The organism is Fibrobacter sp. UWH1 (genome assembly GCF_002210365.1).
Lineage (GTDB): Bacteria > Fibrobacterota > Fibrobacteria > Fibrobacterales > Fibrobacteraceae > Fibrobacter.
The window spans coordinates 1-57,671 of sequence record NZ_MWQG01000012.1 but is presented as its reverse complement, the minus strand read 5'-3'; the positions used below and the strand labels follow the sequence as shown (position 1 = coordinate 57,671).

Here is a 57,671-nt window from a genome sequence, read left to right as displayed (position 1 = left end):
GCTGGCCCTTCGCGGTTACCATCAGAATTGCCTCAAGATGGGGGCGGAATCCATCGACCGTGACCCGCCGGGCAAGCGCCACATTTCTGGCCTGACCCTGGGCATCAGCAAGGAAGGCTACGACCGCATCGTAGAACGTATCAATGCCTTCCGTAAAGAAATTGCCCTCATCGCCGAAGAGGATGAGGGCAGTGATAAGGTGTTCCAGATGGAATTTGCGTTGTTCCAGGTGGGCGGAAAATCAGAAAGCTAGCTTAAAAGGCGAATGTCTTTTGTGTGAGGGACTTTCCGTTTTCGGTAACCCTGACCATATAGACCTTGTGATCCAGATTTCCAAGGTTCAAACTATAATCCCTTCCTGCAAAACGTTCCGCAAGAATCTTGTTCCCCAGCATATCGAAAATGGCAACTTCCTTCGGGGAGGCGCTTGCTGTATTGATGTGCAGGGTAGAACCTTCTACGTGGAGCTTAAGCCTAGAGGCGACGGTGGGAGCGAATCCTGTTGTAGATGAAGTAGGCTCGGCCTGCTGACTGCTAGAAGAAACTTCACTGTCAGAAGGATTCTCACTGCTAGAAGAAATCCCGCTGCTGCTGGAAAGGGGCTCCGGCGTGGGGCACTTGGAAAGAGGCATGGCGGAGTTGGTGGTAAAGCAGGCCAGGGTGTCTCCTTCTAGAACGAAGTTGTATACGCCCGGAATGCCTGCCCTGCCGCTCTTGTTGACGAAGGTGAAGTCGGCATAGTAACCGCCCTTTTGAACGACCTTGTTCATGGCCACACGCTGGTGGCTCTTGTTGCTGTTGACCGCTGCGTTTTCGAAAGCGTATGCATCGTAATCGATGTACCACACATATACGCCGTTGTTTTGGATGTAGGCGTCGTACTTTACGGCGGGGCGGTATTCAACAATGTAATATTCGTCGTTCTGGTTTGGGTTGCTGACAGAAAAGGCTTCCATCTTTGAAATGTCCCTCATGACGTACGAGGAATTGGGAGACATTTCCTTGATGGTCATCCAACCCATGGCTTCGCGTTCGAAGGCGGAGAACGAGGGCGGCGTTTCCCAGTTGCCGTTGTACATGCCCTGGGTCATGACATCGTAGGGAGTGGGGCCCGATACAAAGTTCGTTCCGGAGCCGGAGTACATGTCGGGGAGACCCAGCACATGGCTAAACTCGTGGGCGAAAATTCCCATGGCGTTCAATTTCGAATTTTTGGAATTGTCGCGGTACTGGGCGATGAACAGGTAGGCGTCGAATGTATATCCGCCGGCGGTATAACCCTTGCTCCACTGGCTGGCGGCGCCGTTGTAGATCATCTGGTATTTGTGCCCCCAGAAGTAGTCGCTTTGCTTAAGGGCGTTTTGTTCTTCGCCGGGGAACAGGAAGAGGAACCCGTCGACGGTGGTGCCTTCGGCGCAGTACTTGTTTGCGTTGGCCTTGAAGTTCGGGTGCTTGACCAAAGCGTCAATACCTGCCTTGGTGTAATTCCCTTCGCTGAAATTACTGCCGCTGCCGAAGCTGGTCTGTGCCACGTTTAGCGGTAGGGGGTAGATGTCAAAATGAATGTCCAGCTTACCGTTGGATGAATGGAGGTAGTAATCGCGGAGGCTGCCGATGTTGCCGTTCTTGTTGTAGCCTTCCTTGTTGAGCAGGTCATAGACGGCGGCGGAGTCGGCGTGGGGAATGTCTGTGGTTCCGACCAGGAGGGTTGGGATGTAACGTTCCCCCGAGACCCACTTTTGCGGGGTAGGGCGGTTTAGGGGCTGGGGGCTAGAAGAGCTCCTTAGTATCAATGCGCCGGGCTGTTCACTTTCGTCGGGAAATCGGCCCCCGTAAATGGCCTCATGCTTTTTTAGGATATTCTGCTTCTGGGATTCGTCTAACTGTTCCAGAAATTCATTTTCGGAGGGCAGCCTCAAATCCTTGTCGTGGGCGATAACGTTAGACGGTTTGCCGTTGGTGTCGGCGTAAACGTAAGTCCCGGATTGGTCGGGGAGCACCAGGTAGCCATCCTGGGTGGTGGCATAATGATAATGCTCGTCACCATGGTTGACAAGGGTGAGCTTGGAATCTCCGTTGTCTACAGTGTTGTAGACGTTAGGGGCTGCAGGGCGAGCCCAAAGTGCAGAAACGATGCCGCTGAATAAAATTAACCCGAAAGCACTCTTCATGTTAAACTCCTGCAGAGAAAGATAAATTTTTTTGGGGAGAGCCGGTTGCTTTTTCTGTGAATACAATCTCATCCTCTTTACAATTCCATCTTGTTTGTTTAACTTTGCACACAAGTTCACTCCGGGTGACTTTTTTTGGGCCTCATTTACGGACCCTTTATATCTACTAGATAAAAACTTCTCTTTTGGAGAAATCATGAAAAATAGGGTATCAAGGTGCGCAGCCTTGATTGGGACCGTATTGTCTCTTTCGAGCTTTGCGCAGGTTTGTAACGAGGTCATCTTGTACAAGGGTGGCGAATCTGGCGTGATGGAGGCCGGAAATACATTTCCGGAATCTCCGGAGTGGAATGCTAACTGGGGAAACATGGGAACTTTGGTCCCGCCGTATATCCGCATTTCTGGAGCGAAGGCTTCTGCGGGCGACTGGAGCGGAACCATGGTCCTGGATCGCATGCCGGTAAACGTTCCTGGAGGCAACCTGTCTTTGGACCTGTCGGTTTCCCGGGCGGGGAAGGTGGGCGTCTGGCTGGAGGGTGATTTCGGCGTTAGCGCGGTACATTATGTGAATGTGTCTGCCGGTGTGCCGAACCACCTGGAAATTCCCGTCGCCTCGATTGTGGGTTCTGCCGGTGGACTTGTCCAGAGGCTTGGCGTTGGACTTTATGACGTTCCCGCCAACAGCTATGAGACTCTCTTTCTGGATAACATCGCCTTTAGCTGTGCCGTGGGTGTTGATGGTATGGTCGATGGCGACTCCGACGATGAATCCCGGGAATTGGTGGTGGACTATTCCTTTAGCGATGTGGTTCCTGCAAGTCCCCGTCGCGAAACCCGGTTCAGGAGCGTTGCGGCTACAGAAACTTCTGCCGCCTACGATTCTGTATCCCGCGTAAAGATCGCCGACTCCACCAACGCCGACTTTGTATTGGCTGAACAGGAACATCTGCAAATCCAGAACTTTATGGAATCCGCGGAGCTTACTCCCGAGGAATCTCGCCGAGGTTGGTTTAACAGTATGTATCTGATTGAACGGAACCGTTTGCGGGATAGCGCCATGGCGAATCCGAAGGCGCTGTTCTACGAGGCGGCGGAATTTACGGCGGGGTATGATAATCGCGTCATGCCTGTCCTCGTCGGTAATGTGGACTATGCCTACCGCGTCTGTGCCGATACTTCCTGCGAAGTTTCTGATTTTGAGTCGGGCAGGGCGCTGCTGGCAGGGTTGCCTTCGTCAGAGGTTTCTGGGTCTGTACTTGAAATTTACTATGACCCCTATTTTATTGCCACTAACCGCAGTTCTATTCCGACTCTAGAAATCCACGATGGCAAAAGATGGGTGAATGTTCCCCTGAAATCAAAGGTCCGCGTAGAATTCGATTCTGCCGGTAAAAACAGCGTGAGTGTCCGCCTTGCAGATGGTGATATGACGGTTACTCAGAATATTGCAGTGGAGGTGAAATAATGCGTTTCTTCTTGTTGATGGCGACACTTCTGTTTGCCGCGGCCTCTTCTTTTGCCTCGGTAAAGGACCTGTTCTTCTATAAAGACGGCAGCCGTACTTGCGTAAAGGATTCCTATGGCATGGCGCCTGTGGATGCCGACGGAAAAAGCTGCAGTAGTTCCTCTAGGCACGATGTTCGCATCCGTGTGATCAATGCCGAACAGAATTCGGGGCAGAAGCTGGGCTTTAATCTGGTTCGCCCCTTCCTGATTATCGACGGAATCAATCTGGACCCCGGTAACCAAAGGACCCTCTCCAGTTTTCAGGATGATGCCAGTCAGATGGGGCTTTCTAGCCTACTTTCTGATCTGGGATATACCCCTGTGCTGGTGCAGTTCTCGGAAACGGTTCTGCAGTCCCTGCAGAAAAATGCCGAACATTTTACGGACCTCATGAAATTCATGAACAGGAATAAGTTGTTCGGCTTTGCCAACCGTTCTGTCGACGGCTTTGTAGTTATGGGCATTAGCCAAGGGGGAATTATCGGCCGCTATGGTGCCTACAAGTATGATTCTGCCCGCTCTTCGTCTGATGCTCCTGTGCGCCTGTTTGCCTCGCTGGATTCGCCCCATCAAGGGGCCGTGATTCCTAAAAGCCTGCTTTACACGATTGACTTCTGGGCCGAAAGGGGCGGAAGCAGTGAAGCTGAAGCCTTCAGGGATTTAATTCAGGGGGATGGTGCCCAGGACTTGCTGTTGGCCAGGCTAGAGAAGCGAAGTCAGCACCTCTTTTTTACGCCTACGGTGGTAAAGGAGGATTTCTCTTCGAACCGATTCCTTTTCGGGGATTACCGCAAGGCTGCGGAATACAAGGGCTTCCCTTCTGTTCTTGTGGCCCAGGGGCTGCTGAAGGGTAAGGAAATTTCCCACTCCAAGACTTACTTCAAGTTGAATCGCAGGGCTAAGAAGGCGGGTACCGTAATGGGCCGTGCCGAAAGTTACCTGTATGCGCCGGGGAGCGATTCTTCGAGTCTTTCCTACAATCGAATTTATCGTAAGATTAGCGAAGATTTCAAAAGAGATGAAGTCCGCTATTCCAAATATGATTTCGTACAGGGGAGTACTTACCCTTTTTCTAAGGTGATGTATAATAACCTGAGAAAGGGAATGCTGAATGCCATGCCCAGCGGTATGAAGATGAAAATCCTTGGGGCTCATTTCTCCTTGAGCACAGGGTGGGATGCTGATACCCTATATCAGACCCAGAGTACTTTCATTCCTACGGCTAGTGCCATGGATTTAAAGTGTAATGGCAAGATGGCCATGAACCAGGGGTGTGCCTTTAGCCAGTCGTCTAGCGGATTGAATTTTGAAAAGCCGGGTAGTCATAGCACCGCGACAGCCTTTTACGGCGTCGATCCGACACATCCCCGCTATAAGGATTCAAAGGGACCCCATCATATTGAACTTCCTGTAAGTAAGGGCGAGTTGGATACGACGGTTCTCCGGGGTATTCAGACGGACATTTGGAGGGTTCTGTGTGAATTGGCCAAGGCGGATTATGATACGGCCCGCAAGGAATATCGTAATGCCTATCTGGCGGAACATTTTACTCCGAAGGCCAGCTGCATGGATAATGCCAATATCCCTGCAATCGTGAAGAATGCCGGCCTTACCCAGACGAAGAAATTCCCTTATGCCAGGTATGACTACAAGACTTCTGCCACCGAAAAGAGCGGTACCGTCAAGTTTGACTTGGCTGCAGGCTGGCATCGTGTGGCCTGGTTTGACTACGGCGAAAACATTCCGGAAGGGAGTTCCTTTGAAGTTGATGTAAAGGTGGAGAACGCAAAGAATGACTGGATGCGTGCAGAACTCCTTCTGCATAAGGGCAAGAACAATTCCAACCAGCTTCAGCTGACCGAAGTGAAGGTCCCTGTCGATGGCAAGAAACATACCTTGCGCTGGAAAATGCCCTTTAGCAGGAATGCCCCCAGCACCTACAGGTGGATTCGCCTTGTGCTGAATTCCGATGGAGGCCGTGTGGCGTTGTCGAATCCAAGGCTTGTGGTGACCGGTGTAGAAATGCCTGAACCGGATCAGATCAAGTCCAACATAATTTACCCCAACTCGTCTTACAAGGTGACACCGTGGCTGTCTTCTACCCGGGTGCGCTATATGCCGACGGCTCAAGGTCAAAAGGCTTTGCAGATTGATTTCGATGCTGCGGAAAGGGGAGTCCATATCATCTTTGATAGTGCAAAGTCCTTGAGGGGATTTTCAAACTTGCGGGTGTCCTTTAAGCAGGGTACTTGTAGTGAAACGGCCGTGTATTTCGATTCCTATCGAGGGGGCGCTCGTCGCCTTAGGGACTTTGCCCCGGCGGGTACAAGTGCGGCCCTGATTCCCCTGGATTTGATTGTGGATACCCGCGTTACGCCTAATTTTGGATTGTCTGCAAGCCGATTGTCCATTTTAGGTATGAAAACTTCGGAATCTTGCGTTATTCAAGATATTTTGTTAGAATAACTTGTGTGTTGCATATAAAATTATGTAAAATTTATATGCTTTTTTACAGGCAAGATTTTGATTGCGTAGGGATGTAAAAAGGAGATAAAAATGAATAAGAGTACCATCGCCATGGTTACCATGGCTGCACTGTCGTTGAACTTGACCGGCTGCCTTCTTCCCAAGGCTCGCTCTATGGGGGCTTCCCTGATGCCAGTCCCCCTGGATCATCGAGTCGATGGAAATGACGACTCCCAGAAGGTGACTTTGTCTGCTAGCGGTTTCTGGAACCGTAATTCAGAAGACCACAACTTGGATAAGGTGATGTCTGGTGGTGGCGACCTGGGCCTGACTTATCGCTTTGGCGGTTCTTTGTCTCCGCTGTTTGTGAATGCCGCGGCAGGGGCCTTTGGCGGTTCCCTTTCCATGTCCTGCACGGAGAGTGATTGCAAGAATCACGGCGAAAACGAAAAGTACAGGCAGTGGCTCTCTACTAAGGAAGGCCAGAAGGACTACAGTTTCTGGAATGTTCAGGAACGAGTTCTTGTAGGTGCTGACTTTAACCCCGGTTCCTTGATGATCATGGGGCTTGGTGCCGGAATGCAGTTCTACCAGGGTAGCTCTGACTACGACGATCTCCGCGATAAGCTCAGTGAGAAAAAGATCATGGATGACGTCGATCGGAATGTGGGCTTTGGAGTTGTCTCTGCGGTCTGGCTTGGCGCCCACCTGGGCAAGCAGGGGCAGTACGGCAACGTGGTGGCCGAAGTGGATACCTATTTCAAGGGCGACCCGGAAGACTGGCTTGGTAGCGTTAAGCTGACCTACAGCCACCCCACTGGATTCTTTGGCGGCGCCGCCTACGAAGACCTGCTGGGCCTTACCCTGTATGCGGGTAAAACCTTCACGTTCTAGAATAATTAACAAGAACAAAAACAAGAACAAAAAACAAGAAACCCCGCGAGTTGAATCGCGGGGCTTCTTGTTAGAACTGCCGTAGCCAACTTGCGTCGGCTTGGCGAGCAGTAGTCTGCGGCTTTCGCCTTACGACTACTTCAGGGTGCTTACCTGAACGTCCCAGCTCTGGTTGCCGAGGGCGATACGGTAAGTGGAAGCCTGACCAGCCTTCATGTTCTTGGTGTCCACAGCCGGGGCAGCGTTGGGGTCCTTCTTGGGAACGCCGATGTGACGGTTACCCTTGAGGAATTCGATACCCTTGTTGCCAGCCTTAGTCTGGAGACAGCCAACGATGAAGATGTTTTCGTCGGTAACAGGCAGACCGTTTTCTTCGAGCTGCTTCTTTGCAGCCGGAATACCCGGTTCGAGGATTTCTTCTGCGCACTGAACGCCCGGATGAGCTTCAGCGAACGGCTTCATGCCGAACTGATCTGCAGCGATCTTCACCAGTTCCGGATCCGGTTCGCAAGGAGTCTTACCCTGGTAGCCAAGGAGCATCTTGCCGTAGCCTTCAGTCATCTTGAACCAACGATCACGACCAGCGTTTTCGTTGATGGTGTTCATGTAGGCCTGCTGGAAGTAGAACTGAGAAACCGGGGTCACGGAAGAAGCAAAGCCACCGCGAGCCACGCATTCGCTCATGTTCTTGATCACCTTGTCGTACAGGTGGAAGGTCTTGGTTTCGCGCATCATGAGGGTGTTGGCGGTAAGTGCGCCACCCGGCATGGGGGAGAAAATCACGTCCGGAGAGATCTGACGAGCTTCGGGCGGGAAGTTGTAGTCCTTGAGGCATTCAACGGCGACGTTGTTTGCGTCCATGAGTTCCTTGATGTGATCGTCAACGATACCGTCTTCGCCGAGAGCCAGCTTGTAGTCGGTGCCCTTGAGAGCGTGGAACATGGAGAACAGGTCGGGCTGGGAAGTACCACCGGAAAGGGGCTTGCGAGCCAGGTCAACGCCGTCTGCGCCACCTTCGATAGCTGCCTTGTACTGAGCAACACCGGTACCGCAGGTATCATGGCTGTGGATGCGGAGTTCGACATCGTCGCCCAGGAGCTTACGAGCGCGCTTGAAGGTTTCGTAAACTTTGGTGGGGTTGGCGGTACCGGAAGCGTCCTTGAAGCAAACGGAAGCAAACGGAACGCCTGCGTCCAGGATGTTCTTGAGGATGCGTTCGTAGAAAGCGGCATCGTGTGCGCCTTCGCATCCCGGAGGAAGTTCCATCATGGTAACCACGACTTCGTGTTCCAGACCGGCTTCGGTAATGCACTTACCGGAGTAGATCAGGTTGTTCACGTCGTTGAGAGCGTCGAAGTTACGGATACGGGTCATGCCGTGCTTCTTGAACATGTCGGCATGGAGCTTGATCATGTCGCGGGGCTGGGGTGCCAGAGCCACAACGTTAATACCGCGGGCCAGGGTCTGCAGACGAGCCTTGGGGCCAACGACGCGGCGGAATTCGTCCATCATGTCGAATGCGTCTTCGCCGCAGTTCTGGTAGAGGGCCTGGAAACGGGCGCCGCCACCTGCTTCAAAGTGGGTGATACCTGCGTGGCATGCAGCTTCAACAGCCGGCATGAAGTCCTTTGCGAACACGCGGGCACCGAAAATAGACTGGAAACCATCACGGAAGGAGGTATCCTGGAACTTGATCTTTTTCATGTGTCTTCCTATGGGGCTTATAACCCCGTGTGTATTAATTCAATAAAATACGCCGATGAATATAATAAATGTGGTAGGCCCGTGTTGAACCTAAATTAGGTCTAACGATACTTTTTACAATCATAAACCTCAAAACGGACTAGGTAGAGAATATTTATATTTGAAATATGAGCTTGATAAATACGATTGTTGTTTCGGGGGGCACCCACGGTAACGAGCGTACTGGTGTGCGTCTGGTTCAGAAGTGGATGGATAATCCTGAATGTTATAACAATTTATGTAAAAGTGCAAAGGTCGAACTGGTACTTGCCAATCCCGAAGCCATAAGGTTGAACCGCCGCTATCGGGACCACGACCTGAACCGCGCCTTCTCCCAGACCTGCCTGGATATGAATGGGACTCCCCAGCAGTATGAGTTCCGCCGGTCTAAGGAACTGAACGAAATTTACGGACCCAAGGGCCCCGATACCAAAACCGACCTGATCCTGGATGTCCACAACACCGGATCCAACATGGGCATGTGCCTGATCCTTTCTGACAGGGATCCCTTCTGCATGAGAGCCTCTGCGGTTTTGACTCAGGAATTTTCTGACGCCTGGATTTATTACCAGCCCGAGGAACGCAGCGCCTCGCCCTACTTCGGTACGGTGGCCAAGGCGGACATCTGCGTAGAGATTGGCCCCCAGCAGCACGGGACTCTGGACGCCGCCATTTTTGAGCGCTCCGAAAAGCTGGTCCAGCGCTACCTGGAACTGGCCGAAGAATGGAACCGCGGCGAACTGCAGAAACGCCCGCCCATCAAGGTGGATGTGTACACCCAGTTCAAGGATATCGGCTACCCCAAGCCCCAGGGCGGTGGAGCGATCCAGGCCATGATCCACCCCAATCTCATGGGACACGACTATTGTGAATTGAAGGATGGGGATAAGCTGTTCAGAATGTTTGACGGTAAGGATATACTGTACCATGGTGAAAGCCCGGTGTACCCCATCTTTATCAGCGAACCCGCCTATTACGAAAAAGACATCGCCATGAGCCTCACCACAAAGACCGTGGAAGAGTGGTAAAAATTTGGAACATCTTGAAAGCGATGTCATCCTGACCTCCCTTCCGTGTCATCCTGAACCCCTTCCGCGTCATCCTGAGCGGAGCGAAGGAACTAGAATTTATTTAGAACAAGAGAACGATTGTATGGCTGAAGAAAACGAAGAACTGAAAGAAGTGAATGGCGAAGAACGCCTTAAGAATTTCATGGAACTGGTGCAGAAGCAGAAGGGCGAACAGTGGAGTTCCCGCTTGTCCGACATCCTGGATGCTTTTGAAGATTTCTTGACGACCCGCCCCGAACCTCCCAAGGAATGGTCCGATACCTATGCCGCCAAGGGCAAGGAATTTGACTACTATCAGGTGGTGCTGCCCCAAGATTTCCAGGACCCTTACGAAGATGACCTGGGCAATATCCACCGTCTGCGCAACGAGTTCGAACGTACCCCCAGCACCATGGCCCTGGAACATGAGCTGATCAGCCGCAACTACTTCATTTTCGAGAACGGCCATGCCGACGCCATTCCCGCTCCCCAGCCCATGCTGATGCTTGAAAGCAAGGACCGCGATGACGACGAAGAGGAACAGGAAGGCGACATTACCTGGGATTGCTGCATTTCCATTTTCCCCGATGGCAGCTACATCGCCTACAACTTGGCCCACGACGACGAAGAAGTTCTGGGCGAAGATTTCAAGGCGGAATTCGACAAGCATATCGACGTGCTTTCCCGCCTGCAGCTGGTGATTCCCGTAGAAGGCCGCGACTACGGCATTCTGAGAAGCGACGCTTAATTTTTTAGGCGGCAAACTCGTTGTTGAACTGCGTCGGCTTTGAAAGAACCGGCGCATTTTTTTTTGAGCTTTAAATGGAATTTTTTGAGACTGAGATTTACAAGCGCTATCTGGAAATATTGAATCGGGATGGCTGTCTGCCCCAAAACCGCGATGGCCTTGGCGCTCAGGGCCTCGGTGCGGCTGAACCGCAGGCGGTATCCTTTGGCGAACTGCTGGAGAAGTATGACGCATTCTGCTTTGATGGCTATGGGACCTTGTATAACCGCGGTGCCTTTGTTTACCCGGGGGCCCGGGACTGGTTTGCGGCCTTGCGTTCTGCGGGCAAGCAGGTGCGCCTGATTACCAATGCGGCCAGCGATGTAGACCGCGTGCTGGCGGCGGATGCCGCAAAGCGTGGGTTTGACTTTTCTGAAGCGGAGACGATTTCGTCGGGAAGTTTGCTGAAGGACCTGGTGAAGGAATTGCGGGCCGGAACCGCCGCCAATGCAAATCAGGCCTGCGGCCCTCTGAAATTGCGTGAGGTTTACTACATCGGGCGGGAAACCGGTAAGAACGTCTTGGCGGAATGTGGCATGACGGCGGTTGCGCCCGACGAATTCCCCGAAGAGCCCGTGGTGGCCATTTCTTCGGCGAAGGATACCGATGAAACTTATGCCCGCGCTGTAGAAATTCTAAGACGTCCCGGTGCTATTTTGCTGGTGCTGAATTCCGATGCCTGGGCTCCGAAAATTGACGGTTCCCGTGAGCCTGTCTCTGGGGCCCTTTGTGAACGCCTTCGTCGCGAATCCGTAGACGAATCTAACGGCGGCAATGGCGGTAACTGCGGTAATGGCGGCAAGGGCTGTACCACTTACTATTTGGGAAAGCCCTTCCCGGCGATCTGGAAAAAGGTTAGCGCTTCTTTGCCCGAGTCCCTTTTTAATGGGCGCAAGCCCCGGGTGATCATGATTGGCGATACCCTGGGAACGGATGTTCTTGGGGCCCGCGTGGCTGGCTTTGACAGTGCCCTGGTTGTGGGCCGAAATGAACCTGCCGCGGAATTGCTGGTAGATGAACTCGAACTGGGAATCCGTCCGGACTTTTATTTGTAACCTGTAAAATTTAACCGTCGATTATGTAGTCCACGGCGATGCTGTGGAGGCCGGTAAAGTAGTCTCTCTCGATGACGGGGCGGGCCTCAATTCTTGGAATCTGGGGGCGCTTCAGGTTGTCTTGCAGATACTTGGTCATGGCGTCGCAATCCACTTCTCTAGAGAGACCGCCGGTAATGACGACTACGGCCGGGTCCAGGAACACGGTGGTGGCCAGGATCATGCGGTTGATGGTGGGCTGGGCCTTTTCGATGGAACTGAAGACGACTCGCTGGTCTTCCTTTTTGAAGTTGTAGGGGAAGAAGGAGAGTTCCCCTGCCAGGTTGGAGGCTCCTCGCAGAATGTTTCCGTCTACGATGAATCCTCCTGCGGGAGTTTGCCCCTTGGGGAAGAACAGGATGGCCACGTTCCTGCCGGATTTTGAATCCAGCTTCTTTTCGCAGTTCTTGCGGTAGCCCACGGCGATGGTGTTCATGTCGTTTTCGACGCGGACGGGGAAGCCGGTGGCGTTTTCCAGTTCGGCGGCCACGTTAAGTCCGCTGAGTTCTGTAAGGTCTGAATATTCCAGGATGTTGTTGTTGATGCAGCCCTGGATTCCAAGGACTACGATTTTGACATTCAGTTCGGGCTTGCAAATTCTCTTGATGGCTTCGCTGAGGGTGGTGACGTTGATGACGGGCTCCTGAGTGAAGCCGGCGTCTTTTACGTTGCCGATCAGGTCGCGAACCTGGTAGCGAATGAATGATCCAGTGCTTTCGGTAAAGGCATAAAGGCAGAGGGTGTTGCCCACGCCTTCGCTGATGCGATAGCTCATGGCCCGGCGGCCGCCGCTAGACGAGCGGAGCCGTTCTTCTACGATGGAGCCTTCTGCGGTCATCTCGTTGAGGATGCTTCCACAGGTGACTACGCTGAGGCCTGTCTTTTCGGCCACCTCGGGTTTTGTGACGGAACCCATCTCTAGAATGGCTCGCTTGATGCTAGCCACGTTCTGCTTCTTGATCTCTGCTGCGGAGCGAATTTCTTTTGCCATGTTCATTCTCTTTTTCCGTGAGTAAAACTAACAATGAATGCAGCAAAAAATATGCCGTTTATAAAAATTTGTTGTTTTTACAGAAGTTGAAAATAAACTGCCGACTTTATAAAGTCGTTTTACAAATGATGTACCTACCAAAATGCTACCGTGCTGCTACGGTTATGTAAAACCGGTAAAATTTGTAAAAATCGTGGGTTTCTGAAAAGTTGGCACGGCCTTTGCGTAAAAAGGGGCGTAAAACAATTTACCCACGAGGTGTTTATGAATATTTCCAAGTTTTTAATTGCTGGTGTGATGGCCCTTGCCGCAACCGTTTACGCACAAAAGCCGGTACTGAAGATCGCCTATAGCGATTGGCCGGGTTGGACTGCCTGGGAAATTGCCGAAAAGAAGGGCTTCTTCAAGAAGCACGATGTGGATGTAAAGCTGGAATGGTTTGATTACGGCCCGTCTATGGATGCCTTTGCCGCCAAGAAGGTGGATGCCGTAGGTGTCGCCAACGGTGATGCCATGGTGCTGAACGCTACCGGCGCCCGCAACGTGACCATCTTGATTAACGACTACAGCAACGGTAACGACAAGATTATCGGCGCTCCGGGAATTAACTCCATCAAGGATCTGAAGGGCAAGAAGGTGGGTGTAGAAATTGGCTGTCTTTCTCATGCCTTGCTGATTAACGCTCTTACCAAGAATGGCCTGAAGCCTTCTGATGTGACCTTGGTGAATATGCCCACCCATCAGGCGGTACAGACTCTGGAATCCGGCGAAGTTTCCGCCGTGGTGGCCTGGGTTCCCCATTCCGTGAACGCCCTTGAAAAGGTGAAGGGTTCCAAGGAACTTTACACCAGTGCCAACGAACCGGGTATCATTTACGACTTGCTGGTGGTCTCTCAGGAATCCCTCATGAAGAACAAGGCTGAATGGGCCAAGGTTGTTGCAGCCTGGGATGATGTGGTGGCTTATCTGAATGACCCCGCAAACAAGGATGAGGCCGTCAAGATTCTTGCCGCTCGCGTGGGCATTTCTGAATCCCAGTATGCAAAGTTCATGAACGGTACCAAGTTCCTGCGCCTGAGCGAATCGGTGAAGTACTTCAAGAAGGGCGAAGGTTATAACTCCGTCTTTGGTTCCAGCAAGATCGTCGACAAGTTCTTTGTAGAGAACAAGGTGTACGACAAGAACGTGGACGTAAACCGCTTCATCATGCCCAAGTTTACTGAAGACGCCTTGAAGAAGTAATCAGGTACGCTTCGCTTGAGGTGTGAGGTCGGTGGCGTTGCCGCCTAGAGGAAAAAACTAAAAGGCCGATGGCCGACCTTAAAACCTCAAAGCACTCAAAGAGTGCGCCCTAAAACCTTAATTGTTGTGTGGATAAAATGACTAATCCTATTGGAATTCAAAAGACTGTTGGAAAGAAGTGGACTATGGTCCTGGCTATTCTTTCCTTCGTAATTCCCCTGGCGACCTGGAGCGTGATCAGCTATGTGCCTTTTGTCTATCATCCGCTGATGCGCGTGGTAGATGCTGGCGACAGCATGTTCTGTATGCCGGGAGACGAAATCGATCGCGCCAACTTTGCAGAAGAAAACAAGAACCTTCTGGAATCTGGCGCAAAGCCCATGACCGGTGTGCGCGCCAATCCCGCTTACTTGCCCGCACCCCACGAAGTGGCCAAGGCCCTGGTTACCGCATTCACTACGGAACCCAAGCGCGATGGCGATGTATGGTTCTACCAGAGCATCCTTCACTCTGTAAAGATCGTGTTCCTGGCCTTCCTGCTTTCTAGCCTTGTGGGTGTTCCCATGGGTATGCTGTCCGGTGCTATTCCATTTTTTGAAAAGCTGACTGGACCGTTTATCGAATTCTTCCGCTATTTCCCGGCCCCTGTTTTTGGTGCCCTGGCGGTTGCTGTTCTTGGCATTAACGATGCTCCGAAAATCGCCATCATTATCATCGGTACTTTCTTCCAGCAGGTGCCCATGATTAACGCCACCACCCGCCGTGCCGACGGTGCCCTGATTGAAGCCGCCCGCACTCTGGGGGCCTCTCCCAAGCGCATCCTTTTCAAGGTGATCCTCCCTGAAATCGCTCCCAAGATGTACAAGGATATGCGAATCCTTTTGGGCTGGGCCTGGACTTACCTGATTGTGGCCGAAGTGGTGGGCACAAGTTCCGGCATTACCTGGTTCATTAATCAGCAGGCCAAGTACCGTAACTTCGATAATGTTTATGCTGCCATCGTGATTCTTGGAATTATCGGTCTCGGCTGCGACTTGATTCTCGCCTGGCTGGGCAAGAAGATCTTTGCCTGGGAAGATGGCCGCGTCGGTGTGGCCGCCAAGTTCAAGCAGGTCGTTGGTTCTAAGGATGATGTGTTTAGCTTCCGCCTGACTGCAGAAGAAAAAACTATGAGGGATCGTTACAATGGCAGACTCTAAGATTATTTCACCCGCCGAAGATATTATCCTGGAAGCCCGCCACATTGTAAAGGACTTCGAGGAGACTAACGGTTCCGGCACCCATCGCGTATTGGATGATGTTTCCTTTGGCGTTCGCCGTCGTGAATTCCTTTCGATTATCGGCCCCTCTGGTTGCGGTAAGTCTACCTTGATCCGCATTGCCGCAGGCCTCGAAACCGCAACCTCCGGCGAATTCTACCTAGATGGAAAGAAGGTGAAGGGTACAAGTGCTGAACGTGGCATGGTGTTCCAGAAATACACTTTGTTCCCTTGGATGTCCGTGAAGAAGAACGTGATGTTCGGCCTGGAATCCATTGGCCACGGAAGTGAGGCTGAAGAAATTGCGGAACAGTGGCTGCAGATTGTGGGCTTGGAAAAGTATGGTGAGTACTTCCCCAAGCAACTTTCGGGCGGTATGCAGCAGCGTGTGGCTATTGCACGCGCCCTGGCCCCGCAGCCCCGCGTACTCTTGATGGATGAACCCTTCGGCGCTTTGGATGCCCAGACTCGTTCCCAGATGCAGAAGTACCTGCTGGAAGTCTGGAAGAACATCGATATCACCATCATCTTCGTGACCCACGACCTTGACGAAGCGGTATTCCTTTCGGATCGAATCCTTACGCTGCAGGCCAACCCCGGCAAGGTCAAGGAAATGGTGGATGTCCATTCTGTACCGCGCCCCCGCAACAAGGATAGCTTCTTGCTGCCGGAATTCATCGAAAAGCGCAAGCATATTGAACAGCTGATTCACCCGCCCAAGCTGGTAGAAGAACCCGAAGAAGAATTCAAGATTGTAAACATGATCGCCAAGAAGTAGCGGTCGCAAAAAATTCAAAAAATGGAGTCCAAAAATGTCTGAATCTAAAGTACTGTGTGAACAAGTAATTGCTGGCGGCTGGAACTATTCCCGCATCGTAAAGAAGGGCCAGAAGATCCGCCTTACCGATATTGAAGGTGGCGCAAACGCTAGCATCATGTGCTACAACGCCAAGAACTTCACTGAACGCTTTAACCTGGGCGATACCCTTAAAATTCAACACATCTGCCGCATCGCCAAGAACTGCTGCCTCTATAGCGACATGGGCCGCATCCTCCTCAGTGTTGTCGAAGATACCGTTGGCTGGCACGATCCTCTGTGCGGCTGCACCCACGCAAGCCTCATCAAGGAACGTTTTGGCGAAAAGTCCTATCAGGCTGCCCACAACGACTTCTTCCGCAACGGTTACGATTCCCTGCTGGTTGAAATCGGCAAGCATGGCATGACCAAGCGCGACTTTACCGAACTGGTAAACTTCTTCAGCAAGGTTGTGGTTACTTCCGACGGCAAGATGACTTTCGTCGAAAATAACTCCAAGGCCGGCGACTACGTAGAACTCCGCGCCGAAATGGACACTCTCGTTGTAATCGATACCGGTATGCATCCCCTGAATCCCACCAAGGAATATCTGCGCAAGCCCGTGAAGGTTGAACTCCTCACTTGCGATGAAGCTCCCGCAGACGATCCTTGCTTTACCTGGTGCCCGGAAAATGGCCGCGGCTACATCAACACTGCAAACTACAACTTGTAGGGCGCACCTGCGGTGCTTTGAGCTATGAGGTCGCTTCGCTCTGAGGTATGAGCGGAAAGTAAAAAAAGAAAAAAGGATTTATAAGATGTATACAAAATATGTTGAAAGTTCGCTGAAAGAAGAAGATGCCGTTTACTCTGAAGATGTGCAGGCTGGTGCTGGCTGGCTCCATCTGATTAAAAAAGGTCAGACCTTCCGCATTCTGGACCTGAAGGGGAACCAGGCTGTAGATACTCTGTTCATTAACGCAAACGATCCTTCTGAACGTTATAGCGTTCAGCAGACCGTGCAGCGTCAGGCTAACTGTCTCGTAGGCGTTGGCACCAAGCTTTACTCCAACGATGACAATCCCATGCTCACTGTTGTTGCCGACACTTGCGGCGACCATGACACTTTGGGTTCCGCCTGCTCCTGCGAAAGCAACACTTGCCGCTACGCTCTGGACAAGCGTTATATGCACGCCTGCCGCGAATCCTTCCTAAAGGTTCTTCTTGAAACCGAAAATCTGGATAAGCGCGACCAGGTCAACAACCTGAACTTCTTCATGTACGTGCCCTTCGATGAACAGGGCAACCTGAACTTTGCCGACGGTATTTCTAGCCCGGGCAAGTATGTGGAAATGCGTGCCGAAATGGATGTGCTTGCAGTCGTTAGCAACTGCCCGCAGCTCAACAACCCCTGCAACGCCTACGACCCCACCCCCGTCCGCATGCTCATCTGGGACTAAGGTTTCAAGAGAGGTTTATGATGAACTCGAAGCTTCTTGAAAGTTCCCGTAGGGTTGAAGACGCTGTCTTCGATGTAACGGTGAATGCGGGCGACGGTTATATGCTGCCCTTGAAGAAAGGTCAGATTCTTCGCCTGATCGATGTTTGCGGAAACCAGTCTGGCGACGTGCAGATTTATAACCAGCACGATAAAACCGAACGCTACAATGCAAACAATACCATTACCGCCCAGGCCAACACCATGATTGAATTGGGTACGGTCATTCGTAGCAACCTGAACAACCCCATGGTAACGGTGATTGCCGATACCTGCGGCGAACACGATACTCTTGGCAGTGGATGCTCTGCAGAAGGCAACTGCGTTCGCTATACGGACAAGACCCGCTATATGCATAGCTGTCGCGATACCTTCGTGCGTACGCTGGAAAACTTTGGCATGAGTAAGCGCGATCAGACTTGCAACCTGAATTTCTTTACCAAGGTGATTCTGGATGATGCTGGCCGCCTTGAATTTGCCGACGGCATTTCTGGCCCGGGCAAGTACATCGAAATGCGCGTGGATATGGATATCCTGTTCTTGCTGAGTGATTGCTCCCAGCTGAACAACCCCTGTAACGATTACAACCCCACTCCCATTCGTATGGTAGTGTTTGACAAGTAGGGTGTAAAATGAGTGAACTTGTTTACCGTGGATTTACCCAGGCTGAACTGGATGCCGGTTACGACAACACCAATGCCGTTGCCGATAGCGCCATTCAGCTGAAGGGGTTCGACCTGCGTAGCGATGCCTTGGCCAGAAGATTCGCTTCTTCCCTAGACATGACCTACGATGTTCACCCTCGGAACAAGTTCGACTTTTTTAGCTGTGGTAATCGAAAGGCCCCCCTGTTTGTCTTTATTCATGGTGGCTATTGGCAGATGCGTTGCAAGGAAACTTTCCGCTTTCTTGCACAGGGCCCTTTGGCCAACGGATTTAACGTAGCGAACATAGGCTACACTTTGGCTCCCGAAATGCCCTTGACGGGAATCGTCTACGAAATCCGTTTGGCCATAAAGGTTCTACGCAGCCGTGCCGACGAACTGGGCTTTGATGCTGATCGTATTTATGTGTCTGGCTGGTCTGCCGGCGGTCACCTTTGCACTTCTGTTCTCGACGAAACGGGTGTGCAGGGAGCCTTGGCCATTAGCGGCATATATGATTTGGAGCCTATTTCCAAGAGCTACCTGAATAAAAAATTGCAGTTGACTGCCGAAGAGATTCTTCGCCTGAGTCCTGCTCGCGCCCCCCTTGTGAGAAAGCCTGTAATCGTTGTTTCTGGAAGCAAGGAACTTCCGGAACTGCGCCGTCAGAGTCTTGAATTTGCGGCTCTTCGAGCTGCGGAACGTATACCGGGAAGCTATTCCCTGCTAGATGGCCATGACCATTTTTCAATCCTTACGGAACTGGAAAATCCCAATGGCGCTCTTTCCCGGCTACTAAACATCATGGCAGGGAAATAATTGTTGTGTGGATAAAAAGGAACTAAAAATGTTTAAGAAAGTACTGATTGCGAACCGTGGCGAAATTGCCTGCCGTGTCATTCGTTCTCTAAAAGAAATGGGCGTGAAGTCCGTGGCGGTTTACTCCGATCCCGACGAAACTGCCGCTCACGTCTTGATGGCTGATGAAGCTGTTCGTGTAGGCCCTGCCGCCGCCAAGGATAGCTACCTGAATGTAGATGCCATCTTGGCTGCCATTAAGCAGACCGGTGCCGAAGCCGTGCATCCGGGTTATGGTTTCTTGAGCGAAAATGCTGAATTTGCAAAGACCCTCGAAGAAAACGGTGTGGCCTTCATTGGCCCCACTCCCAAGCAACTGATTGAATTCGGTCTGAAGCATCGCAGTAAGGAACTGGCCGAAGAATTTGGCGTGCCTCTGGTTCCCGGTACTGGCCTCTTGAACAGTGTAGATGAAGCCGCAGCCGGCGCTGGTAAAATCGGTTACCCGGTCATGCTCAAGAGCACTGCAGGCGGTGGCGGCATCGGTATGTCTATTTGCCACAGCGAAGAAGAACTTCGCGAAAGCTACGACCGTATCAAGCGCCTTAGCGAAAACAACTTCAAGAACGCAGGCCTCTTTGTAGAAAAGTATGTGGAACGCGGCCGTCATGTAGAAGTCCAGATTTTCGGTGACGGCGAAGGCAATGCCGTTGTCCTTGGCGAACGTGACTGCTCTGTGCAACGCCGTAACCAGAAGGTGGTGGAAGAAACTCCGGCTCCCTGCCTTCCCCAAAAGACTCGCGAGGCTCTGCATGCTTCTGCCCTCCGCTTGGCTCAAGGTGTGCAGTACCGTTCTGCAGGTACCGTGGAATTCATTTACGATGCCAACGACGACAAGTTCTATTTCCTGGAAGTAAATACCCGCTTGCAGGTGGAGCACGGTGTTACCGAAACCGTATTCGGTGTGGATCTGGTCCGCTGGATGATCGAACAGGCTGCAGGAATCCGCCCCTTCGAAATTGGCGCCCAGTTTACCCCCAAGGGCCACGCCATGGAATTCCGCGTTTACGCCGAAGATCCGGGCAAGAACTATCGCCCCTCCAGCGGCCTCCTGACCGAAGTTTCCTTCCCCGAAGGAATCCGCGTAGATACTTGGGTTTCCCGCGGTACCGAAGTCAGCGCCTTCTACGATCCCCTGCTGGCAAAGGTCATTGTGGCCGGCGACGATCGCGAAGACAACATTGCCAAGGCCCGCGAAGTCCTGAAGCAGGTCAAGCTCTGCGGTTTCGAGACCAACATCAAGCTCTTGCAAGATGTCCTTGAAATGGATGCCTTTATTACGGGCAAGGTTTCTACCTGGATCCTGAACGATTACAAGTACGAAAACAAGATTTTTGAAGTGCTGGCTCCGGGTCTCCAGACCACGATCCAGGATTATCCGGGTCGCTTGAACCTTTGGGACGTAGGTATTCCTCCTAGCGGCCCCATGGATAACTACAGCTTCCGCTTGGCCAACAAGATTGTGGGTAATGCCGATGACGCTGCCGGTATCGAAATGACTCTTTCCGGCTGCTCCCTTGCCTTCCACACCGACACGGTGATTGCATGGGTGGGCGGTGATTTTCCGGCGAAGCTGAATGGTGCCGCATGCCCCAAGAACACTCCTGTTGAAGTTCACGACGGTGACGTTCTGAAGTTCGGCATTACCAAGATGGGTCAGCGTGCTTACCTGGCAATTCGCGGTGGTGTTGACGTTCCCGATTATCTGGGAAGTAAGTCTACCTTTACCCTGGGCGGTTTTGGTGGCCATGGTGGCCGCGCCCTGGCTGCAGGCGATATCCTCCACATCGGTAACGCCATTGCCACGGAACCCATGGTCCCTGCAGAGGCTGCTCTTCCGCAGATCAGTACCCAATGGGAAATCGGCGTGATGTACGGCCCTCACGGCGCTCCCGATTACCTGACCAAGGAAGACATCGATGAATTCTTCGCTGCCAACTGGGAAGTTCATTACAACTCTTCTAGAACCGGTATCCGCCTGATTGGACCTCAGCCTAAGTGGGCTCGCCCTGATGGTGGTGAAGCAGGCCTTCATCCGTCTAACCTTCATGATAATGCCTACGCCATCGGTACTGTAGACTTTACTGGTGACATGCCCATTATCTTGGGCGTGGATGGCCCCAGCCTTGGTGGTTTTGCTTGCCCCGTCACCATCGTTTCTTCTGAACTCTGGAAGATGGGTCAGCTCCGCAGCGGTGACCGCGTAAAGTTTGTTCCCCTTACTGCCGAAAGTGCCGAAGAAATTCGCCTGGCCCGTGAAGCAAATCTCGCTAACATTGCTGCAGCCTCTACAGCAATTCCCGCTCTGGTGGCAGCCCCTGTTGTAACGCCCATTATTGCTGAATTCCATAAGGACAGCGCCGACGAAATGGAACACATCGTGGTTCGTGCCGACGGCGACAACTATGTGCTGGTGGAATTTGGCCCCGCCATCATTGACCTTCGCCTCCGCTTTACCGCACACGCCTGGATGCTGGCTGTAAAGGAACAGATGGCTGACCTGGTCATTGATGTGACCCCGGGTATTCGCTCTATCCAGATTCATTTTGACGTGACCAAGATCCGTCAGGGCGAAATGCTTGCAAAACTCTCTGACCTTGCAGAACACCTGAAGAAGAATAAGGTTACCAAGGTTCCCACCCGTACCGTTTACCTGCCCCTTTCCTGGGATGACCCCCAGACTCGTGTGGCAATCGAAAAGTACGTCACTACCGTTCGTCCAGGTGCTCCCTGGTGCTGCCCCAACAACATCGAATTCATCCGCCGCGTAAACGGCCTGGATTCCATTGCCGATGTAAAGAACATCGTGATGAACGCCGACTACCTGGTCATGGGCCTTGGCGACGTTTACCTGGGCGCCCCTGTGGCAACTCCGCTGGATCCCCGCCACCGCCTGGTGACTACCAAGTACAACCCCGCCCGTACCTGGACTCCCGAAAACGCTGTGGGTATCGGTGGCGCATACATGTGCGTCTACGGCATGGAAGGCCCTGGCGGTTACCAGTTTGTCGGACGTACCGTTCAGATGTGGAACCGTTTCAAGAAGACAAGCGACTTTACCTTGCCTTACCTGCTCCGCTTCTTTGACGTGGTCAAGTATTACGAAGTGGGTGCCGATGAACTCCTGCAAATGCGCAAGGACTTTATTGCCGGAAAGTTCCATGTGAAGATCGTCGAAAGTTCCTTCGACATCACTGAATACGAAAAGTTCCTGGCCGAAAATGCCGAAACCATCAATGCTTTCGAAACCAAGCGCAAGAACGCCTTCGAAGAAGAAAAGCAGCGCTGGATTGCAAACGGACAGTTTACTTTCGAAAGCCATAGCGCCGACGCAGCCCCCGCTGCCGAAGTGACTCTGGCCGATGGTGAAGAAGGCGTGTACAGCCCTGTGGCAGGCTCCCTCTGGAAACTGGTGGTTTCTGAAGTGGGTGCCAAGTTCAAGGCCGGCGACACCCTTGCCATCCTCGAAAGTATGAAGACCGAAATCCCGGTGGTTGCCGACGAAGACGGCGTCATCACTCAGGTCTTTGGCAAGCAAGGCGGCGAAATCCGCTCCGGCCAATGCCTCTTCGCTGTAAAAGCTAACTAACAAAAATCCCCGACTCCGTCGGGGACTCCCTTTGAACTCCACATAACAAGAAGCCCGCCCCGGTGAAAGCCGAGACGGGTTTTTGTTATAAACTAAAGCTTATTCTCTTCGTTGTTTTCTAACAATGAAATTTTCGATTCCATTGTCATTTTAAAGTTGTTGAATAAATCTATATAGCTGGAGTAAATTCGGTCAAGAACTAAATTAAATGCATCTTCATCATAAATATGAGTTGCTGAGTTTCGGTCTTTCAACATTTGGAGCCAAATAGATTCATCGTTCAGAAAACCAAACTTAAATCCTGCGCGTAAAATTTCTCTAGGGGAACCATTTTCTGCTTCTTCAATGCCGTGATCTCTCATCAATTCTTGAAGAGTTTTCCAAGCTAGTTCAAATGTCAAACCGAATTGACCTATAACTCCTGTCCTGTAAATTTCATCGGCTAGAGCCTTTGCCTTTTCGGATTTCCTTAGTATTTCAAAACAGTTTTTGAAATTTTCAAACTTCTGCATAAAGGCAAACTCCTTCTCGCTCTATATTCTGCTTCAGTTTCTGAGAGACAACGGTTCCCATGTCGACAACGTCGAATGATAAAAGGGAATCTGCTTCATCTTCGAGCATAAACTGAAATTCAGCGACATTCTTTCCGAAAACGGCCAAATCCACATCGCTACGATCTCTATGAGAGCCTCGGGCTCGAGATCCAAACAACACAACACGATTCAACTTGCATATCTTTGCAAATTGAATTATCTGCTGCAGCAATGTTTCAGGAATATTCACCATACTCTCAATATAATAACAAAAAACTGCGCCGTAACGGTGCAGTTTTTTTATAGAGAGGTTTAAAGTTCTTATTTATGAAGTGGGAGCCAAGTTCAATGTTTGGGGTATTGCCTGTTAAACTATATGTTTTTATATTCTAAGTATTCTCATCCGGCATTCGTGCGCGGCCATTCACTCTCTGCTTGCTGCTCGCGGCACTTGGCTTTCGACTTTACTGAAGCAAGATCGCTGCAGGTTACCTGGGAAAGCGCTTCCTGAGTATGTAACGTAGGGCTCCCGATTTCAATGGATCTTTTGAAATCGGCTCCACAACGTCAACTTTTATACTCAAGAGGAATCCCATGGTCAGAACGGGATCTCACGCCGATTTTGGCGTTATTTTGAACCAGGACCTTCCGGAACAGGAAATTCCGGAACTTCTGCGCCACTCCACCTTCCTTTCTGCAAAGGAAAATACAGCCTTCATCAGGCTTTTTGAATCCAAGGAAATCCTGATCGATTTTCTGAATGCCGTACTCCGTCTTGATGAGAAGGACTCCATCACGGACGTAGAACACATGAACCGCGACTTGGCTGTCATCTACCCCAGCGACGATATCGTAGGAGTAGACGTTCGCGCCAGGATAAAGAACGGTGAATACATCGATGTTGAAATGCAGAGATTCGGGCACACTCATTTCAAGGACCGTGTAGTTTTGTACGGCGCTGTCATGGCCGCCGAAGCCCACCGCGAGGAACTTCTTTCCCTGAAGAAGCGCCGCAGGGAGCTCTCCCTCAAGGAACGCTACCGCATGCCCAAGATTTATAGCATCTGGATTTGCGAGAATGCCTCCGACGGCAACAAGGACTATCGCGACTCCTGGGGAATCTACCGCAAGAGCGACCTGGGAAACAAGGACGCCTTGCCCGTAAGCCATGTTTTGAATTATATTTTCATCAAGCTGCCGAAGCTGAAAGGAGCGAAGGACGTGCCCGAAAGGGAACGCGAATGGATGGACTTCATCGACAACTGCGGCAGTCGCGACGAAATTCCCAGCACCGCCCAGGGCGCCATCCGCGACGCTTATGAACGGCTGCGCATCCGCAGGACTCCAAAAGAGATTCTTGAAAGGCAGGCTTTTTCTATGATGACTCAATATGATATCGATTGCTGCATTGACGATGCCATCAATGAAGGCTTGAAAAAAGGCATTGAGCAAGGCATTGAACAAGGGTTAGAAAAAGGTCATGCTGATGGCATTCAAGTTATGCGTTCTCTTGGGGTTTCTGAAGATAAAATAGAGGAAGCTAAAAAAATGTTGGAAATGCTCGCGGACAAATAATTCTGTTTGGCATATTATTGCAAAAAAAACTGCGCCGTAACGGTGCAGTTTTTTTTGTAGAGATGAATAAAGTTCTTATTTATGAACGTACTTGCGCCAGTCGCCGTATTCGGAGATGTCGGTGGCGGTTCCTTCGAAGGCCATTACCGAGATGCTTCCGTCGCCGATAAATCCGGGGACCATGCGGCCGTCAGAAAGCTTGATCTTTCCGATGCCGAGAGGGGCTGGGATGGCGGCGACGAACTTGCCGAATTCTTCGGGAGTAAGGGCGTAAAGCTCCACATAGAAGCTGCTGTTGCCGGCGATCATGGCAGGCTTCTGGATAGTGCCTTCCTTGAAGGCGTACATCTTGTATTCGGCAGCAGTCTCTGCAGCACCTAAAAAGTCTGCGGTTTCCAATTGATAATGCAAAGGTTCACCCTTCAGGTGGGCTCCGCACACCGCCAGAGGAATCTTTTCGCTAAGGAAGGGCGTTACCTTTTCGGCGACATCCAGCAACTTGAAATCATCAAAAGCGTGGCCTACGATGGTTACGCCAAAGGGGAGCTTGGGTGCGTTGGGGTCGGTGCTGTCGGCCACGCCTGCGGGGATAGCCAATGCAGAATAATCCAGCAAGTTCATGTAGTTGGTATAATAACCCAAGTTACTGTTCAGCTTGATGGGGTCGGCGTTCACTTCGGCTGTCTTGTAGATGGTGCCGGCCGTAGGCGTAAGCAGAACATCTACCTTGGCGAATTCACGGTCGGCGATTTTCTTCTTGGCTTGCAAGGCGTGGAACCCGGCGAAAACTTCGGAGGGGTGGGGCGTTACCTTGGGGCTAATGATCTGCTTGGTAACGGGGAAGATTTCATCGGGATGTTCCTCGATGAACTTGCCCACGGCATCGTAGCGTTCGAAAACCCAGGGGCCTTCATAAAGCAGGCGGGCTGCTTCCAGGAAGGGGGTAAAATGAATCGTCACCTTGGTACCGCCAGCCTTTTCGAATGCCTCGACGGCGCGGTAGAAGGCCGCCTTGTAACCCTCATTCCCAAAGAAGTTCAGCTCGCTTTCTTCGGGAACACCGAAAGTCCAATTTTCGGGGAGCCTCGGCGCAGCCCCCCTTGCGTTCACAGCAGCCCCCTTTGCATTCACGGCAGCCTCGTTCCAGGGGGCCACTCGTGAGTAGGCGTCTTCGCTATCTTCGGCCCCGGCGATGTTCAATACATAGCGGGCGTCGCTGTTATCCAATGCAAAAATGCTGACGCAATCCAGACTGCGGCAAGCGGGAATCACGCCGCTGGTGCTAAGCAAGCCGCGGGTAGGCTTTACTCCCACAAGCTTGTTGAATGCGGCGGGAACTCGTCCAGAGCCTGCCGTATCTGTACCCAGCGAAAAACTGCAAAGACCGTAGGCCAATGCGGCGGCAGAACCGCTGCTGCTTCCGCCCGAAACATATTCCGGCGCATACCTGTTGGGAATGCATCCGTAAGGGGAACGCACGCCCACAAGCCCCGTGGCAAACTGATCCATGTTGGTCTTGCCCATGGGAATAGCTCCCGCCTCGATCAAACGTTCCACCACGAACGCGGACTTCTTGGGCATATAGGCGTAGGCGGGGCAGGCCGAAGTACTTTCCATGCCTTCGCAGTCGATGTTATCCTTGATGGCAAAGGGAATACCGAACAAAGGCTTATCTGCAGGAATCTTGAAACCGTTGCCGCTGCCGGCGACACTTTCCAATGCGGTTAGATATTTTTCCAGCTGTTCCTTGCTGGTCTTTGCAATCCAGATTTCCTTGGGGGCCGCCTCCATGGCGTCGCGCAATTTTTGGACAACTTCTCGCGGCGATGTTTCGCCCTTTTCGTAGGCGGAGCGGAGACTTGAAATTCTGAGATCTAGAACACTAAAACTTTTTTGGGCCATGGCGGCCTCCTTGTAGGATGCGGCCGGCTGCAGTTTTGACTGGCGTCTCGACTCGAATTAGACTTATTAAATTACCTTCATAAAGTAGCTCAAGCCCTATGATTTGGCAATAGAAAACTTCATGTTTTTTATAAAAAGTGCAGAAATCATAAACACAAAATGTAAAGAATTACATAGGGTGGAAAATGCTTTTTTTAGTGTAGAAATAGAGATTATATGAGATACTTCACAAAATCAGCTTTTAAAGAAGCACTTCTTTGCCCCGCTAGGTTACAAACCAAGAAACGATGAACTTTTCCATAAAAAACCTCTTTTTTGAAAGTTGATTTTTATGTTTTTGGTGAATATGGATTTTGAGGGGAATAGGAAAAAAACAAGGAATCCGATAATTTCTTTCTGAGAAAACCCTCGCACAATTTTTCATCAAAAGCTATGGCAATGTAGAAAAATTACATGTCAAATCGTGTCTGTTGCTAAGCTGGTGATGATTTCTGCAGAAATTCGATTGATCCGATGCAAGGCGCTTAAAAAGAACTTTTGGAATGCTATTTATCGTACCGATGGGGATTAAAAGATATTTTGATGCGGATTCGCAGGATGCAACGCAGATCAAAAGAACTTTTCAAGCGGTATTTATCATGCAGATGCCGGTTGAAAGAACTTTTAACCCGCTTTTGTCGGATGCAGGGCAGGTCAAAAGAACTTTTCAAGCGGTTTTTATTGGGCAGATGCCGGTTAAAGGAACTTTTAAAGCCCTTTTGACGGATGCAAAGCGGATTAAAAGAACTTTTAATTCGCTTTTGTCGGATACAAAGTCAATCAAAAGATATTTTGATGCGCTATCGATCGTGCCGATGGAAATTAAAAGATATTTTGATGCGAATTCGCAGGATATAAAGCGGTTTAAAAGAAATTTTCGAGGGCAATTTATCGGATCAAGTGCATTTTGGATGCAAAAATGGCCAATTTTGAGGTTTTTTTGAGAAGGCATATATTCCAAGTTGGAATATATGGAAATGGCGTTTTTGAGCAAATTTCGCCATTTTGACAACTTTACGTCTTGTATTGATATCCTGTTGATAAAAAGTTGATTTTTAAAAAAGTGCTCGTTCATACGCCAAATCGGGCCGTTCATACACCCAACCCATGTTTTCATGGAAAAAAATGAAGAAAAAATTTTTTTTGAGGGGCCCGTTTTTGGGTGTTCTACTTTTGTATCTTATGGCCGTTGTCAGAATAAATGAATGATTATTTTGATAACATAAACAAGACAACTTAAAAAGGATAAATTAATATGTCTAATAACAATATCATTAATGCAAGCAAACTTAATGACAATAACTTCATCGCTTTCCATAGGAATGTGATCAATTCTGCTTCGGGTATCACTCTTAAAGAAATGGTTGCTCAGGTGGCAAGCTACGAAATCGCAGTTCAGAAGTTCGTTGATTACACTCGTAATGTTTCTGAAATCATGGCGAAGCATGATGCATCTGTTTCGGGTGTAGAACGTACTGTTCAGTTCCGTGGTTTTCGTAACTATGTGAAGGTGCTGACTGTTCACCCCAACGAAACCCAGCGTGCTTTAGGTAACGAAATCTGGAAGTTGGTCAAGAGCTTCGGTTATACGGCTGCGGTCAATCGCGACGCCATTTCTAGCATGGTCAAAAAGTCTCTGGATCACGTGAAAGATGTGGTCGCTAAGGAAGAATACGCCGCCATTTATGCCGGTAGTGAATTGGAACTGTGGGTGAATACTCTTACAGAAATCCAGACAAATTATTCTGACCTTAGAAATGACTGCCGTGTTGAACGCGCAAATCGTGTCCCCCTGAAAAACAAGGATCTGCGTGAAGAATGTATGGTCCAGTTCTACAGAACCTTCCATTTGGCGGAATATATTGCTACGGTCAAGGCAGATGTTTCTTGTACGGGATTCGTTAGCTATGTGTCTGCTGCTGTAAATGAAATCCGCTATCTGTATCGTGGCAAGACCAATGCCCAGAAGGGCGAACAGAATGCCAATCAGACTGCAGAACAGGCTGCTGAAAGTACAACGGAAGTTGTGTCTGACGTGATGACCGAGGTGGCGTAACAACCTCTTGAAAAGGAGAAAAAACAAAGAATGACTAGCATGAGTTTCTTTAGACCCCAAAAGATGAGTGATGATGAATTCTTGAAGTTCCACAAGGAAGTCCTGGAAGCCAGTTCCTGTATTAAGCAGGAAGCTTTTGGAAGGCTGCTCCGCAATTACAGGGCCAGGGTCGCGAACCTGGAAATTGTGATTGACAACGAACGGAGCGCTGCCGCTATCCTGACCTTGGGCGAACTTTTTGACAATCAGCTCGGACTATACAGAAACTTCGCAAGATACGTAGGGGCCCTGCAGAACAATACAAACGAGGAATGGGCTGCCTTTGCGCAACGGGTGTGTAGCGTAATCCAGGATGGGATCGTAATCGAAGATTTGGTGCCTGCAGAAGCGACCGTGGTAGTCAAGAGAAGAATCCTTGATGTCAAGACTTTGGGGGAGGACCCTAACAATGCCGAAGTCTATGAATCTAGCGACATCAAGCAGCGCCTAGAACGTGTAGAGGTCTTTGTAGAAGGTTTCATGGCCGCCTATGAAATTGCTCAGAAGCGCCACGACAGAGCCGGATACGGCACCAAGGCGGAATTACGCCAGGAGTGTACAAAACTCTTTTTGGTGCTGACAGGGAATGCGGATTTGCAATCAGGACTGAATTTCGACATGCAGTGTGACAAGTTCCTGACTGCCCTAGACAAGATTACCCATCGGACCTTCGGTAAAAAAGGAAGACCCCGTTCAGGAAGCCTATATAACTAACATCTAACCTAAAAGGAGATGGAGGTTGCCCCGCCAAGGTGCAACCTCCTTTTTTTATTCTATATGCAGGTTGAAGCCTAGCAGGGTGCGGCCGCCTTTGTTTTGGGTTCGGCGGATGGCGTACTCGACGCGGGTGGCTCCGGCGGGAATCTTGAAGTTTAGAACCTGGTGCCCCTGGCCTTCTTTGTCGGCGGTGTAGGATTCCAGAATTTCGCCCCGGGCATTCAGCACGTTTACGCTCAGGCTCATCTCTTGCTGTAGCGATTCGTGGCTAAGGGGATAATCGCCACGGGTGAGCCAGGCGATGGCCATGCGCCAGGTGGCCCCTTCGCGAACCGGCCCGGCATCGGGTACGTAAATCTCTTCGACGTTGGCGGAATCTGCCTTTACGAAATGGTCGCCGTTGCCCCCGACCCAGTAGCGCGAAACATTGTTGTGGGTCATGGCCACGTAATCGGGAGTGCCTCCATTTGAAACGTTGGTGGTCAACATCAGGGCCTTTACGACCTCGGGGTGCCAGCGGTAAAAGGGATGGTCCGAAAGCAAGTTGGCCAGCATGCCCGCCGTATAGGCCGTTGCCGCCGCCGAACGCATGCTCCCCGTAATAGGGTCGTCGACCATGTAGGTGGTATATTCGCTGGCCACCGTCAGATGCCTCTTGACAACAATCTGGGATTCCGAAGGCAAAAAGATCTTGTCGGCATTTACTACCTGGGGCATGGTGGCGATACTTGCCAGCAACAAAGTCTGGGTGCTGATGCCCGCCACAGAAATGGCGTTGTGGCTGCTCCCCGCCGAATTAGGATGGAACCGTGTTCCGTATAGTTCTCCGTTAGACGCAAGCATTATGACTCTAGTATTGTATATGTAGTCGTCGAGAACGGCAGCTTCGGCATTGTAGCCGATATTGTGATTGCTGGTATCGTTGAAAACGTGGGCACCGAGATAGTAGCTGCCGCAACCGCTACGGATATCGTTGACCATCGGATTATTGGGTAGGATCGGCTGATGGCCATTGACGTAATTGAAAATATAGTCGATTCCCGTAATGCAGACGTTTGGCGCCAAGACCCCGATCAGCTGAACCTGACGCGTGGAGCTTAAAATATCTTCTGGCAAGCGCCTGTAATTCCTGTAGTCCGGCTGGACCACGTTGGGCGAACCAGAAGGCAGGGGGAGTGCTTCGCCCATCCAATAAACACTGACCCCGTTCCCCCTAAGGGATGATTCCGGAATCTGGTCCATTCCGTTCTGGGAATTTATGGTAGTGATGGACGTGTAGCGGGAATCGCTAAATGGAATTGTGGAACCGTAAGAAAAGCGATAGGTCCAGCCATCGTAGGGGTACTCCATTGGGGGCCTGTCGACGATCGGCTGGGTATAGGTGCTGCGGGAAAGGTCGCGCTGTTCGTAATCCTGGACTCTGGCCAGGTATTCGTCTTTGAAGATTGCCGAGTCGTTCAGCCAATATTCCGAACCTTCGGAACAACTAGTGCACAAATGGGGGGGGTAAGAGAATTTGTTAGTATTCCGGAGTAGGCCTCTGTATACTTGTCTGCCGGAAAGCTGACCGCTGCCGTTTGGGCTAGGGGCTCGCCCCTTGTAAAACCGACCTCGAAAGAAGAAACATTTTCGCTACAGGCAAAAAGCACCCCTGCAAGCGTAACTGCAAGAAATCTCATGATGAACCTCGAAAACCCTATGCCAAAAAACGAGGCCAAAGATAACTTAATTTGTCGAGAAATGCAAGAGGAAAATCAAGTCTTTTCGAATGCAGCGAAACGTTCTGCAGCCATCCCGCTATCCACACACTCCATATCCAACTCCCCGTCAATATCGAGGCACTCCGGTTTGAATCGGTTCCATATCACATAGTCTGTATAACCGTTTGCTATATCGTCGCGCGTCAAGTTGTCGCCCGTGCCCGGCTGTACTCGCTTCGCTCCCCGAGCCTTGCTGCACAAGTCTTCGCCCAGTAACGGGATTATGTCGCAGATAGGCAAGTACGCCATCAACGTGATGGTAGACAAGAGCAATTCCGAATACGGCTGGCTTCCGACCAAAGCCATCGTTATCTATAACGGAATGAAGTACGCCTTCGACATGATAAAGTACGAGTCGCTGCTGCCTGAGATGGAGAAAAAGTTGCGGACGTTGCCTAGCAGCGAAAGCGCTTGCCTTGTCGGCAAGATTGAGTTATATTTGAGGGAGTACATTAGCCCGGAGGCATTGGAGGTTCTGAAAATGGCATTCCAGAGTATCGGACAAAGGCTTGGCTTTGTGAGCGCCGGAGACGCATACCGTGCCCTTGAACGCAAGGTTCGCAGGATGGAGTCGGCAAGCAAGGCGAAGGATGCCAAACTGGTCGAGAAGGACAATGCCCTGGCCGAGAAGGACAATGCCCTCGCTGAGAAGGACGCGCTGATCGCCGCTCTTCAGGCAAAGCTGGCAGAAATGAGCAAATAACCACAAGGACCCCGCGGGGGTCCTTTTGTTTGCCTTGTCGGCAAGATTGAGTTATATTTGGATGAGTATGTCAGCCGCAAGGCGTTGGAGGTTCTGAAAATGGCATTCCAGAGTATCGGACAAAGACTTGGCTTTGTAAGCGCAGGTGATGAATACCGCGCCCTTGAACGCAAGGTTCGCAGGATGGAGTCGGCAAGTAAGGCGAAAGATGCGGAAATCACCGAAAAGGACAATGCCCTGGCCGAAAAGGATCGCAGAATTGCGGAACTTGAAGCCAAGCTCGCTGAAATGCAGAAATAGAACGAAAGGACCCCTGCGGGTCCTTTTTTTTGCAAATGTCGGCGTTTCCTCGTCATAGAAGCGGGATTCAAACTTTTTCCCGCGAGAGGGGAAAAGTTTTTTTACAAAGAATTCCTGTGCAAATGAGACGTTTGCTGCGTGTATATAAGCAGGTAGGAACCGTTCTACCTGCGAACCGGCCGCGTCGCCGGAATAAAAGAACAATACATGAACAAACGGAAACATGACGGATTCCTGAAATACGTCTACTCGAAACCCGTGAACACGAAGGCTCTTTTCGAGATTGCGTCAAAGACAAACCGAAACCTGGCCGACATCCTCGCCGAAGTGGACCTGGATACCCTTGAAGAAATTCCCGAAGCCTTCGACGAAGTTGGCGAACGTGGCGAAGCGGATCTTGCCTTCAAGGTAAAGGCTCTCGACGGTAGCGAAATGCGCTTTGGTTTGCTGCTGGAGCACAAGTCTTCGCCCAGTAACGGGATTATGTCGCAGATCGGCAAGTATGCCATCAACGTGATGGTTGACAAGAGCAATACTGAATATGGATGGCTTCCTACCAAGGCCATCGTTATCTATAACGGAACTGACCCTTGGGACCCTCTCGCACAATACAAAAACATCCATGCCTTGTACAACGGACGCATTCCGCATTTCGAGTTCGCCTTTGTGAACCTGGCGGAAATTGACGACGACCTTTGCCTGGCTCACAGCAACGCTGAGGCGGCCATTGGTGCCATCACCATGAAGTACGCCTTCGACATGATAAAGTACGAGTCGTTGCTGCCTGAAATGGAGAAAAAGTTGCGGACGTTACCCAGCAGTGAAAGCGCTTGCCTTGTCGGCAAGATTGAGTTATATTTAGAAGAGTATATCAGCCCGGAGGCATTGGAGGTTCTTAAAATGGCATTCCAGAGTATTGGACAAAGGCTTGGCTTTGTAAGCGCAGCTGACGTACGTCGCGCCCTTGAACGCAAGGTTCGCAGGATGGAGTCGGCAAGTAAGGCGAAAGATGCCAAACTGGCCGAGAAGGACAATGCCCTCGCTGAGAAGGACGCGCTGATCGCCGCTCTTCAGGCAAAGCTGGCAGAAATGAGCAAATAACCACAAGGACCCCGCGGGGGTCCTTTCGTTTGCCTTGTCAGCAAGATTGAGTTATATTTGGATGAGTATGTCAGCCGCAAGGCGTTGGAGGAACTGAAGATGGCTTTCAAGAGTATTGGACAAAGGCTTGGCTTTGTGAGTGCCGGAGACGAATACCGCGCCCTTGAACGCAAGGTTCGCAGGATGGAGTCGGCAAGCAAGGCGAAGGATGCCAAACTGGCCGAGAAGGACAACGCCCTCGCCGAAAAGGACAATGCCCTGGCCGAAAAGGACGAAACCATCGAAAAGCAAGAACGCGAGATTGCCGAACTCAAGGCGAAGCTTGCTGAAATGCAGAAATAGAACGTAAGGACCCTTGTGGGTCCTTTTTTTGCAAATGGCGGCGCTTCCTCGTCATAGAAGCGGTATGGCGCCTGGGGTGTTCTGCCCTCGTCCCCCATCGCTATCCTATGCAGAGATTGAAAATTAACAACTTGTTAACTAAAATTCTTGGCGATTGCAGAAACCTCACATCGTTTTGAGTCCCTGGTATATAAGGCTCTTGAAAACGAACTGATTTCCATGTCGAAAGCGGCGAGCCTGCTTCGCACTGATGTCATGACTATCCGGAAGGAAATGCGGATAATCTAGAAGCCTTGATGGACGAAAAAGCCCCGCGAACAGTATCATATACATTCCCGTTATTGTCCAGTTCGTTCACGTAATGCATATGTTGAATTACAGCGCAGTCAAGTTTTCTCAATAATTCGTCTTTTGCAGAATCGAACGGCAGGTTTTTTATTTTTCGATGTTGCTTTCGTAGCTATTCTGACTGATCTTGATGTCGTTGGGTTCGGTTAAAAGCTTGAAACCAATGGATTTTTCACATCCGTGAAAACCTAAATAAAGGTTTGGACGTGAACTGTAGATTGTGTCACTTTCGCGGTTGTTTGGAACTCTGGTATATTTTTGCAAGTTTTCCATCCTCGTCCAAAATGCCTGCGCCCTTCAAGCGCTTGAGCGAAGCTTCTTTGGATTTTTCAAGATGATCAAGATTGTAGTTCGTTATAGCGATTGGATCTATAATCATGTTTGTTTACCTTGGAGGATTGTTGGTATCCATAAACTAGAATAAGCGCGTGAAAAAAACAAGGGACTCTCGTTATAAGACATCATTTTGCAAACAGTTGTTTGCATGAGAGTCGCCTCGTCTTTATATTTATGTTGATAACGTTACTTGATTTTATGCATTTCAATCCTTGCTTTTGTCGGGATATACTGCATCAAACTTTTCACGGTACTTTCGCCCATACACTCGGAACACATATTTTCGTAGCCAACGTCTTCTCTATCAAATATTTTGACCGCGCCCTCGACATGTTAAAGTGCGAGTCGCTGCTGCCGGAAATGGAGAAAATAGAACATAAGGACCCCTTGCGGGTCCTTTTTTGCAATTGTCGGCGCTATGTCATTGCAACTTTTCAACAGTCTTTGTTTTAGGATTGATTCTGAATGTTTTGGGAGCATCTATTCCGATAATCAATAACGGAGATGTTAATTGGTTGCACAAATGATGATTCCAGCCGAGGTTTGAATTGCCTTTTCCACATGGTTCAGCTCAGACGCCAAGACGGGCTTTAGCAAATTGTATTCCATTGCAAGGATGTCAAACGTTCTTTTAAAAGCTCAAAAAAGGACTCGGAAAGACTATTTTTGAAATTTTGGATTAAATCTTCATCCTGTATTGAATCAATGGCTGTTAATACATCTCTGTAGAGAGACGAGTATTTTTCTGTTTTCTTGAAGATCGTTTCTGCGTTTCTGTGGCTATATGTTTTAAATAACATAAGGTGGAAGTCCTCCTAAGAATATTATGGAAATGAAAGTCGTTAGTCCCCTAGAAGAAAAACAGTATCCAGGCTCCTGTCGCCATACGCCTGCTCCAGAACCTCCTTCAGAATGTCATCCTGGAGCGCAGCGATAGGGTCCATAAGTAACACCATCCCGCTATCCAAACACTCCATACCCAGTTCCCCGTCAATATCAAGGCAAACCGGTTTGAATCGGTTCCAGATTACATAGTCTGTATAATCGTTTGCTATATCGTCGGGGGATAAGGCGTCGCCCGTGCCCGGCTGAATCTTAAGGAATTCCCCGCCACATGTCATCCCGGCCCCCGAGCCGGCTGCAACACACTTAGGAACTTGTTCCTTAGTGTGGCTGGTCCCCGTAGGGGGAGGATCTCCTTTTACAGGTATAAAATAAAGCAACGCATGTTCTAACATGCGCTGCAATGTAGAGATCGATCTTTAGATCGTCAAGGGGGGGGATATGGGCGTGGCGCAAGCGCACTCCCATGCGTCTCGGCAGTACGAACACAGGTGTTCGTGTTGCTCTCGACTTTTGGGCGTTCCCCGGCTCCTCCCTCATATGTCATCCCGGCCTCCGAGCCGGGACCTCGCCGGGGGCGGGCCCTTGCGTTATCGGCTCGCACAGCTCGCCGTCCGTTCAGCCTCGCGCTCCTGGCATAAACACAATGCAAGCGCCGCGCGAGTCCGCCCCGCTTCGCGGCTTCACGCCCTAACGCATCGCAGGTTGGAAAAGTTTGGAATCTGGCAAAATGTCGCCTAAAAAGCGACCAAATTAACAGCATAATCGCATATTTTTTAAGACATGACACTAAAGTGTCATTTTTTTAGCTTATTTTTAAATTATATGAAAGAAAGTTTAAAACTTGAGAGAAATGAACCCGCGGCAGATGTTCTATCCAAATCTATCCGTTCTATGGGTTATTCTTTGGAATCGGCGATTGCTGATGTCATTGATAATAGCATTAGTGCCGGTGCTCATGATGTTCAGGTAAAATTTCCTGTGGATCCCAGTGATGTTTACATCGCCATTTGCGATAATGGTTCTGGCATGAATAAGGCTGAACTTTTTGATGCAATGAAATATGGGAGTGTTCTAAAGGGCGATAATCGTAGTGAGTCAGATTTGGGTCGTTTTGGAATGGGTTTAAAATCGGCTTCTCATTCCCAATGCAGGCGCTTGACTGTAATTAGCAAAAAAAGTGATATGATCTCAGGTTATGTATGGGATCTTGACCTCGTTGATGAAAAGAAAGATTGGATCATGATAAATCTTTCTGAAAATCAAGTTTGCGATGTTCGCCATTATGACTATTTGAGTAATAAAAAGTCTGGTACAGTGGTCGTTTGGGAAAATTTCGATTTCATTCGAAAAGAAACAGGTGATGAATATGCCGGCATTGTTGATCAGCAAAATGCAGTGAGTGATTATTTGTCTCTGATTTTTCATCGTTTTCTTAGTAAGGATAAGAAGGATCGACTCTCCATTAAGGTTAACAATTTCTCATTAATTCCTTTTGATCCATTTTTGGAAAGTCATAAAAAGACGACGGTGAGAAAAGAAATCACTTTGCCAATTGAAGATGCAAATGGCGTCGAAAGAAAGATTACCGCTATCCCCTATGTCTTGCCGTTCCAAAAGGACTTGAGCGAAGATGATAAAAAACTGTCTGGTGGCATTGAAAATTACAGAACTAAGCAAGGCTATTATATCTATCGTAATGAGCGCTTGATTGTTTGGGGAACCTGGTTTAATCGTCATCGTGATGAACTTTCCAAATATGCTCGAGTTAAGGTAGATATACCCAACACTTTGGATGACATTTGGGGTATTGACATTAAAAAGCAGAGCGCAAAGATTCCTGCAAGTATTCGTCAGCGACTGAACAGGGCTGTTGACGATGTAATGGATGTTGCGGTAAAAAAGCAGACTTATAGAGGACGTATTGCGAAAGTTAACGACGATTTTGAATATGTATGGAATCGCATTGACAACCGAGGCAATTTTGTCTATTCCATCAATCGTGAATCCAGTCTTTTCAAACTGCTAGAATCTAAGGTCAATGAAGATGCTATGCCTTATGTAGAGATGGTTCTTAAGGAAATTGAACAAAATGTTCCTTTTCAGCAGATTTATGTTGACAAATCTCAAGATAAGATTGACGAAGTAGTAAGTGATGAGAGAATCGCTGAAATTACAGAAAACGCAAAGATGATGGTCCAGATGGTTATGGAACTTAATTCCTCTCTTACGAGGGAAGAAGCTGTCGAAAACGTTTTTAAGAAAGAACCTTTCTGCAAGCATCCTGAAATTAAAGAAAAGGTGTAAGAGATACAATGGCTGTAGATTTTAAGAAGGTCAATAACATTTTGCGTGCTGCAAAGAGTCTTATTGAGACTAGTGGCATCGAAAAAGAGCTGAATGAAGAAAAAATTGCAGATGTCATACAAAAGGCTGCGTTTTTTACAGGTACCGAGCTTAGCGCTGAAGAGGCTGAGGCTGCAAAACGTGATTTGCAGTATCAGTATCAGGTTTATAGCGCTCCGGGTCAGAGCATTCTGGATGATTATGATCAAGAACTTTGGTATGATGATGTTAAGGGTGACATTGAACCGAAGTTTTGGAACCGCTATCGTGATTATTTAATTGATTCACAGAATTTTAGTCCGAATGTAGTGAATATCCTTGGTGATGATACCATTGATAAAAAGCTCATGAATTGTTTGGGTGATCCGAATTCGTCAAAACCCTTCTTACGTCGCGGTTTGATTATTGGCGATGTGCAATCTGGTAAGACTTCTACCTACATTGGCCTAATGTGTAAGGCGGCTGATGCTGGCTATAAAGTGTTCATTCTTTTGACTGGTACCATTGAGTCTTTGCGTAGACAGACTCAGGAACGTGTCGAAGAAGGATTTATTGGCATTGATATGACTGCCGATACTTCTGGCGGCAAGCGTGTAGGTGTTGGCCTTGATAATAAGCCCCTATTCGCAAAGGCTATGACTTCTCGTATCCAGGATTTTACTGGAAACATCGACAAGATCGCGGATACTCTTGCAGGCAACAACAATGCAATTGTTTTCGTAATTAAGAAAAATACAACGTCTCTCAAGAAACTTAAGAATTGGCTTGTTTCTTTGAATGCTGATCCTGTAACAAAGAAGATTGATCAGCCCATGGTTCTGATTGATGATGAAGCTGATAACGCTTCTATTAATACCAGTGGTGATTCTGAGAACCCGACTGTAATTAATAGGATGATTCGTGAATTGGCAAGCGTGTTTACTAAGTCTAATTACGTAGGCTTTACCGCGACGCCCTTTGCCAATGTGTTCATCGATCCGATTACAACGGAAGAAATGACTACTCAGGATTTGTTCCCAGAGAATTTCATTGTCACTTTACCTACGCCTTCTAATTATGTTGGTCCCAAAAATATCTTTGACAAAGATGGCAAGCATTATAATCAGCTTGTTCCTATCACTGATGCGGGTTGCGTAGAAGATGATGGAATGCCCTTCTATTATAAACATAAAAAGGAATGGCGTGGCGATCTTCCTGAGAGTTTGACTGATTCTATATACGCTTTCTTCATTGTGAATACAATTCGAGATTTACGAGGTGATGAGGATAAGCATCGCTCTATGCTGATCAATATCAGTCGTTTTGTTGCAGTGCAAAAGTATATCAAGGATTGCGTTGATGAAATTTACACAAAGGCTTATAGGGCCGTTAAACACAATTTAACTGGAGCTGCAAGCGACTTAAAGGATCCAATTCTTAAACGGATTCATGAGGTTTTTGAAGATCAATTTACGAATGCCGGAGTAACTTGGCGAGATGTGGCTAAGAATATGTTCAAGGCAATCGAAAAAATAAAGATCTGTATTGTGAACAGCTCCAAAAATTCGGAAAAGCTGGTATATAAAAAAGATGATCCGCAACGAGTTATTGCTATTGGCGGTCTCGCCCTATCTCGCGGTCTTACATTGGAAGGCCTCATTATCAGCTATTTCTATCGCAACACATCTACCTACGATGTTTTGATGCAAATGGGACGCTGGTTTGGTTATCGTCGCAATTACGAGGATTTGTTCCGTATTTGGATTGCCGAAAGTTCAGCAGAATGGTATGCCGAAATTTCCGAAGCCACTGAGGCATTGAAGATAGACATGGAACTCATGCGTGATCTTAAGTTGAAACCGAAGGACTTTGGTATTCGCGTTCGCAACAATTCCAGTGAGTTGAATATTACATCTTACAACAAGATGCGTAATACTTCTACGGAATATGAAACCGAAAGCTATTTTGGCGGCTGTGTTGAAACTCCGTATTTGCCCACTAATTATGCTGCAATTAAACAGAATTTTGATGCAGTAACTAATTTGGTAAATGACTTACAAAATAAAGGCAAGAACTTTGTCAAGCAGGGTAATGAAAACTACAAGGAACGTTATTTAGTTAAGGATGTTGATAAGAGTGATGTTACTCGTTTCTTGAGTAAACTTTCTATTTCGAAGTATAGTGTCAAGTTTGATACTGCTCAACTTGTCGATTTCCTCAATTCCTGTACAGACAATTCCATTGATAAGTTTGATATCGCATTCATGGAAGGCGAAAAGGGTGCGGTTTCTATTGGCAACATGTCTCTGAATAAGGTTTATCGCGGTAATTCTTCTATTGATCCGGTTAAAGAAAAGCTGAGTATTGGTCAAAAGGGGAAACTTGCTGGTACTAGCGATGGTAAAATTGGTATTGATAGCTTAGATATTGCGGATCAGGCAAAATCTGAATTCAAATCGCAAAATCCGACAAAAAGCGAACATTATCCAGTCGATACTTGGTTTAAGTATGTGGAGAATCGCAATCCTTTGCTTTTGATTTACCCCCTTGAGTTGGGAATGGGCAATCAGGAAATAAATCCTACTTACAAGAATCTTAAAGATCACGTTGATGTCGATAAAATCGCCTTCCTTGGTTTTATGATTGGATTCCCTAGGAATGAAGTTCAAGCATCCATGAGTGTCAATAAGTACAAGGTGAATACCGCTTACAACTATTTTGATCGCGATGTAAATGAAAATGAGGAGGAAGAATAATGGACTTCAAAACTCGTTTTGCACAGTTCTCTAATCCCTGCTATTTTTCTCGAGTTGATGCTAACCATATTCTGGATTTGCATATCGGCATCAATGAACTTGGTCAAAAGAGTATTGAATTTCGATATCCTTTTACTGCACGAAAAATCAAGGGAACAAAATCCATTGAAGTTAGTCAGTATAAAAACAGCAATTACAATACTTTGCGTTTTTCCTTGGTAGAAAAAGCTCTTGAAGATCTTTTTTTCAAATTTTGCGATGACATTGTTGAAAAAACTCGTAATTTGCAGGATGCTGCTCTTGGTTATAATGCAATAGTTGAAAGATTTACCTTATGGAAACGGATGTTTGTTCAGTCTCGAGATGATCTTCTTTCCGAAGAAGCGATTATGGGCTTGATGGGCGAAATCCTGTACTTGCGAGATGTGCTCTTTACAAAGTATGGCTGCTGTGCAGCTGTCGAGGGTTGGAGTGGTCAGGATAAAACTAAGAAGGATTTTTCTTACGGTAATGAGTGGTACGAAACAAAGGCTATTCACTACAATAAGACGTCTGTCATAATTTCTTCTCTAGAACAACTTGAATCTCAAAATGATGGCGTTTTGGGAGTGGTCCTTCTTGAAAAAATGAGCCAGTCTTATGCCGGGCTTACGCTTAACGATCTTGTATGGAATGTTTGCAATCAAATTAGTTCTGCAGAACATCAGGATATCTTTTTGCAAAAGGTTGAAAAAAGCGGTTATTCGTACAATGCTGCATATGACGAGTATGTGTTTGCAAAAAAGAGTATTCGCAACTTTGCGGTGAATGCCACATTCCCAAAGATGACGCCGACCTCTGTTCCAGCGGGAATTATTTCTGCAAAATACGAGTTGTCGCTACTGTCCGTAGCTGATCACGAAATTTAACGGGTTGCACTGCTTATGACCTATCAAGAATATCGAAAAAATTTTCTTCAAAATCTTCGTGATGAATCCGCCATCGACGGAAGTGATACAGAAGATGCCTTCATCAATAAAGCACTGGATATTCTGTGTGAATATGACGAGATTCAAGATCCCCAGCGAATACGCTCTGGCGATAAGATTGTTTCAAAAGGCCGAAAAATTCACTTGGATGGCTATAGCTTTGATGAAACAGATCATAGTTTGGTTTTGTTCATTAGCGATTTTGAAGATTCCTTTGATGTTTCTAATTTGACAATGAGTAGGGTTGATGAGCTTTATTGGCGACTCTATAACTTTCTTGATGAAACTTGTCATGGTAAAATGTCGGAGTATTTTGACGATTCCGATGAAATGTTACAGGTTGCCTCGTTGGTTCGCGAACGTTTGAAAGTGGATGATATAAATGACGCGACAAACATCCTTAAAATAAAGTTTGTTGTTCTGACAAATAAGGAGCTTGACACAAAACTCCTAAAACAGAATTTACTTGAAACCTCAAAACGGAAGACCAAAAGCCGTAAGCCTGTAAAGACCACCAAGAAAATTAAGAAAGAAGATTTCGATGGGAAACCTCTTGAAATTAATCTTTGGCATCTTGAACGATTTTACGAACAAGAAGAACAAAATCTTTCCGAGGTTGTAACAATCAATTTTGAGGAAGATTACAAGGTTGAGGGAATTCCTTGTATCAAGGGAAATATTGGAGATGACTTGGGCTACCAAGCCTATATTGCAATTATTCCAGGTAAGCTTCTTGCAGATATTTATATAGATCACGGCAGTAAAATTTTGGAAGGCAATGTCCGTGCATTCCTTGGAACTTCGGGCTCTAAGAGCGTGAACAGTGGCATACGCAAGACCATTAACAATGAGCCGCAAAACTTCTTTACGTATAATAATGGTATTGCCGCTACGGCTTCTAACATTGAATTTGTTAAGTCTGAAAACCAGTTATATATTACCGAAATTGAAGACCTGCAGATTATCAATGGTGGCCAGACTACAGCATCTTTAGCAGAGTCTGTTCTTAAAAAGACAAATGTGGATCTTGAGGGCATATTTGTGCCTATGAAGCTTACTGTCATTGAAGATCGAGAAACTGAGATTGATGGTGTTCGCTATTACGATAAAATGGTTCAGGATATAGCGAAGTATGCGAATAGTCAAAATAAGGTGACGGCTGCAGACCTGTTCTCTAATGATCCTTTCCATATTAAAATGGAAAAAATGTCCAAGAGCTATCTTGCACCGGCAGTGAGGTACTCTATTCCTACGGCTTGGTACTATGAACGTGCTCGTAAAAAGTACAAACAGGAACAGCTCAAACTTAAGGGTGATAGTTTAAATCGATTCTTGGCAAAGTTCCCAAAGGAACAGATCATTACCAAAGAACAGCTTGCAGTTTACTTGACCACTATGGCTCAGAAACCCCATATTGTGGCTAAGGGTAAAAACTATGTAATCAAGGAATTCAACCAGAACATCCGCGAAGTCTTTGGCAAGAATAAGGATTTGTTCAATGAATTCTTCTACCATAAGAGCATTGCATCTGCCATTATTTTTAGGTCGGTGGATAACTATCTAGAAGAACACAAGAACTGTGCCAAGAATCCATCGGACTTTTGGTACACTGCTGGTGGTTTTAAGATGGATATCGTTCCTTATGCTATTGCGAAAATCCTCAGCTGCATTCCCAGCGAGTTGAGTATTGACTGGGAAAAAATTTGGAAGATGCAAAAGATCGGGCCGGGCTTCATGAAGGAAATTGCTCGTGCAACAAAATTTACTAATGACTTCATTAACGATAGCAATGGAGTGATTGTTTCTGAATACTGCAAGAAGCCTTTGACTTGGGAAAAATTTAAGGAAAAACCTTATACTTTGGGTCAATGGTTCCTAGATGAACTGATTCCTCGGGAAATGGTGGATGAACAGCAGAAAACTGCCCAAAGGAATCAAAGAAATACAAATAATCTTCAATCATTGGTAGACTTTATGAAACTCACTCCAAAATATTGGAACGCGATTCTTCAGTTGGCTGAAGTCCATAAAGTTGGTACGAATGCAGAAAAAACAAGCTTACTTAAGGCAATATCTTTTATTCAGAAGGGGATTTTACCCAAAACGAATACTGTACCGGTGAATGTGCAGTCTATGATGAATGACTGTTACTCGGTTAAGGAAAAGTTAGTATCTTTAGGCGTAAAGATACGATGAAATTTCTTGATCTTTTCGCTGGCGCAGGTGGTCTTTCCGAAGGCTTTGTTCGGGAAGGTTTTAAGCCTATTGCTCACGTTGAGTTGTGGGATGCTGCAAGCTATACGCTAAAAACAAGGGCTGCTTTTCATTATTTGGAAGATTTTGGTCAAAGAGAGATTTACGCACAATATTTAAGGGGCGAAATTTCTCGAGATGATCTCTATTCCCATGTTCCTCAAAATGTCCTCGATTCTGTGATAAATAAGGAAATTGGGGAGGACACAATTGCGTCTATTTTTGAAAAAATAGATGCGTTGAAGGGAGATGAAGATATTGATTTGGTTGTTGGTGGACCTCCATGTCAGGCTTACTCTTTAGTTGGACGTGCTCGTGATCCAAATGGCATGAAAGATGATAAAAGAAATTATCTCTTTCAATATTATGCTCAATTTCTAGAAAGATACCAACCTAAGTATTTTGTTTTTGAAAATGTTCTAGGATTGTTGAGTGCTAAAGATGAAAATGGTGCGCTCTATTTTGATCTAATGCAACAGAAGTTTAGGGAAATTGGCTATCGTGTAGATTACAGAGTGCTGTCCGCTGACAATTATGGTGTTTTGCAAAAACGCAAACGCATAATTTTGATTGGGAAGAAAACAGAAGAAGATTTTCAGTATCCTGAACCGGAGCCTGTTGAACATCCGTATACTGTTAAAGCTGTATTTTCAGGTTTGGCCTCGCTGCATGCTGGAGAAGGTGATGTATACGGGCATCCTTTAACTGCGGGGCGTCATAGCCAATGGTTGGAAGAATTTGGAGTATTGTCCACATATCCCGTAACCTTTCACTATGCTCGTCCTAATTGTGATAGAGACCTTGAAATATACAGACGCGTTGTCGATTTGTGGAATCATGAAAGAAAAAGGCTCGATTATAGTCAATTGCCTGAAGAGTTGAAGACTCACGCAAATCAGAAAACATTCTTAGACAGATTTAAGGTTGTCGCTGAAACAGAATCAGCTTCGCAAACAATTGTTGCGCATATTTGCAAAGATGGTCACTATTATATCCATCCAGATATAGAACAGAACCGTTCTATTACGCCGAGAGAAGCTGCCCGATTGCAGACTTTCCCGGATGATTATTTCTTTGAAAGTGCTTCTGGAAAGCCAAGTCGCACCGATGCTTTTAAACAGATTGGAAATGCAGTGCCTGTCCTGTTGGCTCAAAAAATTGCTGCAAAATTAAGGGAGGTCTGGGATGACTAAAGGAACTTTTAAAATAAATCCTGCAGGGCGTCATATCTTAACTATCGGCCGGGACTTAATTCAAGACCCTTATGCGGCAGTTGTTGAATTGGTTAAAAATGCATATGATGCTGATGCGTCTCATGTGAATATATCCTTTAAGAACGATCATAAAAAAGACGGTCTCCAAATTGTTATTGAAGATGATGGTCATGGAATGACGAGAGATGTTGTTACGTCTAAATGGATGGTCCCTTCAACAAATGATAAGGAAATAAGGAAACAAAGTCCAAAGGGAAGAATTTTACAAGGTCGGAAAGGAATTGGTCGCTACGCTTCTTCAATTCTAGGCAACGAACTTTTCATGGAAACGACTTCGCAGGAACGACACGAAAAAACGTTCTTGCTTGTAGAATGGGATGACTTCGAAAGGGCGGAATTTCTTTCGGATGTGGAAATTCAAATTGATACTCAAGCTTGTGATGGCGCAAGTGGTACAATATTGACTATTCGTGGTGACAAATCTTTTTTAGCAGAATGGTCGTTGACTCAATTCAGCCGTTTAAAAAGAGAATTGAAAAAATTGATGACCCCTATAAGTGATACAAAGGTATCTAACGAATCAAATTTTGAAATAATACTGAATGTAGAAGGGTTTTCGGAATATGAAACGATCAATGAAAAAATAGAACCGTTTCCTCTTTTTGATTTGTTTGATTATAAAATTGCAGGCTATGTTGAGGCCAATGGATCTGGTTCTCTAATTTACGAGATGCAGAAATTGCGTAATGCAGTTCCTGAAGAAATAAAGTTTTCTTTTGGTCGTCCGACAAATTGTGGCCGTGTTCAATTCGATATAAGAGTTTTTGATCGCGAAAAGGAAGCTATTGAAGGGCTGATAAAGAGGGGGTTGAAGGACGAAAAGGGGGCTTATGTAGGTTCTTTGGAGGCCCGACGACTGTTAAATGAAAATAACGGTATCGGCGTGTATAGAAATGGGTTTAGAATACGTCCTTTAGGTGACCCGAACTTTGACTGGCTTGAATTGAATAAAAACAGGGTGCAGAATCCTTCTCGTAAAATAGGTTCTGATCAAGTAATAGGTTTTGTAAAAATTGAAAGTGAAGAAAGATCGAACTTGATTGAGAAAAGTGCGCGAGACGGTTTGAAAGACAATACTTCTTATAAGTCGCTTGTTTCTTTGACTCAGGCTATAATTAGTGAACTGGAAACAAGACGATTTATTCATAGGAATAAAACAGGCTTAAGTAGAAAAATCTTGAAGGTTGAATCTGCGTTCGAAAAATTATTTTCTTTTGATTCACTGAAGGCAAAAGTTCAGTCTACTTTGGTCAAAGAAAATGTCTCGCAGGGCGCGTCTGCTGATCTCATTAAGGCTATCGAGGATGTTGAAAAAGAAAAGAACGTGATAGCTGAGGAGTTAAGAAATACTATAGCGGTGTATCAGGGACAGGCTACGCTTGGTAAAATAGTTAATGTCGTGTTACATGAGGGACGAAAACCTTTAGAATTCTTCAAAAATCAGGTTCCGCTGTTTAGATCTTGTTATAAGAAGTATGAAGAGGGCGACATAACTAAATTATCAAAAATTTATGAAAAAATAGATGGTTTTGCTTCCAATTCAGAAGCCTTAGTTTTGTTGTTTAAGAAAATAGATCCTCTTGCTGTAGGACGTAGGTCCTCAAAGCAAAAAGTAGATGTTGTCTCTTGCTTAAAAAGCATGCTTGAATTTTGTTGTTCTCAAAACGAAGATGTTATTTGGAATGTTTCTACAACAAGCCAAGATAAGGTCTATTTAGAGTGCTGGCAGCAGGATTTATACAGTATTTTTACAAACTTAATTGAGAATAGCTTGTATTGGATGATCAATAAAAATGCCGAACAAAAGACTATTGATGTTCAAATTTTTGTAGAAAATGGGATTGTTGAATATATAGATTATCGTGATTCCGGTCCAGGAATCGAGGAATCTCTTCTTGAATCGGGTGTAATCTTTGAACCCGATTTTTCAACAAAAAAGGATGGAACTGGATTGGGATTAAGTATTGCTGGTGAAGCTGCGAAAAGAAATGGTTTCGAATTAAAGGCTTTAGTATCGGAGTTGGGCGCACATTTCAGAATGGAACTTGTGAAGGAGGAATAAATGAAAGTTCTGCTTGTTGAAGATACAGAATCATCTGTAAAAACGTGTAAGGACGTCGTTGAGGAATGCTATAATGGTATAATTGAGGTTGTCAATGTAGCAAATCCCGATGATGCTTTGAATAAAATTGATAGTACGTTTGATGCAATGATTGTTGATTTGCGGTTGGAAAAAAACACCCAAGGTGGCGACTTTATTGAAAAGCTGGAAAGTTTGGGTGTTAGAATTCCTACAGTCATTCACACGGGAACGCCGGATGACGTAAAGCCTGAATGGGGGGCTTTAAAAATTTTTTCGCGTGATGATTGTGGATATCAGGATGTTTTTGATTATTTATTATCGATCTATAGTACGGGTATAACTGAAATTGCTGGGCTACGAGGATTTCTAGAGTCTCAAATGCAACGCTTTTATAAGGAAGCTTTTGCTGATAATGTTGATCTATGGATCGATCGTGCGAAGAACGCTGAGAACCGTGTGAAAAGTTCTTTGCTGAGGATGTTAATTAGTCGATTGGATTGCGAAAGTTTTATGCACGATGAAAATTCATATCCAGAAGAATTCTATGTTCCGGTAATAGATTCTAACCTTTATACAGGATCTGTAGTGCGATCAAAGCTTACAGGGCAAAGGTTCGTTGTTTTGTCTCCAGCTTGTGATCTTGTAATCAGAAACGAAAAACCTAAGATAAAATCAATTACATTATGTGAACTTCAGTCTATTGAAAGTCATGGATTTCAAATTGGAAATGATCCTCAATTATTTTTTTCAAATGGAGATAAAAAGAAATTGGGGGCCTTATTCCAAAATTCCAATGATGACAAGGAATATATTCGTTATCATTGGTTGCCGTACACAAAAAATATTGAAGGTGGATTTATAAATTTTACAATGCCGATTTCGGAATTGTATGGAATTTTTTTCGAGATGTACGATGTGGAAACGTATCGTATAGCTCCTGTTTTTGTAAAAAACATCTTATCTAGATTTTCATCATATTATGCTCGTCAGGGACAGCCTGATTTAGTTCCTGAAGAATCTATGGAAAAAATGATATGGATTGCAAAGTCTAAAGAGATAAAACCCTAATACTGTCGAATAATGTCCTTGCTTGAAAATTATATTATATCCCATGACATCCGTAAAAAAAGACATTCAAGAAACGAATAAGAAGATTTCTCACGTTAGAAAAATTATCAAAAAACGTGTAGAGAATTTGGAAGAACGCGATATTCCCCAGACTCCGCTTAGTGCAGAAGAAACCTGGCGCTCGGCGGAATTTTCCAAGCCACAAAAGACGGTCCGTATTGGAACCATGTTTAGTGGTATTGGCGCTATTGAACATGCGTTTCAAAGATTGGGATTGAAACATAAGATTGCGTTTGCTGGTGATATTGAACCGAAATGTAAAACAAGTTATTTCGCAAATTACGATATAGCGGAAAAAGATTGGTTTACAGATATCCGTAATTTTGATGCCAAACCGTACGCTGGTAAAGTTGATTTTATCATCGGTGGTGCACCTTGCCAAGCTTTCTCAATGGTTGGAAAGAGGCTCGGCTTTGAAGATGCTCGCGGAACACTGTTCTATGAGTTTGCAAGAGTCGTTAAAGAAACGTCTCCTAAGGTATTTTTGTTTGAGAATGTTAAGGGTTTGTTAAATCATGACAATGGCCGTACATGGCATGTGATGCATGATATTTTTGAGGAGCTCGGTTATACTGTTTACTTCCGTGTTTTGAATAGTAAGGATTATGGTATTCCTCAACATCGTGAACGCGTATATTGTCTAGGCTTTAAGAAAAAGGTGGATTTTGAATTTCCCGCACCTATCTCACTTGAATATACGATGTATGATTTTTTGGAGGATTACATTGATTCCAAGTATTTCTTGAAGGAAAAGGGAATTAAATTCGTCACCAGCCATAAGAATAGAGAAAAATGCTATACTCAAATTAATGGTGACGTAGCACTTTGCCAAAAAAGAAATCAACAGTTTAACTGGCACGGTGATTTCGTTTATCATCCTGATTCGAAGGATACTCCTAGTAATGAGGCTTTCGATGAATTCATCTTTGATGTTAAGGATGTCGAAGAAAAGTATTATCTGTCAGAAAAAGTGGCCAAGTATGTTTTAGCGGGTGGTACAAAGAACTTTAAAACATCTACAAAGACCGATTTGGAAGTTGCACGACCGCTTTTGCATTCTATGCATAAGATGCATCGTGCTGGAGTCGATAACTATGTAACCCATAAGGGGCGTATTCGTAAGCTGACGCCTAGAGAATGCCTGCGCCTAATGGGGTTTAAGGATTCTTTTAAAATCGTTGTCTCCGATACGGCTGCTTATCAACAAGCGGGAAATAGCATTGTTGTTGATGTTTTAATCGCGATCCTTAAGCAGATGGACATCACTAAATACGGAGTATAGAATGCTTATTGCTGGAAAGTATACTTTTGCAGATGTCTATGACAGTGTCATTACCATTCCGGACTGTTTTGTTTTGCGAAAAAATAAAATTGGTTCCGGAAATGGTGAAGCAAAATTGTATTTCGGTTCTAAAGTTTCGATGAGAAATTTTTTTGGTGAGGAAGGCTTTTTTGCAAGCTGTTTTCTGCTCAAGAGCGACCTCATTGCCTATATGGATACGATTAAGGCTGAATATCTTAATCCTTCTTATGACTATAGCGGTAAAGATTCTTTTGCTTCATTATGGCAAGAACGTCGGAAAAAAGTTGAATCACTTCCAGATGTAATAAGTTTTTCGATTCAGGATCAAAATCAAATTGGTGGCCCACGTGGTTACGTAAATTCTGGCGATGAAGGTTATTATTTGATAAGGGAATTGTCTTTACCCTTAGTTAGTTATATCTCGGCAATGCGTGTGGAAGCTCTTGATGGAACTTCCTGTTTTTATTTGAAGCTTTTTGTTGATTTTGATGCCATAGAAATGAAGAAAAATGGTCCTTTGGTTCTGAACTATGGTAAAAAGGCTGATTCGGTGCATGAAAAGACGGCTAAGTATGACGCTACAGAAAAGGATTCTAACAAGGGAAGAATTGGGCAGGAAAAGTATCGTAATGCTTTGCTTGAAGAATGTCCGTTCTGTCCAATAACGATGATTAACGATGAACGTTTATTAATTGCTAGCCATATCAAACCGTGGGCCGTTTGTGATGAGAAAGAACGTATTGACCCAAAGAATGGATTCATGCTTTCTCCATTGTACGATCGTCTTTTTGACCAGGGTTTTATCACATTTACAGATGATAAAAAACTTTGGGTATCGCAATGGTTGAGCCCAAAAAATGTTCAACGAATTGGTTTGAAAAATGATATGTACATTCAGATGCTCCCCATAGATGAAAAGAGAATTGAATATTTAGAGTATCATAGAAAATGTGTCTTTAGAGGATGATTTATGAAGCGACTTTTGCCCCAAAACAAGACTTTTTCGTCACTAGTGCTGGATATTTTTTCTTTTTTGTATGAAAAAGATGAATTTAAATCGTTTGAAACATATTCAAAAGAATCTATTCCAAAAACAGGTATGCCGGGTGAGACTATAATACAGCTCAATGCTGTAAACAGTGGCCATCGACTTACAGGGCTTTTTCTAAAAAGTTCTCTTTCTTCTGTACAAGAACGAAATGGGCGTAGAGCGCCTCGTTGGTTTGAAAAACCTTTTTCATTTAAAGGCGAACAGGTCTTTTTGAGCAGTCAGTGGAATTCTGAAGGTGAATATCAATTAACGTTGGATGATCTAAACTTTTTTTTTGAAACTGTGCTATTACAACAAGAATGAGGATTCTTATTATAAAGTTCTAAAGAATGATGAATTATTTGAATTTTACGAGGTGAAAAAAGGTGAAATAAACGAAGACGAAATTATAAATCAGGAAAAGAGTAGTTGTGTGAATGTTGATTTTTCGGTGTCTCAAAAAATTTTCTTTGGAACTCCTGGCACAGGAAAGTCCTACAAAGCTAACGAGTTTGTAAATGATGTTGTCCTTTCTGTTTATAAACGAGATGAACGGAGAGAAAAGTTTGCGCAATCGGGAATGCCGAAGGCGTCTCATTACGCAGATGTGCTGAATAATGCTGATTCGTTTGGGGTTGACATCTTTGGTATTGACCATGTGTCTGAATTAGAAGAACATCTGAAATCTTGCGAAGGCGATGACAAGGTGAAAAATCCGCGTCATAGCGCATTACGTTCTTATATTGAATTTCTGAAGATCTCAAAAGTATATCGTACCACATTCCATCCTGATTACGACTACGCTCAGTTTGTAGGCTCGTACAAGCCTAAAAAGGAAAATGGGCAGATTACCTATTCCTTCGTTCCTCAGGTTTTTGCAAAGGCTTATGCGGCTGCATGGAAAAATTTGAATCAGCCAGTTTATCTTGTGATTGAAGAAATTAATCGTGGTAACTGTGCACAGATTTTCGGTGACATTTTCCAGTTGTTGGACCGCAATGATGACGGATATTCCTGCTACGAAATAAATGCTGATGCAGACTTTGCGGGATGGCTTTCGACACAAGGTTTGTCGGGTAAGCTTAAGCTTCCTCCCAACTTCAATATTCTCGCTACCATGAATACCAGCGACCAGTCGCTGTTCCCTATGGACAGCGCATTCAAACGTCGCTTTGACTGGGAATATGTGCCTATTGATTTTGAAGGGAAGGATTGCGCAAGCTACCAGATAAAAGTTGATGATGAAAATTCCTATCCTTGGCAAAAGTTTGTTGAATCCGTGAACGAAAAGATTGTCAGCATTACCGATTCCGAAGATAAGCAACTTGGTGAATATTTTATCAAGTTGAATCCTGTCGATAACAATGTCATTACCAAGGAACGTTTCCTTGGCAAGGTGATGTTCTATTTGTGGAACGAAGTTTGCAAGGATGTGCATAAGCAGGAATCCTTCTTCCGTGAAGAAGAGAATGGAAACTATTTCACCTTCCAGGATTTGTACAAGAAAGACGGTGACAAGAAACTGATTTCCTTCATGAATTGGATCACTAAGTGATTTTTCTCTTTGAACAGTTCCCTTACTCCGTGGAGTATCTGAAATCTGTCCTGCCTTTGGATAAGGAGGGGCGTTTTAAGGATTTGCCTAATGGTTTCATCACTCGCGATGGTAAGCTGGATGGCGTCGGGTATTTGTTCAATGGTAGCAAGAAGGGTGAAAAACTCACCGACAGCATTGTCTTTGTTCTGCCAAAGGTGTTCCTGGATTCTTCGCCTTTGGCTCAGAATGACTCAGGCCGAGTTTCTGCTTTTGGGAAAGAAGTTTCGCCGAATTCAGATTTTAAGTTGGATGACGCTCCCAAGGATTTCTTGGCGAATCTTTCCCTGTGGGTGAGCTCGTCTATCGGCAAGTATCGCGAGGCGTTCCCTACCGATAGGGCAATGGATGCTCCCAATGCCCGGGGCTTCAGCACGGACAAGGCTTGCCCCACGCTGATTGACGTGAAGAACGCCATGGAGCGCTTTTACAGCGAGAACAGGAACCTGTTCGCCTTTGTGAGCAAGAATATCCATAGTGGGAATAATCGGGTGGACTGGCGCAGGACCATGCGGAAGATGCCTGTGCTTGTCCCTTCGGCAGGCTCAGGGACCTTGGCTCCGGTGTACATGGAGTTGGTGAACAAGAAGAAGGTCTTTGATCTGGATGACCGCCTGATTGTACTGTATTTCTCGGCCATGAACTACATCGAGGAAACCTTTGGTTTCAAGATGCCCAAGTCGGAATTCTATGCCCCCATGCGAGTGAACGAGTTCCGCCGCCTGCTGGGCCACCGCGGCATCATGGAGCTTCGCCGTATCAAGCACAAGTACTTTGCCGACAAGTTCCTCCGCCTCTACAATATCATGAAGGCCTTCTTCGAATGGGGCGGCAACTTTAGCGCATGCGGCTTCGGCAGCGAATACCTGCTCACCAGCAAGTACAACAATGTATTCGAACACATGATCGACAAACTGGTTGGCGATGACTTGCCTTCCAAAATGGCACATCTCAAGAACCAAAAAGACGGCAAGGAAATTGACCATCTTTACAAGGATCAGCAATTAGTCTTTGCTGATGAGTCCCAGAAGATTTGGTTCATTGGTGACAGCAAGTATTATAGTGACAAGAACGATATTGTTGGAGAATCCGTTTATAAGCAATTTACTTATGCGCGCAATATCATTCAGTACAATATTTCCGACTTGCTGAACTATAAGGGCGATAGTAAGGATTATCAGGGCCTCCGATATCGCGATTCCCTAACGGAAGGCTATTCCGTAACGCCCAACTTCTTTATTCGTGGTGAGGTGCCTGCGGATAAAATTTTTGAGATGCCTGCTGCTGCCGGTGCTATCAGAAAAGATGACGCCGATTTGTGGAATGAGCGAAACCGTCACTTTGAAAACCGCCTCTTCGATCGCGACACCCTTTTGCTCCAGGTTTACAACGTCAACTTCCTGTACGTACTCAAGGCCTTTACCGCCAAGAGCTCCAGCCTCCGCACCGAATTCAAGCGCACCGCCCGCGAAAAATTCCGAAGGAACTTCATTCAGCAGCTGCGAGACAGATACTATTTCTGGATTGTTTGGGTGAAGGATAGCATTGCAACGATTGATAAAAAAGATAAAATTTCGGCTTTCGTTGATAAGCACTATCGTATTTTGCAAGGGAAGTTGTTCCGCACCCGTGATAATGCTGACTTTCTAGTTCTTGCCCTGGAAAAGGTTTTTGTGCAGAAGGAAGGTCTACCGGACGATGATCCCACGGAATTTGAACGCTTGGCGGAAGCTATCAAGGGCGATTGCGAAGTGTTCAGATGGGACGCAGAAGATTTTGTGAATGATCAGGTCCCCTCAAAGAAATCTAAATGCAGGGAAAAGCTGGAAAAGCCCTAAATTGCCCCATGACTGAGTGATAAAAAGTTATCTTTTCTCCCAAGTTAGGAAACATTTTTGGGGGATTTTAGATTCAATTAAAATTTCTGAATTTGTTTTGAAACGGATTGATTAATCCGGTGTTTGGAGTATATAAAAAAGGAAACTTAAAATGAATCTCAGCGTTAATTTTGAGAACTGTTTCGGAATAAAGAAATTACAACATACGTTTGATTTTAGCAATGATAAAAGATCTGTTCTAATTTATGCTCCAAATGGAACAATGAAGTCGTCGTTTGCCAAAACGTTCGATTGTATTTCGAAAAATGATGAAAAAAATAAACCCCAAGATTTGATTCACCCAGAGCGTCGAAGTACATGCGACGTAATGTTGGGAGAAAATGCAATAAATCCTTCTTCAATATTGGTGGTTGATCCTGAAAACGGCATTGAATCTGCCGACAAAATTACATCGCTCTTGGCTAGTAGAGAACTGAAAAATCAATATGATTCTATTCATAATAAATTGGATAAAGAGTTGAAAGCTCTACTTACGAAGCTGAAAAAATGCTCTGGAAGTTCAGATTGCGAGGATGAAATAGTAAAAGTTTTCCAGGAGTCTTCGAAGGAAGGTTTTTTAGCATGCTTAGAAAGATGTAGTAGAGAGCTTAATCAGTCATGGAAATTTTTCAACATTCGTTATAACGATATTTTTGATAAAACAGGTGGTGTTGAAAATTTTTTGAATACAAACAAAGATTTGTTGCAACAATATTTTTCTGATTATAATCATCTTTTGAATGAATCTATTTTATTTAAGTCAATAGGAACAGGAAAGTCTTTCGGAACGTATCAGGTCGAAATGCTCACAAAATCTGTTGCTGATGAAGCTTTTTTTGATGCAGAACATCAGATTGTCTTGAGTAATGGTCGAAAAATAGAATCAAAGAAGGAACTTGATGATTTAGTAAGCGATGAAATGAATCGAATTTTCTCTAATGAGAAGTTGAAAGACTCATTTGGAAAAATTGATAAGGTGTTGTGCAGTAAGAAAGAACTTCGCCAATTCAAGAGTGCCTTGGAAAAGGACAAGTCTATGATCTTGGAACTAATGGATTATAAAAAATTTCAGAAAAAAGTATGGCTTGGCTTTTTGTATACGATGAAAGAAGATGTGGACAACTTAATCCATAATTACATCGTACTGAAACCTCAATTATTGCAATTGCTAGAGAGAGCTCGCGAAGAAAAAGGAAAATGGACGAAAATAGTTGAAATCTTCAAAAAGCGCTTTTATGTTCCATTTGATATTGAAATAGAAAATAAGGAAGATGTTATTTTAAGGCAAGATGCAGCCACGGTTACTTTTTTATATAAAGATGGTGAAGAACAGGCAATTCCACAAAATAGAGATATTTTGTTAAAAGTACTTAGTCGTGGCGAAAAACGAGCTTTTTTCCTTTTACAATTTATATTTGATATTGAATCGAGAAAAGAGAATCGTATGGAGACCCTTTTGATTTTAGACGATGTCGCGGATTCGTTTGATTATAGAAATAAATATGCTATAGTTGAGTATTTGAAAGAAAATAAGGAAATAGAATATTTTTATCAGGTGATATTAACTCATAACTTTGATTTTTACAGGACAATTGGTTCTCGCCTAGACTTGGGTGGAAATGTGTTTATGGCGACGAAAGGAGGAAATAAACATATTGTCCTGAAAAAAGGTATGTATGTTCAAGACTATTTTAATAAAAAATTAATTTCAGAATGTTCTAGGTCCGATGTTGGTTTTATAAGCATGATTCCATTTTGCCGTAACATTGTACAGTATACTAAAGGTTCTGAGTCTGAGGAATACAGGCTTCTTACCAGCTGCTTGCATTTGAAAAGTAATACAGCGACAATTAAGAAAGGTGATGTCTCGAAAATATTTAAGAGTACAATTAGAAACACGGAATCATTAAATCAAAATGATGAACAGAATATGTTGCATTTAATCAAGCAAACTGCAAAGCGAATAGTTTCGGATAATAATGTCAATGAGATTGAGATAGAGAATAAAATTGCATTATCAATTGCAATTAGGCTTGAAACAGAACTTTTTTTAAAAAATCGATTGAATGAATCGTTTGACTCGATAGACGAAAATCAGACAAAGAAAATGATAGACAAATTTCGAGAGACAAACCCTACGCTTGAAGAGCTTAAAGTTATTGAAGATGTTTGCTTGATGACTCCCGAAAATATTCATATCAATGCTTTCATGTATGAACCTTTAATTGATATGTCTATACGTCATTTGGTGGATTTATATCACAAAGTTGTTTTACTTAACAACGTGAATCATTGTAGAGGGTAACATGAATCTCAGTAAACTTATTAAACTATCAAATAAATATTCTAAAGCAGATCATGATTGCGTAATACCGTATGTTGAAAATTTGTTTTGGGAAAAATTTAAATGTATATCTAATCCTGCATGGAGAACACAAACTGATTCCCCATATGAAATTTTGACCTACATGGTAGATGCCTATTCGCTATTACCAGCTCGTCCCGATTTAGCTTCACTCTTTTGCTGGCAAGCTATCAACCATTCGTATAATGATTTGCAGATAAAAAAGTATGTTGGAAATAGAAAAATAAACGCTATTTTGCAAGATGATGTCGGTATTGATTTTGTTCGTGTTTTGCTATTGACGAACATCGATAAATATTATAACCCTTTACACATGTATGTTTGTAGACTTCATGAAAAAGTTTATCGTTTTGTTGCGTCCTATTTGCTTGAAGGTTATCTTTGTAAAAATAATGAAAATATGTATGAGGTGTTTGTTAATCGCTCATGTAAAAAAATGAGTAATATTGTCTGCATAAAAAAGTTAGTAGAAAATGTTTATGGCCCTGCTTATAATGGAATCGCAGCACCTTATGTTTCCACGTTTTCCTTTCATAAGGGAATAACAGACTCAAAGAAAGCTAGACATATCATAAATTCATTCGCAAAATCAATCCAAACATTAATGAATTACCATTCGTTAGAAATGGACGATAAAAATACGGGCAGAAAGGTAACTTATGAGTTGAACAATGAAGATGAAATGAAAATTCTTTTGAATGGAATAATTTATGCGTCGAGATGCACAAATTTTCATGGCGGGGTTTCTTCTCGTTTAAATACAATTTATGCGAATAATGAATCGTATATGGAGTATATGAATGTCTTTTTGACGGAATATGAAATTTTAGCAATAATCCTTCATAGTCAATGTATGATAACTGATGATGTTCTGTTGAATGTTCATCAGAACTTGAATTTAATGTTCACTAAATGATTGACGAAATTGAAGAGAAAGGGATATAATATGATTTTGAAATCGCAAATAGATGCTCTAACTTTTGAAAATCAAGTAGGATGTGAAATACAGAAATGCCTTGATTATCGAAAAGAAGAAATTGTTACTGGTTATTTAGATAATCACGTTCAAGGATTTGATTTCATATTAGATAAAGGTTGCAAAGCTCTTAACTGGCCGGCACAGACACACGTGGAAGTTAAATTGCATATCATCTATGATTCTCTTTTTCGAATTAATCATCAATTGAAAAATTGTCCTGAAATAAAAAAATTGGTTGTAATTGTTAGGGACAAGATTGGCTTAGCTAATGCGAATCTTTTCGCCCGTAAAAAAATCATAAAACGACGCTTAGAACATCGAATTGAGAATGATGACGATTTGATTTTGGATCATAGAATAGAACTTATCTGGTTCGATGATTTTGTCCAAATGGTGAAAAAACGTGTATCAAATGCAAATTCGTCACAAGATCATGACCTCAAAGATTTCAATTCTCAAGAAAATATTATTGCAGCGGCAAAAAAAATTATTAAAGAAGGGGCTCTTCATCAACATGTGTGGGTGGCTTCGCCACCCTTTTTTGTTGACATTCGC

The 57,671-nt window shown here is 45.9% G+C and carries 46 protein-coding genes and 1 pseudogene (1 of these 47 running past the window's edge); 38 read left to right on the top strand and 9 right to left on the bottom strand.

All coding sequences use genetic code 11. The features are described from left to right. Positions 1-253, top strand: the end of a protein-coding gene (locus B7992_RS07440) for a TIGR02147 family protein (protein WP_073236948.1). It extends 605 nt beyond the left edge of the window; only the last 253 of its 858 coding nucleotides appear in the window; its start codon lies off the left edge, out of view; its stop codon occupies positions 251-253. 1 nt (position 254) lies between these two features. Here the strand turns inward: B7992_RS07440 and B7992_RS07435 are convergent, their stop codons facing one another. After that, positions 255-2,171, bottom strand: a complete 1,917-nt coding sequence (locus B7992_RS07435; protein ID WP_176421882.1) for a snapalysin family zinc-dependent metalloprotease — start codon at positions 2,169-2,171, stop codon at positions 255-257. A gap of 196 nt (positions 2,172-2,367) precedes the next feature. Between B7992_RS07435 and B7992_RS07430 the strand changes: the two genes are divergently transcribed. From B7992_RS07430 to B7992_RS07420, 3 genes are all read left to right on the top strand, one after another. Then, positions 2,368-3,636, top strand: a complete 1,269-nt coding sequence (locus B7992_RS07430) for a hypothetical protein (protein ID WP_176421881.1) — start codon at positions 2,368-2,370, stop codon at positions 3,634-3,636. Then, a complete protein-coding gene (locus tag B7992_RS07425; protein ID WP_073236873.1) occupies positions 3,636-6,143 on the top strand; it encodes a hypothetical protein in 2,508 nt (835 codons plus the stop codon). Before B7992_RS07430 ends, B7992_RS07425 begins: the two co-directional genes overlap by 1 nt. Before the next feature lie 90 nt (positions 6,144-6,233). Further along, positions 6,234-7,037, top strand: a complete 804-nt coding sequence (locus B7992_RS07420; protein ID WP_088665941.1) for a hypothetical protein — start codon at positions 6,234-6,236, stop codon at positions 7,035-7,037. A 135-nt stretch (positions 7,038-7,172) separates the two neighbouring features. On the opposite strand, the gene B7992_RS07415 is transcribed toward B7992_RS07420, so the two are convergent. Beyond that, positions 7,173-8,741, bottom strand: coding sequence for a biotin attachment protein (locus tag B7992_RS07415; RefSeq protein WP_073160320.1), 1,569 nt, complete (start codon positions 8,739-8,741; stop codon positions 7,173-7,175). A 167-nt stretch (positions 8,742-8,908) separates the two neighbouring features. On the opposite strand from B7992_RS07415, the gene B7992_RS07410 reads away from it, so the two are divergent. The 3 genes from B7992_RS07410 (at position 8,909) to B7992_RS07400 (ending at position 11,671) form a co-directional block, all read left to right on the top strand. Continuing rightward, positions 8,909-9,808, top strand: coding sequence for an aspartoacylase (locus B7992_RS07410; RefSeq protein WP_254917648.1), 900 nt, complete (start codon positions 8,909-8,911; stop codon positions 9,806-9,808). 124 nt (positions 9,809-9,932) lie between these two features. Beyond that, complete coding sequence (locus tag B7992_RS07405) at positions 9,933-10,577, top strand: hypothetical protein (RefSeq protein WP_073160322.1); 645 nt, start codon at positions 9,933-9,935, stop codon at positions 10,575-10,577. A gap of 74 nt (positions 10,578-10,651) precedes the next feature. After that, complete coding sequence (locus B7992_RS07400; RefSeq protein ID WP_088665940.1) at positions 10,652-11,671, top strand: HAD-IIA family hydrolase; 1,020 nt, start codon at positions 10,652-10,654, stop codon at positions 11,669-11,671. 10 nt (positions 11,672-11,681) lie between these two features. On the opposite strand, the gene B7992_RS07395 is transcribed toward B7992_RS07400, so the two are convergent. After that, complete coding sequence (locus B7992_RS07395) at positions 11,682-12,701, bottom strand: ROK family protein (RefSeq protein ID WP_176421880.1); 1,020 nt, start codon at positions 12,699-12,701, stop codon at positions 11,682-11,684. A 264-nt stretch (positions 12,702-12,965) separates the two neighbouring features. Here B7992_RS07395 and B7992_RS07390 point away from each other — a divergent pair, with 264 nt between their 5' ends. The 8 genes and pseudogenes from B7992_RS07390 (at position 12,966) to uca (ending at position 22,587) form a co-directional block, all read left to right on the top strand. Beyond that, positions 12,966-13,943, top strand: coding sequence for an ABC transporter substrate-binding protein (locus tag B7992_RS07390; RefSeq protein WP_073160328.1), 978 nt, complete (start codon positions 12,966-12,968; stop codon positions 13,941-13,943). 137 nt (positions 13,944-14,080) lie between these two features. Next, positions 14,081-15,025: pseudogene (locus B7992_RS07385) on the top strand (ABC transporter permease subunit); the annotation flags it as partial. Between the two features lie 103 nt (positions 15,026-15,128). Beyond that, positions 15,129-15,980 (top strand): ABC transporter ATP-binding protein, encoded by an 852-nt coding sequence (locus B7992_RS07380; RefSeq protein WP_088665938.1) that lies wholly within the window; start codon positions 15,129-15,131, stop codon positions 15,978-15,980. Between the two features lie 34 nt (positions 15,981-16,014). Beyond that, a complete protein-coding gene (locus B7992_RS07375; protein WP_073236858.1) occupies positions 16,015-16,731 on the top strand; it encodes an urea amidolyase associated protein UAAP1 in 717 nt (238 codons plus the stop codon). 85 nt (positions 16,732-16,816) lie between these two features. Further along, positions 16,817-17,458: an urea amidolyase associated protein UAAP2 gene (locus B7992_RS07370; RefSeq protein WP_073160336.1), complete on the top strand. Its 642-nt coding sequence runs from the start codon at positions 16,817-16,819 to the stop codon at positions 17,456-17,458. Between the two features lie 17 nt (positions 17,459-17,475). Continuing rightward, positions 17,476-18,120: a DUF1989 domain-containing protein gene (locus B7992_RS07365; protein ID WP_217897589.1), complete on the top strand. Its 645-nt coding sequence runs from the start codon at positions 17,476-17,478 to the stop codon at positions 18,118-18,120. 8 nt (positions 18,121-18,128) lie between these two features. Further along, positions 18,129-18,959, top strand: coding sequence for an alpha/beta hydrolase (locus B7992_RS07360; protein ID WP_073236853.1), 831 nt, complete (start codon positions 18,129-18,131; stop codon positions 18,957-18,959). A gap of 28 nt (positions 18,960-18,987) precedes the next feature. Next, entirely contained in the window at positions 18,988-22,587 is a 3,600-nt protein-coding gene (gene uca / locus B7992_RS07355) for an urea carboxylase (protein ID WP_088665937.1), read from the top strand. A 92-nt stretch (positions 22,588-22,679) separates the two neighbouring features. Here the strand turns inward: uca and B7992_RS07350 are convergent, their stop codons facing one another. Beyond that, positions 22,680-23,099, bottom strand: coding sequence for an HI0074 family nucleotidyltransferase substrate-binding subunit (locus B7992_RS07350; RefSeq protein WP_073160344.1), 420 nt, complete (start codon positions 23,097-23,099; stop codon positions 22,680-22,682). Beyond that, complete coding sequence (locus B7992_RS07345; RefSeq protein ID WP_088665936.1) at positions 23,086-23,373, bottom strand: nucleotidyltransferase family protein; 288 nt, start codon at positions 23,371-23,373, stop codon at positions 23,086-23,088. The genes B7992_RS07350 and B7992_RS07345 overlap by 14 nt, the downstream gene beginning before the upstream one ends. A 341-nt stretch (positions 23,374-23,714) precedes the next feature. Here B7992_RS07345 and B7992_RS07340 point away from each other — a divergent pair, with 341 nt between their 5' ends. Further along, positions 23,715-24,695 (top strand): PD-(D/E)XK nuclease family transposase, encoded by a 981-nt coding sequence (locus B7992_RS07340; RefSeq protein ID WP_088665935.1) that lies wholly within the window; start codon positions 23,715-23,717, stop codon positions 24,693-24,695. Positions 24,696-24,770: 75 nt separating this feature from the next. On the opposite strand, the gene atzF is transcribed toward B7992_RS07340, so the two are convergent. After that, a complete protein-coding gene (atzF, locus tag B7992_RS07335) occupies positions 24,771-26,597 on the bottom strand; it encodes an allophanate hydrolase (protein ID WP_088665934.1) in 1,827 nt (608 codons plus the stop codon). Between the two features lie 542 nt (positions 26,598-27,139). On the opposite strand from atzF, the gene B7992_RS07330 reads away from it, so the two are divergent. The 3 genes from B7992_RS07330 to B7992_RS07320 all read left to right on the top strand — a co-directional run bounded on the left by B7992_RS07330 (position 27,140) and on the right by B7992_RS07320 (position 29,445). After that, a complete protein-coding gene (locus B7992_RS07330; protein WP_088665933.1) occupies positions 27,140-27,580 on the top strand; it encodes a hypothetical protein in 441 nt (146 codons plus the stop codon). Between the two features lie 311 nt (positions 27,581-27,891). Then, the gene (locus tag B7992_RS07325) at positions 27,892-28,692 is read left to right on the top strand and encodes a DUF6261 family protein (protein WP_073236835.1); all 801 of its coding nucleotides are present in this window, start codon (positions 27,892-27,894) and stop codon (positions 28,690-28,692) included. 30 nt (positions 28,693-28,722) lie between these two features. Next, a complete protein-coding gene (locus tag B7992_RS07320; RefSeq protein ID WP_088665932.1) occupies positions 28,723-29,445 on the top strand; it encodes a hypothetical protein in 723 nt (240 codons plus the stop codon). Positions 29,446-29,499: 54 nt separating this feature from the next. Here B7992_RS07320 and B7992_RS07315 read toward each other — a convergent pair whose 3' ends face one another. Beyond that, entirely contained in the window at positions 29,500-30,945 is a 1,446-nt protein-coding gene (locus B7992_RS07315) for a hypothetical protein (protein WP_088665931.1), read from the bottom strand. A 257-nt stretch (positions 30,946-31,202) separates the two neighbouring features. Beyond that, on the bottom strand, positions 31,203-31,355 hold the full coding sequence (locus tag B7992_RS16620) for a hypothetical protein (protein WP_176421879.1): 153 nt from the start codon (positions 31,353-31,355) through the stop codon (positions 31,203-31,205). 10 nt (positions 31,356-31,365) lie between these two features. Here B7992_RS16620 and B7992_RS07305 point away from each other — a divergent pair, with 10 nt between their 5' ends. From B7992_RS07305 to B7992_RS07290, 4 genes are all read left to right on the top strand, one after another. Then, entirely contained in the window at positions 31,366-31,911 is a 546-nt protein-coding gene (locus B7992_RS07305) for a hypothetical protein (protein ID WP_141100401.1), read from the top strand. 57 nt (positions 31,912-31,968) lie between these two features. Beyond that, positions 31,969-32,211 (top strand): hypothetical protein, encoded by a 243-nt coding sequence (locus B7992_RS07300; protein WP_176421878.1) that lies wholly within the window; start codon positions 31,969-31,971, stop codon positions 32,209-32,211. A 207-nt stretch (positions 32,212-32,418) separates the two neighbouring features. After that, a complete protein-coding gene (locus tag B7992_RS07295; RefSeq protein WP_088665927.1) occupies positions 32,419-33,312 on the top strand; it encodes an Rpn family recombination-promoting nuclease/putative transposase in 894 nt (297 codons plus the stop codon). A 57-nt stretch (positions 33,313-33,369) separates the two neighbouring features. After that, positions 33,370-33,654, top strand: a complete 285-nt coding sequence (locus B7992_RS07290; RefSeq protein WP_088665926.1) for a hypothetical protein — start codon at positions 33,370-33,372, stop codon at positions 33,652-33,654. A gap of 1,526 nt (positions 33,655-35,180) precedes the next feature. Here the strand turns inward: B7992_RS07290 and B7992_RS07275 are convergent. Further along, the gene (locus B7992_RS07275) at positions 35,181-35,459 is read right to left on the bottom strand and encodes a hypothetical protein (RefSeq protein ID WP_141100400.1); all 279 of its coding nucleotides are present in this window, start codon (positions 35,457-35,459) and stop codon (positions 35,181-35,183) included. Positions 35,460-36,006: 547 nt separating this feature from the next. Here B7992_RS07275 and B7992_RS07270 point away from each other — a divergent pair. From B7992_RS07270 to B7992_RS07200, 15 genes are all read left to right on the top strand, one after another. Then, a complete protein-coding gene (locus B7992_RS07270) occupies positions 36,007-37,488 on the top strand; it encodes an ATP-binding protein (RefSeq protein WP_176421877.1) in 1,482 nt (493 codons plus the stop codon). Positions 37,489-37,496: 8 nt separating this feature from the next. Continuing rightward, positions 37,497-40,262, top strand: a complete 2,766-nt coding sequence (locus tag B7992_RS07265) for a Z1 domain-containing protein (protein ID WP_088665921.1) — start codon at positions 37,497-37,499, stop codon at positions 40,260-40,262. Next, positions 40,262-41,170 (top strand): PD-(D/E)XK motif protein, encoded by a 909-nt coding sequence (locus B7992_RS07260; RefSeq protein ID WP_088665920.1) that lies wholly within the window; start codon positions 40,262-40,264, stop codon positions 41,168-41,170. Before B7992_RS07265 ends, B7992_RS07260 begins: the two co-directional genes overlap by 1 nt. A gap of 15 nt (positions 41,171-41,185) precedes the next feature. After that, positions 41,186-43,426, top strand: a complete 2,241-nt coding sequence (locus B7992_RS07255; protein WP_088665919.1) for an AIPR family protein — start codon at positions 41,186-41,188, stop codon at positions 43,424-43,426. After that, complete coding sequence (locus B7992_RS07250; RefSeq protein ID WP_088665918.1) at positions 43,423-44,676, top strand: DNA cytosine methyltransferase; 1,254 nt, start codon at positions 43,423-43,425, stop codon at positions 44,674-44,676. The genes B7992_RS07255 and B7992_RS07250 overlap by 4 nt, the downstream gene beginning before the upstream one ends. Continuing rightward, entirely contained in the window at positions 44,669-46,819 is a 2,151-nt protein-coding gene (locus B7992_RS07245; protein ID WP_088665917.1) for a sensor histidine kinase, read from the top strand. Before B7992_RS07250 ends, B7992_RS07245 begins: the two co-directional genes overlap by 8 nt. Next, positions 46,820-47,908: a response regulator gene (locus B7992_RS07240; RefSeq protein ID WP_088665916.1), complete on the top strand. Its 1,089-nt coding sequence runs from the start codon at positions 46,820-46,822 to the stop codon at positions 47,906-47,908. It begins immediately after the preceding gene. 43 nt (positions 47,909-47,951) lie between these two features. Next, the gene (locus tag B7992_RS07235) at positions 47,952-49,250 is read left to right on the top strand and encodes a DNA cytosine methyltransferase (protein ID WP_088665915.1); all 1,299 of its coding nucleotides are present in this window, start codon (positions 47,952-47,954) and stop codon (positions 49,248-49,250) included. A gap of 1 nt (position 49,251) precedes the next feature. After that, the gene (locus tag B7992_RS07230; RefSeq protein WP_088665914.1) at positions 49,252-50,238 is read left to right on the top strand and encodes an HNH endonuclease; all 987 of its coding nucleotides are present in this window, start codon (positions 49,252-49,254) and stop codon (positions 50,236-50,238) included. 3 nt (positions 50,239-50,241) lie between these two features. Then, positions 50,242-50,625 (top strand): hypothetical protein, encoded by a 384-nt coding sequence (locus B7992_RS07225; RefSeq protein WP_088665913.1) that lies wholly within the window; start codon positions 50,242-50,244, stop codon positions 50,623-50,625. Positions 50,626-50,734: 109 nt separating this feature from the next. After that, the gene (locus B7992_RS07220) at positions 50,735-51,856 is read left to right on the top strand and encodes an AAA family ATPase (protein ID WP_254917647.1); all 1,122 of its coding nucleotides are present in this window, start codon (positions 50,735-50,737) and stop codon (positions 51,854-51,856) included. After that, positions 51,853-53,733, top strand: a complete 1,881-nt coding sequence (locus tag B7992_RS07215) for an LlaJI family restriction endonuclease (RefSeq protein WP_088665912.1) — start codon at positions 51,853-51,855, stop codon at positions 53,731-53,733. Before B7992_RS07220 ends, B7992_RS07215 begins: the two co-directional genes overlap by 4 nt. A gap of 151 nt (positions 53,734-53,884) precedes the next feature. Continuing rightward, a complete protein-coding gene (locus B7992_RS07210; RefSeq protein WP_088665911.1) occupies positions 53,885-56,077 on the top strand; it encodes a hypothetical protein in 2,193 nt (730 codons plus the stop codon). A 1-nt stretch (position 56,078) separates the two neighbouring features. Beyond that, on the top strand, positions 56,079-57,053 hold the full coding sequence (locus tag B7992_RS07205; RefSeq protein ID WP_088665910.1) for a hypothetical protein: 975 nt from the start codon (positions 56,079-56,081) through the stop codon (positions 57,051-57,053). Positions 57,054-57,083: 30 nt separating this feature from the next. Then, a partial coding sequence (locus tag B7992_RS07200; protein ID WP_141100399.1) for a hypothetical protein occupies positions 57,084-57,671 on the top strand: 588 nt, incomplete at its 3' end.

Coding starts and splice junctions, on each gene's coding strand:
- B7992_RS07350 (WP_073160344.1), bottom strand. CDS start 23,099: ATGCAGAAGTTTGAAAATTTCAAAAACTGTTTTGAAATACTAAGGAAA.
- B7992_RS07420 (WP_088665941.1), top strand. CDS start 6,234: ATGAATAAGAGTACCATCGCCATGGTTACCATGGCTGCACTGTCGTTG.
- B7992_RS07405 (WP_073160322.1), top strand. CDS start 9,933: ATGGCTGAAGAAAACGAAGAACTGAAAGAAGTGAATGGCGAAGAACGC.
- B7992_RS07365 (WP_217897589.1), top strand. CDS start 17,476: ATGATGAACTCGAAGCTTCTTGAAAGTTCCCGTAGGGTTGAAGACGCT.
- B7992_RS07395 (WP_176421880.1), bottom strand. CDS start 12,701: ATGGCAAAAGAAATTCGCTCCGCAGCAGAGATCAAGAAGCAGAACGTG.
- B7992_RS07430 (WP_176421881.1), top strand. CDS start 2,368: ATGAAAAATAGGGTATCAAGGTGCGCAGCCTTGATTGGGACCGTATTG.
- B7992_RS07270 (WP_176421877.1), top strand. CDS start 36,007: ATGAAAGAAAGTTTAAAACTTGAGAGAAATGAACCCGCGGCAGATGTT.
- B7992_RS07245 (WP_088665917.1), top strand. CDS start 44,669: ATGACTAAAGGAACTTTTAAAATAAATCCTGCAGGGCGTCATATCTTA.
- B7992_RS07425 (WP_073236873.1), top strand. CDS start 3,636: ATGCGTTTCTTCTTGTTGATGGCGACACTTCTGTTTGCCGCGGCCTCT.
- B7992_RS07435 (WP_176421882.1), bottom strand. CDS start 2,171: ATGAAGAGTGCTTTCGGGTTAATTTTATTCAGCGGCATCGTTTCTGCA.
- B7992_RS07235 (WP_088665915.1), top strand. CDS start 47,952: ATGACATCCGTAAAAAAAGACATTCAAGAAACGAATAAGAAGATTTCT.
- B7992_RS07255 (WP_088665919.1), top strand. CDS start 41,186: ATGACCTATCAAGAATATCGAAAAAATTTTCTTCAAAATCTTCGTGAT.
- B7992_RS07210 (WP_088665911.1), top strand. CDS start 53,885: ATGAATCTCAGCGTTAATTTTGAGAACTGTTTCGGAATAAAGAAATTA.
- atzF (WP_088665934.1), bottom strand. CDS start 26,597: ATGGCCCAAAAAAGTTTTAGTGTTCTAGATCTCAGAATTTCAAGTCTC.
- B7992_RS07240 (WP_088665916.1), top strand. CDS start 46,820: ATGAAAGTTCTGCTTGTTGAAGATACAGAATCATCTGTAAAAACGTGT.
- B7992_RS07410 (WP_254917648.1), top strand. CDS start 8,909: ATGAGCTTGATAAATACGATTGTTGTTTCGGGGGGCACCCACGGTAAC.
- B7992_RS07360 (WP_073236853.1), top strand. CDS start 18,129: ATGAGTGAACTTGTTTACCGTGGATTTACCCAGGCTGAACTGGATGCC.
- B7992_RS07265 (WP_088665921.1), top strand. CDS start 37,497: ATGGCTGTAGATTTTAAGAAGGTCAATAACATTTTGCGTGCTGCAAAG.
- B7992_RS07340 (WP_088665935.1), top strand. CDS start 23,715: ATGGTCAGAACGGGATCTCACGCCGATTTTGGCGTTATTTTGAACCAG.
- B7992_RS07415 (WP_073160320.1), bottom strand. CDS start 8,741: ATGAAAAAGATCAAGTTCCAGGATACCTCCTTCCGTGATGGTTTCCAG.
- B7992_RS07205 (WP_088665910.1), top strand. CDS start 56,079: ATGAATCTCAGTAAACTTATTAAACTATCAAATAAATATTCTAAAGCA.
- B7992_RS07225 (WP_088665913.1), top strand. CDS start 50,242: ATGAAGCGACTTTTGCCCCAAAACAAGACTTTTTCGTCACTAGTGCTG.
- B7992_RS07275 (WP_141100400.1), bottom strand. CDS start 35,459: ATGACATGTGGCGGGGAATTCCTTAAGATTCAGCCGGGCACGGGCGAC.
- B7992_RS07250 (WP_088665918.1), top strand. CDS start 43,423: ATGAAATTTCTTGATCTTTTCGCTGGCGCAGGTGGTCTTTCCGAAGGC.
- B7992_RS07320 (WP_088665932.1), top strand. CDS start 28,723: ATGACTAGCATGAGTTTCTTTAGACCCCAAAAGATGAGTGATGATGAA.
- B7992_RS07325 (WP_073236835.1), top strand. CDS start 27,892: ATGTCTAATAACAATATCATTAATGCAAGCAAACTTAATGACAATAAC.
- B7992_RS07370 (WP_073160336.1), top strand. CDS start 16,817: ATGTATACAAAATATGTTGAAAGTTCGCTGAAAGAAGAAGATGCCGTT.
- B7992_RS07260 (WP_088665920.1), top strand. CDS start 40,262: ATGGACTTCAAAACTCGTTTTGCACAGTTCTCTAATCCCTGCTATTTT.
- B7992_RS07380 (WP_088665938.1), top strand. CDS start 15,129: ATGGCAGACTCTAAGATTATTTCACCCGCCGAAGATATTATCCTGGAA.
- B7992_RS07375 (WP_073236858.1), top strand. CDS start 16,015: ATGTCTGAATCTAAAGTACTGTGTGAACAAGTAATTGCTGGCGGCTGG.
- B7992_RS07345 (WP_088665936.1), bottom strand. CDS start 23,373: ATGGTGAATATTCCTGAAACATTGCTGCAGCAGATAATTCAATTTGCA.
- uca (WP_088665937.1), top strand. CDS start 18,988: ATGTTTAAGAAAGTACTGATTGCGAACCGTGGCGAAATTGCCTGCCGT.
- B7992_RS07390 (WP_073160328.1), top strand. CDS start 12,966: ATGAATATTTCCAAGTTTTTAATTGCTGGTGTGATGGCCCTTGCCGCA.
- B7992_RS07400 (WP_088665940.1), top strand. CDS start 10,652: ATGGAATTTTTTGAGACTGAGATTTACAAGCGCTATCTGGAAATATTG.
- B7992_RS07230 (WP_088665914.1), top strand. CDS start 49,252: ATGCTTATTGCTGGAAAGTATACTTTTGCAGATGTCTATGACAGTGTC.
- B7992_RS07295 (WP_088665927.1), top strand. CDS start 32,419: ATGAACAAACGGAAACATGACGGATTCCTGAAATACGTCTACTCGAAA.
- B7992_RS07330 (WP_088665933.1), top strand. CDS start 27,140: ATGCTATTTATCGTACCGATGGGGATTAAAAGATATTTTGATGCGGAT.